We start from the raw sequence: 54,816 nt of genomic DNA, 5'->3' as shown, positions 1-54,816 counted from the left end.
ACTGTCGGGGTGGAAGACCCTGAAACCGCCGCTGCATTCTATGAAAAGATCGGCTGGAAACGTGTCGACAGCCCGGACGGTGTGATTGCCTTTGATCTGATCGGGCAGACGCTGGGGCTGTATCCTCTGCCGGCACTGGCCGATGAGATTGGTGTTGACGTGGGCACCTTGGGCCGTGGGGCGCTGACGCTGAGCTATAACTGCCGGTCGAAGGAAGATGTCGCGCAGGTCCTGAGCAAGGTCGAAGAGGCCGGTGCCGAGGTTCTCAAACCGGCTTCGGATGTGTTCTGGGGCGGGCATCACGGTTACTTCCGCGCGCCCGACGGCACGGTATGGGAGGTCGCTTTCAACCCGTTCTCACCTCTGGCCCCTGATGGGGCGTTTCGCTGGAACGGGTATGGGTGATGCGTAAGCCGGGTAGCATGTGGAGCCTTGAAACTCTTGGCCGCGTGCGCCTGTCCAAGCACTTTTTCATGCGGGATTTCTTGTATTCCGAGATTGGAAATTTCCATGAAAAACAAAATCTTCCCGACAATCCCGATCTTGCCATCGAAACCGGCCGAGCCTTTTGCCTGACGTTGCTGGACCCGTTAGAAGAGACGTTCGGACGCGTGGCAGTCCGGTCCGGTTACCGATCGCCGTCGTTGAATCAATTTGGCAATGAAAACCGGCTGAACTGTGCCCGAAATGACAATCCGCTGGAATGCCATATCTGGGACTGGGGCACCGGCGATGATCGGATTGCTGGGGCGTCGATTGTCATTCCGTGGTTCGCGGATCGTTACGCGGAAGGGCGGGATTGGCGCGATCTGGCGTGGTGGATGCACGACCATCTGGAGTATTCCGAGATTTGGTTTTTTCCAAAACTCTGCGCCTTCAATCTGGTGTGGCGACCAATTCCCATCAAGCGTATCGACAGCTACATCGTCCCGCGCGGGTGCCTGTTGCGTGCGGGCGAAAATCCGGGCGAAGACCTGAAGACTCGTCAAAAGCGCTATGCGGATTTTCCCACGTTTCGCGGTATTGCCTATCCGTGAAGTTTAACTTGCCCAGGCCGAAAAAACCTCTCATCCTGTTAAAAAACAAAGCCACTCAAGAAGCTGAGATGAAGGAGGCCGCGATTGATCGAGCCGCTGGTTCTATTGCCCGGATTGATGTGCGATTCTAGGGTGTTTGCCCCTCAGATCGCCCACTTTTCTCGTCAACGCGCGGTCACGGTTGCACCGGTTTCGTTGGGCGAGCGGATTGAAGAGATCGCATCGGGCCTATTGGATCAACTGCCCCATCGTTTCGCACTGGCCGGGTTGAACATGGGCGGCGTCGTGGCCTTGGAACTTGTTCGCCGTGCACCTGACCGAATCTCGCCCTGTGTCTGATGGCGACGGATGCGCAGGCCGACACGCCCCAGATCGCAGCGACGCGAGAAGAGCATATGGTCGGCGCGAAGGCCGGTCGGCTTGAAGAGGTGATGCGAAAAATCATTGGGTCAGACACACTGGCCCCAGGGCCAAGACGTGTTCCCATCCTAAATGACGTGATAACAATGGCTCTGGACCAGGGGGCGGATGTCTTTGACCGGCAGATGCGCGCTTTGCAGCGGCGCGCTGATCAGCAAGGGGCGCTGAGGACGATCAAGTGCCCCACGCTGGTGCTGTGTGGGGCGCGTGACCTGCTGTCACCTGTGCGCAAACACGCCTTTATTGCGGAACTGATCCCGGATGCCGAACTGAAAGTGGTTGAGGACGCGGGACATTTGCCAACCCTCGAGACCCCTCAGGTCGTCAATGAAGCGCTTGAGAACTGGTTAAGCACACCTACGCGGGTCACTTACGGATAAAGGGCTGCGCGTTCGGATTTGCTGAGGATCACAGGTTCGGCAACCGGGTCAAAAGTGCCTGGGTCGAAGAAGGGTGTGTTCTTCCAACTGCCTGACACCCGCGATTTCGCGACACGGGTCACTAGCCCATATACGGCTGACCCAATCTTTTCATGGGTCTGTTTGCCGTATCCTGTGGGGATAAACCCGCGCGTGGTGATCGGCCCCAACCCACTTGGGTCGGGGATACGTTTGACGATAAAACCCGCGAATGGGAACTTCGGCGTTGTTGGTGTGGTCGCCAGTGGCGCATTGCAGCAACTGGCATACCAGCGCATCATCCCTTTGGGGCTTAGTTGCATCAGCGCGAGATGCTCTGCGCCACCGTCGAAATGGATCTCTTCCGGAAGCATCTGCAGGATTTCAACAGGACCGGGGGCAGGATCGGGTTGCCCAAAGTACAATTGCGCCGCGCGGCAATCGTGACAGTAGCACACGACATGTGTGCCGTGTTTCACGCCTGCGGCGCTGATCCGTCCATGTAGGGAACCGCAAGAGCAGGAAAACGGGGTCTCTTTCACCGTCTTCCTGCTCATCGCTTTCAGGCCACTTTGTTTTTGTTTGCCGCGCGACGCTGTGGTTTGCGCGTGTTGGCGTTCATGAAGTCGATCACAAGCGGCCGGATATTGTCGCGCCAGCTGCGCCCCGCGAAGATGCCGTAATGGCCGGCGCCGGGTTCGACATGACTTGCCTTTTTGTTGGCCGGCAAGCCGGTGCACAACTCAAGAGCGGCGATACACTGACCTGGGGCCGAGATGTCATCGTTTGCGCCTTCGACCGATTTGACCGCAACATCAGTGATTTTGCCGATATCGACTTTGTGCCCCGCAACAATGAACTCGTTGCGCGCGATTTCGCGGTTTTTGAAAACGCGCTCGACTGTGGACAGGTAAAACTCGGCTGGCATATCCATAACGGCCAGATATTCATCGTAGAACCTGTTATGGGCATCGTGATCCGATGCTTCACCCCGCATCACGCGCTGGATCTGATCTGTAAACGCCTTGGAGTGGCGGTCTGCATTCATTGACATGAAAGAGGCAAGCTGCAGTAGTCCGGGATAGACCATGCGCCCAACGCCTTTATATTTGAAGCCCACGCGTTGGATCATGGTTTCTTCCAACTGTCCCATGGTGACGCGGCGGCCGAAATCTGTCACGTCGGTCGGAGTGGCGTCAGGGTCAACCGGCCCACCGATCAGGGTCAGTGTGCTTGGCTGGGCTTTGGGTTCAACCTCGGCCAGATATGCGGTCGCGGCCAGGGTCAGCGGAGCGGGTTGGCAAACGGCGACGACATGTGTGTCCGGGCCCAGTTCCTTCATAAAATCGACAAGGTAGAGCGTGTAATCCTCGACATCGAACTTGCCTTCGGAAACGGGAATATCACGCGCATTATGCCAATCGGTTACGTAAACCTCGCAATTGACCAGCAGGCTCTTGACTGTCGAGCGCAACAAAGTCGCGTAGTGCCCCGACATAGGTGCAACCAACAGTACCTTACGGGGTTGTTCTTCCCGTCCGTTGACGCGAATATGGATCAGGTCGCCAAATGGGCGCTCCATTACGGGAACAATATCAACAAGGTGGTCTTTGCCATCCTCACACGTGAACGTTCGAATACCCCAGTCCGGCTTTGCGATCATGCGCTGAAACGTGCGCTCGGTCACTTCGCCCCATGCGGCCATCATGCTGAACGCTGGGTTGGGGATCATGGAGAACAGTGGGTAAGACGCCATAGCACTGGCCGTTGCCCCCATCCATTGGTTCGTGTTGCGCATGGTTTCCATAAGGTCGTAGGTCATCATGTAGCGCATATAGGGGGCCTCCTGGCTGCCGGTGTGAGTGTCGGACCATTCGTCGCTTTGTTCCCCAAGCCCACGACGATTATTCTGCATAGCAGCGAGGTTAAGGGGGAATTGTTAAAATGACAACAAGTGAACACCAGACACCGGAGCTATCCCCGGAACACCTTGAGAGGCTTAAAGAAAATATGGACAAGGTGGAGGAGCTTTCGAAGCGGCTTGTTGATGCGATGTCGGGAAAGAAGGGACACAACCCTGCTTTGGACGGTCCGAATCAAGAGCTTTATGCAAAGGCAGCATCGGCGTATTGGGCTGAAGCGATGCAAAATCCCGCGCGGCTTATGGAGCAGCAGATCGAGTTCTGGGGTCAGTCTGTTATGAACTTTGCCGAGGCGCAGCAGGCGCTGGTGGGCAGCGAGGCAGACGAGGCCGCATCCGGACCCCGGGACAAGCGGTTTTCCAACCCCTTGTGGAATACCAATCCGTATTTCAAATTCATCCGTCAGCAGTATCAGACAAATGCCGATGCCATCGCGCAAGCGGTGGCTTCGGTCGAGGATCTGGATGTGCAGGATAAGCAGCGGCTGGCGTTCTTCTCGCAGCAGATCATCGACATGATGTCGCCGACAAACTTTCTGGCGACCAATCCAGATGCGTTGGAAAAGGCGGTCGAGACGGAAGGCCAGTCACTGATCCAGGGTCTGGAAAACCTGGTGGCCGATCTCGAGGCCAACGATGGTGAGATGGTGGTGAAGCTGGCCGATGACAGCGCCTTTGAGGTTGGCGGCAATATCGCGACAACGCCCGGCGATGTGATCTATCGCAACCGGCTGATGGAGCTGATCCAGTACAAACCGGCGACCGAGACGGTGCACGAAACACCGCTGGTGCTGTTCCCGCCCTGGATCAACAAGTTCTACATTCTGGACCTCAAGGCGCAGAACAGCCTGATCAAATGGGTGACCGAGCAGGGCTATACCCTGTTTGTGGTCAGCTGGGTGAACGCCAATGAATCCCACGCCGATATTGGCATGGAGGATTATATCCAGGAGGGATTCCTGACCGCGATCGAAGAGGTCAAATCGATCTGCAAGGTCAAACAGGTCAACGCTGTCGGTTACTGCATCGCGGGCACCACGCTCAGCCTGACGCTGTCGCTGCTCAAGCAACGCGGCGACAAGTCGATTAAGTCGGCCACGTTCTTCACGGCCCTGACCGACTTTGGAGACCAGGGAGAGTTCACGCCCTTCCTGCAGAACGACTTTGTGGACGGGATCGAGGATCAGATCTCGGAGGACGGTGTACTAAAAGCGTGGATCATCGGGCGCACGATGTCATTTCTGCGCTCAAAGGACCTGATCTATGGGCCTGCGATCCGCAGTTATATGATGGGTGAGACACCGCCCGCGTTTGATCTGCTGTTCTGGAACGGGGACGGGGCCAATCTGCCCGGCCGCATGGCGGTTCAGTACCTGCGCGGCCTATGTCAGCGCAATGACTTCGTCACCGACGGGTTCGAATTGCTGGGGCACAAGCTGCATGTGCGCGACGTGGACGTGCCGCTGATGGCGATCACCTGCGAGACCGATCACATCGCGGCGTGGAAGGCGTGTTATCGCGGGGTGCAGCAGATGGGGTCGCGGTCGAAGACCTTCATCGTCTCGGAGTCGGGGCATATTGCGGGCATCGTGAACCCGCCCAGCAAAAAGAAATACGGTCACTATACCAACACCGATTTGAAGGCAGATCCGGAGACCTGGTTGAAAGAGGCCACGTATCACGAAGGCTCCTGGTGGCCCCGGTGGGAGGCCTGGCTGAAGAAGCGGTCGGGTAAACAGGTGCCCGCGCGTGCGACCGGCGATTCGGCCCATCCTGCCCTGGCTTCGGCGCCTGGGACCTATGTGCGAGTCAAGGCAAGTATTTGATTTCAATGCGCCTTGCAGAAATATGCCGCAGTGCAGCAATAAAACTCTTGCAATGCTGCGGTGCGGCATCCATATTGTCCTCAAGCTGATGAAAACCGGGGTGGGCCCGGTTCGGCAAAAGGATTTAGAACAATGGCAAAGACGCAAGATTTCACCGCGACCCTGAAAGACGTTATGGGCGCGTTCCCCGTTGACACCACCGCTCTGGAAGGTGCTTTCAAATCGACCGCGACGCTGAACGAAAAGCTGTCGGGTGTTGCACTGGAAGCGGCTGAAAAGTCGGCTGAGATCTCGAACAAATGGACCAAGGACACCCTGGCCAAGCTGACCGAGATGTCGAAAGCCAAGGCAGAGCCTGCAGATTACGCCAAAGCGGCCACCGACTTCGCCAGCGCATCGGCTGAAGTTGCAGCTGAAAACATGGCAGCCTTCGCAGAGATCGCGAAAAAAGTTCAGTCCGAAACCGTTGAGCTGCTGATGGCAGCTGGCAAAGACGTCGCCGAAGACACAACCGCGGCCGTCAAAAAAGCCACCAACGACGTGACAGCAGCTGCCAAGAAAGCCGCTGCTGCCAAGTAAGCAAACGCCGCGAGGCGCACCCACTCCTCCCAATCGGTGCAATCGCGCAGGGCAGGTCGAAAGACCTGCCCTTTCTTTTTGTGCTGCGCTCGCATAGTCTTTGCTGCAATGCATCATCCTTGGGGAGGGTAAACGGTGTCGGAACAAGAAAAACCACTGTTGATCAAACGTTACGCCAGCCGTCGGCTGTATAACACCGAGACCAGTGACTACGTCACACTTGAAGACATCGCGTCGTTTATTCGGGACGGGCGCGAAGTACAGATCATAGACCTGAAGTCAGGTGATGATCTGACGCGGCAATATCTGCTGCAAATCATTGCTGAACACGAAAGCCGCGGCGAAAATGTTCTGCCGGTCAATGTGCTGAACGATCTTGTGCGCAGCTACATGCTGCCGGGTGGCGGTGTGATGCCGCAATTCCTGCAAAGCTCATTCGAGATGCTGCGGGAAAACCAGAGCAAGATGATGGAAAACATGAGCGCGATGAATCCGATGTCTCAGATGCCGGGATTCGATGCAATTCAGGCGCAGCAGCAAGCATTCCTGAAAGCCATGACAGGTGGTCTGTCCGGCGGATGGTCCGGCCCGGACAAAGACGATGACGCCAAATCCGAGCCCAAGGAAGATTTGGACGACATCAAAAAACAGTTGGCGGAACTGCAGCAAAAGCTGTCCAAGCTCAACTGACGCGGCCCAAAATGCGCTGGTTGATCCTGAGTATCACGCTACTTTGGATGCAACCCGCGTTGTCGCAAGGTGTCTTCTCGGACCAGTGGACCCAAGTTTGTACATTGGGAACACGGGCCGAAGCCGGATGTGACGCGATTCGTGTGCGCGAAATTCTTGCGGCCGATCAGCCCCAATGGCGCGCGATTGGACGTGTTAATTTTGCCAGTCGAGATCAGAAGTCTCACTGCACCGGTGTTCTTGTTTCGGACAACCTTGTCCTGACCGCCGCGCATTGCTTGTACAACACACCGCGTCAGCGGTGGATTCCCCCCTCAAGCATCCGTTTTGCCGCCGGTTATCAGCGCGGAGAAGCCGCTGCGGTTTCAGGCGTGAAAGGGTATCGGCTCCATCCCGAACAGGGCGTTGAAGGCCGGTTTGATGACAGAGCAGACCTGGATTGGGCGGTTCTCGAACTCAGCGCGCCGATTGGGCAACAGGTCGGCTATCTGCCCCTGGCGGATGATGGCGCGACAGAAACATTTGTTGCGGGGTATCCCGGAATCCGACCCCATGTGCTGAGCAAAACAAACACCTGCCAGCCGCACCGCCATTCAAGCGGGGTTTTGTTGGCGACATGTCCGGTCATGATGGGCGATTCTGGTGCACCTCTCTTGGTCGAGACGGAAACCGGTTTGCAGGTTGTCGGAATCCTATCCCGCGTGGCTGCAACCCCGAAGGGGATCACAGCGCTGTTTTTGCCAGTCGATCTGTTTGACTTTGGACCTTAGTCGTCGTCAGGTTCCATACACCGGAACCGGGCCGGTAACCTCGCCTACAGACGCCAGCAGGATATCCGAAATCACGTCCAGCTCTTCGCGTGTCAGGCGCACAGGCAGCCGTACGTCGCAGGCTTTCATAAGCATTGCGCGGGTTTGCGGTAGCTCGAACTTTTCCGGCAGGAATTGCCAGTTCCAGAATGCGCGTGCGTTGTCCTGACTCAGGCCAAAGACCTGAACTTTGACGCCACGCGCCTCAGTCGCCGCAGCAAAGGCGCGGATATCGTTGTCGTCCATGTCCACAAGGTTGAACTGAATGGAATCCGGTGCCCGGCGTTCGGGCTCCAGAGCGGCAGGGACGTCGATATTGGGCGATGTATTCAGCCGGTCTGCAACATAGTCGTGGTTGGACAGGCCATCACGCACACGGCGCGCAAGTTCCGGGATTTGTGGCCGGATCACAGCAGCACTGAGATTGCTCATCCGTAAATTATAGAGCGGCAATTGGTTCTGCCAGCGGGCGAACGCCTGCTCCAACTCGGGCGAGTTGTCGCCTTGCGGCCCTTTGTGTTTCTTCCAGTTATGTTCGTACGCGCCCGACATGATCACGGCTTGCGCCACCAGATCGGCATCATCGGTGATCAGAATGCCGCCTTCGCCCGCGTTGATCATCTTGTAGGACTGAAATGAGAAGCAGCCGATCTTGCCGATCGTTCCGATATTGCGCCCGTGCCAGGTTGTGCCCAGCGAGTGCGCCGCGTCCTCGATCACAGGGATGTCGCGCGCGTCACACAGCGCCATGATGGCGTTCATGTCTGAAGTGTGGCCGCGCATGTGGCTGATGATCACGGCCTGAACGCCGTCCAGCTTGGCCTCGAAATCCGACATGTCGATGCGGTAATTCTCACCCACTTCGCACAGGACCGGAATGCAGTCTGCGTGTACGACCGAAGACGGAACGGCGGCGAAGGTGAAACCGGGGATCAAAACCCGCGCATCCCGCGGCAGGCCGAGCGCCTTGAGCGACAGGAACAGGGCAGCCGAGCAGGACGAAACGGCCAGCGCGAATTTACTGCCCAGCAGCTTGGCAAACTCGGCCTCAAGCAAGGCAACCGGCGCGTCCTGCGGTGCGGTATAGCGAAACAGATCGCCTGACTGCATCAGGGCGTCGATGGCTTCTTTTGCTGCTGGGGGGATTGGTTCGGCGGCATGAACGTTTGGCGGAAGCGTCATATTTGATTTTCCCAAATTCTATCTTTGGGAAATTTAAAGCTAAACGAAGTGCAAGCCAAGCCCTCATTCGCCCCTGAGGCGAAATTTCACCGATATGCCAAAATTCCTAAAGGTCAGAAACCCAACCGGTCCCGCAGCGCGAACCATGTCATCGCCAGCACCAGCAGAGGGCTGCGCAGGGCAGGGCCTCCTGGAAAGGGCATGGCGGGGACGCGGGCCATCGTGTCGAACCCTTCGGCTTGCCCCCGGATGGCCAGTGCCATCAGTTGGCCCGCATGCGTGGCCGTGCCGACCCCGTGCCCGGAATAACCCGACGCGGATAGGATATTGGGCGCGATCCGCGCCAGATACGGCATCCGACGAATTGTGATGGCCAGAGTGCCGCCCCAAGCGTAGTCGATCTTTACATCCCTCAAGTGCGGGAAAATCTCGGTCATCGGTTTGCGCACTGTTGCCGTGATGTCACTGGGAAAACGGTAGCCGTAGCTTTCGCCGCCGCCGAACAGCAGGCGGCCATCGGCGCTAAGGCGGAAGTAATTCACCACGAACTTGGTGTCGGCGACAGCCACGTCCTTTGTCAGAACGCGGGCGGCATCCGCGCCCAAAGGCTCGGTCGCGGCGATGAAATTGTTGATGGGCATGACCTTGGTGGCCACCTTGCGGTTCAGATCGCCGAGATATCCGTTGCAGGCCAGAATGACGTGGTCTGCCGTCACATTGCCCTGCGCGGATTTTACAACGGCTGGGGTGGTTTCTTCGACGCCAAGAACCTCGGTGCTTTCATAGATGCGTACGCCTGCTTTTGCCGCTGCCTGAGCCAGCCCCAACGCAAAATTCAGCGGATGCAGATGCGCCGCGCCCATATCCAGATAGCCGCCCCGATAAGACGGCGAAGGACACAATGCTTGACCTGCGCCTTCGTCCAGAACTTTGATCTGGTCATAACCATAGCGGTCGGACAGATGTGCCGCGTGATCATGAAGCTCTTGCTGCTCACCTTGGCTGAGTCCAAGAACTGCCACGCCAGGTTTCAGATCACAGTCGATCTGGTGTTTCGCAATCAGGGATTTGACCAGATCTTTTGCGTCCTCGGCCAGATCCCACAGCTTGGCGGCGTCGTCATCGCCGACCAGCCGCTCGAGGTCTTCCTGATCCATCCGCTGCGCACTGCCCAGCTGTCCGCCGTTGCGGCCCGAGGCCCCAAAGCCAACGCGGTGCGCCTCGAGTAACACGACATCGAACCCTGCTTCGGCCAGATGTAACGCGGCGGACAGGCCGGTATACCCGCCGCCCACGATGCAAACATCAGCCTTCACATCGCCGGACAGCGCGGGGAAGCGATCCACCGGATTGGCCGTAGCAGCGTACCAGCTGGCCGGGTACTCGGCCTTGCGGTCATTGGAATAAAGCAGGTTCATCGGGTGCCTCAGACATTCATCAGCAGATGTTCGCGCTCCCACGGAGAGATGACCTGCAGGAACTCTTCGTACTCGGCCCGTTTGACGATGCCATAGACGCGGGCGAACTCAGGGCCCAGAACTTCGTGCAAGGCAGTGGCCTCATCAAACAGGTCCAAAGCGTTGCCCATCACCTGCGGGATGTCACCTTCGCCCTCATATGCGTCACCATAGAATTGGCGGCGCGGGCGTTCTTGCCGGGTCAGGCCCAGATAACCACAGGCCAGGGACAGCGCGATGCCCAGATAAGGGTTGCAATCCATCCCTGCGATCCGGTTTTCCACGCGGCGTGCCTCGGGGCCGGACAGGGGCACGCGAATGCCGGTGGTGCGATTATCACGCGCCCATTCCAGATTGATCGGTGCGGCGTGGTCTTTCACATAACGGCGGTAGGAATTCACGTATGGGGCCATCACGGCCAGACCTGCCGGCAGGTGGTTCTGCAACCCGGCAATGAAGTTGTAGAACGCGTCCGTTTCACCGCCCTGAGGACCGGAAAAGATGTTCTGGCCTGTTTCCATGTCGATAATCGAGTGGTGGATGTGCATCGCCGAGCCTGGCTCATCCTCGATCGGTTTTGCCATGAACGTGGCAAAGCAGTTGTGGCGCAGCGCGGCCTCGCGGATCAGACGTTTGAAGTAGAACACTTCGTCGGCCAGTTTGACCGGGTCGCCATGGCGCAGGTTAATCTCTAGCTGACCCGCGCCACCTTCCTGCGTGATGCCGTCAATTTCGAACCCTTGATGCTCGGCGAAATCATAGATGTCGTCGATCACAGGCCCGAACTCGTCCACCGCGGTCATCGAATAGGCCTGCCGCGCGGCTGCCGGACGACCCGAACGGCCCATCATCGGTTTGATACCCTGTGCCGGGTCGACATTGGGGGCGACCAGAAAGAACTCCATTTCCGGTGCTACGACCGGTTTCCATCCCTTGTCGTGATACAGTTGGACGACGCGTTTCAGAACATTTCGCGGGCTGAAAGGGATCGGCTTGTCGTCCCGGTCATAGGCGTCGTGAATAACCTGCAATGTCCAGTCACCCGTCCACGGCGCGGCAGATACAGTTGAAAAATCAGGTTTCAGGATCATGTCCCGTTCGATGAAACCGTCCTCACCCGCTGCTTCGCCCCAATCGCCGGTGATGGTTTGATAAAAGATGCTATCGGGCAGGTGGAAATAAGTCTGCCGCGCGAACTTGCTGGCAGGTACGGCCTTGCCGCGCGCAATGCCCGGCAGGTCCGAGATGATGCATTCAACCTCATCCAGCCGGTGGCCGGAGATATAAGTTTTTGCTGCCTCTGGCAGCTGGTCTGTCCAGTCGGCCATCAGGCCCTCTCTTTCTTCAGAAATTCTGCCATGTGCCGTCCGATGGTCGCGTTGTCGTCGGGGCCGGGCAGGCGGTTGGCGGCCGCTTCCATCAACGGGTCGGGAACGACACCCTTGCCGCGTGTTTCCATCAGGCCCTGGATAAAGGCATCGCCGTATTCCGGGTGGGCCTGCACGGTCCAGATGTTGTCGCCATAACTTACCATCGCATTGCGGCAAAAGTCGTTGGTGCCTGTCACACGTGCGCCTTCGGGCAGCTCAACCACTTGATCCTGATGCCAGGCATTCAGGGTGACGGATTGGCCATCCAAGTCATATTCGGTGCGCCCGACGGCCCAGCCACCGGAAAACTTTTCGACTTTGCCGCCCAAGGCTTGCGCGATGATCTGGTGGCCAAAGCACACACCGATCAGCGGACGACCGCTGCGTTGAATAGCACGGATCAGATCTTCGAGCGGTGGTATCCACGCATGATCCTCATACGCGCCATGGCGCGAGCCGGTGATGATCCAGCCATCAGCCTGAAACGCGTCCTTGGGGAATTGGCCGTCTACAACGGCGAAGGTTTCGTAGGTAAAGCCATTGCCGTCCAGCAGCGCGGCAAACATCGCGTCATATTCGCTGAATTGGTCCTGTAGTTCATCAGGTGGATGGCCGGTCAGTAGGATGCCGATTTTCATGGGTCACCAAATTTGATCAAATTTATTCTAGCCCAGCGGATGCGGGCGGGCAAGAGGGCTCATACGGCTTCGACATAACTCAGCCAATGGTTTTCGGATGGACGCTCGGCGAAACGCTTGATTTCCTGTCGCTTGGTCATGGCGAAATAGCGGATCAGGTCGACCGGAAAAATGCGCGCGACATTGGGGTCTGTTTCGAATGCTGTGATGGCTTGGGTCCAGTCGGCAGCCAATTGCGGCAGCCCGTCGACCTCATAGGCATTGCCCGAAATCGGGGCAAGCGGTTCCGACTGATCTTCGATGCCGTTCATGGCGCCCCCCAGAACAGCGGCCAACATCAGATAGGGGTTGATGTCCCCACCGGCGACGCGGTGTTCGATCCGCCGTGCGACCGGCGCGCCACCGGGAATGCGCACAGCCGCAGTGCGGTTCTCATAGGCCCAACACGCACCGGTTGGGGCGTGCGCGCCCGGGACCAGACGCGTGTATGAATTCCCGTGCGGTGCAAAGACAAGCGTACATCCGGGCATCGCCGTTAGGCATCCCGCCACCGCCCAGCGAAGAAAATCGGTGCCTTCGGGTCCACCGTTGTCAAACACGTTGCGGCCCTGTTGATCCACGACCGAGAAATGGACATGCATCCCGTTGCCAGCGTCATCGGCGTAGGGTTTCGCCATGAAGGTTGCGGTGAACCCGTGTTTGCGGGCAAGGCCACGCGCCAAGGCCTTGAAAAGCCATGTATCATCGGCACAGCGCATGGCGTTTTGGTGATTCAGGTTGATTTCGAACTGGCCGATACCGCTTTCCGAGATGGCGGTTTGCGCGGGAATATCCATCGCAGCGCACCCGTCATAAAGGTCGGTGAAGAACGCATCGAAGGCATCCAATTCGGCCATCGACAGGACTGCCTCATCCTCCAGTCGTCGCCGGGTCACAGGATTGACCGGCGGCTGCGGCTGCGCACCCGAGGCGTCTAGCAAGGTGAACTCCAGCTCTGTCGCCGCAATGACCGACCAGCCGCGCTGTGCATAGCGATCAAGGACAGAGGCAAGTGCATGCCTGGGGTCGCCAGCAAACGGGGTGCCTTCGTCGTCATACAGGCACATGGGGACAAGGGCGGTTTCCGTTTCCAGCCAAGGCACAGGCACAGGACCGCGCTCGGTCGGAAGCAAGACACCATCTGCGTCACCGGATTCGAATACCAGCGGGCTGCCGTCGATATCCGCGCCCCACAGGTCGACATTCAACGCTGAAAACGGCATGCGCAGCGTGCCTTTGTCCAGCTTGTCGGTGTAAGAGGGCGGCACACGCTTGCCTCGCATCTGACCATTCAGGTCACATGCGGCAACGCGAAAACTGTGCAGGGCGCTCAGATCCATCACTGACTCCATTACTTGGCTACCCGAGGTGTAATAGAGGAGTGACCTGTTGTCACGAAATTTGATCAAATTTTCTTTGGCTGAGAAAAACCCCGCGCACGTCCAGTGGGACAGGCGCGGGGTTGGCCGTCAGACGAAGCTGACGCCGTTTTCCACCATCGGCAGAGTGGTGACTTTCACGCCGGATAGCGCCCGGATCGCATTGGCCAGCGCGGGGGCCGAAGGCGGTGTGCCGGGTTCTCCAACACCAGTGGGGGCTTCGGCGGAAGGCACGATATGAACGTCAATCTCGGCAATATCGCCGATGCGCAGCGGTTCATAATCAGGGAAGTTGTACTGATCCACCGCGCCTTGGGTCAGCGTGATCTGATCACGCATGACGTGGCCGATACCATATCCGATACCGCCTTCCATCTGCGCGCGCACCACGTCGGGGTTCACAGCAATCCCGCAATCCACGGCGCATGTGACCTTCTCGATCTTGATGCCGTTTTCCGGATCACCGGACAGCTCAACAACCTGTGCGGCATAGGACCCAAAGGACTTATGCACCGCGATACCTTGTGCGCGACCCGCAGAAGCATTGCCCCAACCGGCCTTCTCAACAGCCAGCTTCAGAACTTCTGCTTTGCGTTGCTGATCCGCGTTGTTGGTGTCCGACAGATGGGACAGACGGAACTCTACCGGGTCACGACCTGCGGCCTCGGCAACGGTATCAATCATCGTCTCCATGACATATCCGGTGTGCGTGTGCCCCACCGAGCGCCACCATAGAACCGTTGTTGCCTTGGGGGTGTCGGTTAGGCCCAACGCCATTCCGGGGATGTCATACGGGCTGTCTGCAATGCCCTCGACAGAGCTGTGATCGACGCCGTCATGTACCGCGACGGCCTCAAACGGTGTGCCCTTGATGACCGACTGACCGGCGACCTGATGCTGCCAGCCGACGATTTTGCCATCGGCGTCCAGGCCAACGCGCACCCTGTGGCCGAAGGCGGGGCGGTAGTAACCGCTGCGGATATCATCTTCGCGGGTCCACACCAGTTTGACCGGGCGCGAGCGGTCGGTGACCACAAAGGCCAGCGCGGCCTCAACCTGATAATCCGCATCTGGCGTCGCCCGTCGTCCAAAGGATCCACCGGCCAGCATTGTCTTGATGTGAATCTTTTCTGGTGGCAGTTGGAAGATCTGCTGATAGGCCATATGCGGGCCGGTCGGCATCTGGGCACCATCGTGCAGGACAATGTCACCTTCGGCAGTTTGCTCGATGGTGCAGTTCAGCGGTTCCATCGGGGCATGTGCCAAAAGCGGGAAATAGAAGGTCTTTTCAACGACCGTGTCCGCGCCATCAATAGCTGCCGACACCGCTGCGACATCCGCCTTGTTCACGTTATACGTCGCTTCGGCGTCCAGAGCGGCCATGATTTCGGCCTCGATCTGGTCCGAGTCGCGGGTCTCAGATCCGGACATGTCCCAGTCGACCTCAAGCGCGTCGCGCGCCTGAATGGCGGCCCAGGTGTTTTCGGCATAAACCGCGACGCCTGCCTGATTTGGAAGAACCGCCGCGCTGATAAATCCTTTGACCTCTTTTGCCGCGCTGTCGTCAAATCCGTTGGCAATACCGCCTTTCGATTCAGGGCGCTTGATCATGGCGACTATCTGGTTCGGCAGATGGACGTCCATCGCGTACATTGCCTGACCGTTGCCCTTGATGGCCGAATCCTTGCGGCGCACCGTTTCGTTTCCGATCAGACGGAACTCTGACGGGTCTTTCAGGCGCGGCTCGGCTGGGGCCTCCAGTTGAGAGGCCGCGGCCACGAATTCAGCGATTGGGGCCGATTTGTCGCCTGCCTTGACGATACCTCCCTCAATGGTGATGCCGGATGCGTCCACGCCCCAGCTTTGCGCGGCGGCATTGATCAGCATCTCGCGTGCGGCTGCACCTGCCTGACGGTATTGCATCCACGAATTCGCCATTGCGGTTGATCCGCCAGTGCCCTGGAAGGGACCGAACAGCAGGTTGTTATAGACCTGCGGGTTGGACGGCGCGAATTCGTATTCGATCTGGTCCATGGTCAGGCCGATTTCCTCGGCGATCAGCGTCGGCAGGCCGGTAGCTGGACCTTGGCCCTTTTCAAAGTGTTTTACGATGGCTGTTACAGTGCCATCTGCATCGATCTTCACGAACGGGTTGAATTGAGCGGTCTCTGACGAAGCAGCCGCCAGCGCCCCATCAGGGCGTGCGCCAACCAGCAGGACGGCACCGGCAGCAGCGGCACCTTTCAGAAATCCACGGCGGGAGGTGTTGATGGTCATGGATCAGGCCTCCAAAATTTCAGATGCGCGCTGGATGCCGGCGCGAATGCGTTGATAGGTGGCGCAACGGCAGGCGTTGCCATGCATGTAATCGTCAATCTCTTCGATGCTGGGTTTGGGGTTTTCGGACAATAGTCCAACCGCCGACATCACCTGACCCGACTGGCAATAGCCGCACTGGACCACGTCCAGCTCGACCCAGGCTTGCTGAACAGCCGCGCCGATTTTGTCGTCTCCAACCGCCTCGATTGTAGTGATCTCGGCATCTTCGACATCTTCGATATAAGTCTGGCACGAGCGCACAGGCTCGCCGTTCAGATGCACGGTGCACGCGCCACAGGATGCGACGCCGCAGCCGAATTTTGTTCCGGTCAGCTTAAGTTCATCCCGGATCACCCAGAGCAGGGGCGTGCCGGGTTCGGCGTCGACCGTGTGGGTCTCGCCGTTCAGTTTCAAAGTCAATGCCATGAGGGGGCTCTCCGTGTTGGGCTGGTTACCTGAGTCGGTAAACTGGCGGGTTTACACTAGGCCAGAAACCCGCGCGTGTAAACTGACGAGTTTACATAGTGTTTGACCTTGATCTGTCAATGGGTCTATAGCTTTAAAATATGAACGAATGCACAGCGCCGAATGCGTCTAAACATGCCCAGATCATCGAAGCGGCCGTAGCGGAATTCCAAGAAAAGGGGTTCGCCGCCGCCAGCATGGACCGTATTTCAGCGCAGGCCGAGGTGTCCAAGCGCACGCTTTACAAGTACTTTGAAAGCAAGGAAAACTTGTTTAGATCCATCGTGTTGGAACTGTCTGACCGGTTCGCGGCCGTTCGGGATATCCGCTATGAAAAAGGGCGCGATATTCGTAAGCAGCTAACCGATCTGGCCTGGGCCGAGGGTCGCATTCTGATGCTGCCCGAAGTGATGGCGATGGCACGGATGGTGATCAGCGAAACCTTGCGCAACCCTGATCTTGCTGCCGCTGCGCAAGGCAAGCTGGACAAAACAGCGATCTTTATCGAGATGCTGAGGGATGCAGCTGAAGACGGGCAGTTGCGGATCGAAAACCCCGAACAGGCGGGACAGGAATTCATCGGCCTGATCAAGTCCAGGGCTTTCTGGCCGATGGTTTTCTCTGGCAACGTTCTGACCGAAGTCGAAATGACCGCGACTATAGACAGCAGCGTCGAGATGATACTGAGCCGTTACGGCGTCTAGTTTCGCTGCGTGATTAGGGCAGGCGGAAATACTACTCGCCCCAAGTGGGCCCTTTATGCCGTTAAGGTCTGTCGCATGGCCTGCGGCAGGATGAACGGAACCTGAGCATGGGGCAGGGTGCTGATAGGCAGGTCGATACCATAGACCTGCAGCATCGTCTGGTCGTTCAGGATCGCAGTTGGTGTGCCTGAGCCCCAAACAGATCCTTCCGACATGACATACACATAATTGGCAAACAGCGCCGTCAGGTTCAGGTCGTGCATAACCACAACAACGCCGCCGCCTTGTGTGGCAAAGTTTCTTGCGACGCCCAGCACTGTGAACTGATGTGCGATGTCCAGGCTTGCAACGGGTTCGTCCAGCAACAGCCATCTGGGCTGATCGTGGTATGTCACGTCCCAGACTTGGGTCAGAACACGGGCAAGCTGAACTCGTTGCTGCTCACCACCCGAAAGGTTCTGGTAAGACCGGTGCTCAAACCCAGCGAGGTCGACATGCGCCAGCGCGCGGGAAGGCAGGCTGTCATCCGCTGCAGCCAGCCCGTTTGCAAGGCCCAGTCGGACAATCTCGAGCACAGTGAAGGGAAAGGCAACGGTTGACGATTGCGGTAGAACCCCGCGCATTGCAGCCAGTTGCCAAGGCTTCAGCTCGGAAATGCTGTGCCCGTTCAGAGAAATCTCTCCATAAGATTCAAGTTCGCCTGATAAGGCTTTGAGTAACGTAGATTTTCCCGAGCCATTCGGGCCGATGATGGCTGTAACTTTTCCGGGTTCTGCGTCAAAGTCCACGCCGTGGAGAATCTCCTTACGGCCGAGTTTGACGTGTATGTTTTCGCCCTTCATCACTTACATTCCCATTGTTCCGTGACGCCGCAGCAGAATCCACAGGAAGACCGGTGCGCCTAAGATTGCAGTTACGATGCCAATCGGCAGTTCGGCCGGCGCCACGATCAGGCGACTGATCATGTCTGCACACAGCAGTAAGCTAGCCCCTAACAGGGCCGAGTTCATCAACAGGCGGTGGTGGTCCGGTCCGGTCGCCAACCGCAGCAGATGCGGCACAACGATACCGATGAAGCCAATGCCTCCGGAGACTGCGACGGCGGCTCCGGTCGCGCCGGCCACGGCCAGAATGGCGATGTTTTTGCTGCGCTGAACCGGGATTCCCATGTGGTGCGCCACGGCTTCGCCCATCGCCATGCCGTTCAGCGCACGGGCAAGGAACTGGGCCGTGAACACGGAAATCAAGATGATCGGAGCGGCCGTGGCTGCTTTGGTCCATGTTGCGCCGGCCAGCGAGCCCATGCCCCAGAACGTCAGGTCGCGCAGCTGTTGGTCATCGGCCATGTAGACCAGAACCCCGGACACAGCGCCCGACAGCGCACCCAACGCGATCCCTGCCAACAGCATGGTTGCAACCGATGTCTGCCCGCCTCGTGTTGAAACGCGATAGAGCAGCAAGACGGACGTCCACCCGCCCAGAAATGCCGCCACGGCGACCAAGCTATTACCGACCCAGGCCAGAATGGAGGCGGGCAGGTACGCACCGAGGATGATCGCGGAAATCGCGCCCAGACCGGCACCTGCGCTGACGCCCACAATTCCGGGGTCAGCCAAAGGGTTGCGAAACAGGCCCTGCATCACCACGCCGGAAACCGCCAAAGCGGCGCCGACAAGAGCTCCCATCGCCAGCCGGGGCAGTCGGATTTCCCACAGGACGATCCGGTCGAGGTCCGACATGTCCCGCCCTGCAATCAGGTCCGTGAATGCTGCGCGAACGGATGCGTCCGACGCGCCGACCGAGATGCTGCAGATGCTGGTGAAGACCAACAGCGCCATAAGAGCCAGAGTGACCCGGCGCGCCGTCACTCGGCGGTCGCGCCCGGCCACGTTCAGCCCACCGTGATCCATTGCAAGGGTCATGAGCCGTTTATTCTCTGCAATTCCGCCGACAGATCAGCAATCGCCTCGGCCGTTCGGGGGCCAAAGCCCAGCAGATAGGCCCCCTGCATGCGGATCAGACGTTTATTCTGTCCAGCGGGCGTCAGCTTGATGGCCGGCATGGCAAACAGGTCTTCATTGGCGGTGATGTGGTTGCCTTGCCGATCCATCATCAAGATCACGTCCGGCGCGGCTGTGGCGATCGCTTCGGGTGTCATGGGTTTAAAACCCGACACGTTCCCAGCCGCGTTCACGCCGCCAGCCAGACGAATGATACTGTCTGCCTGTGTGCCCGCGCCGCCAACCACGATGCGATTATCCTGAGCCGACAGAACAAACAGAACCCGGGGTGTGCCTCCCACCGAAGCATCAACTGCATTCGAATGGGCCCCGTAAATTTTGACGCCGGTCTGAGTAGCAAGTTCTTCGGCGGCATCTTCGACACCCAGCGCGGCACCAACAGCCCTGATCTTTTCAACTACGCCATCGCGCGAATAGTCTTCCTTGATCGAGACGAAGGGCACACCGGCCTCTCTGAGAACCTCGACAGCTTCCGGCGGGCCGGACCCTTCCAGTGCCACGATCAGATCGGGTTTCACCGACAAGACCCCTTCGGGTGACAGCGCGCGGATGTAACCCACATCGGGCAGTTCCAGTACATCGGCTGGATAAGTCGAGGTCCGGTCCCGCCCAACAAGGCGGTCCTGCTGACCAAGGGCATAGACGATCTCGGTCACGGAACTCCCGATGGCGATGATGCGGTTGGGTTCTGGCTCATCTGCTGCGATGGCTGATGTTCCAATCAGCGCGCCGGCTAGCGCGACGACCGATGAAAACCTGCAAAGGGGGCTCATCACGCCACCTCGGTTTCTTTTTTGGATTGCAGGCCTGCCACCAGTTGGTCCCAGGCTGGGCGGTGATCTTTCTCGTCTGAGCGGCGACCAAATATCTGCAGAATAAGACCACCTTCGGCATCGAAGGCCTCAACCGAAACGGCGGGTCCGCGTTGGGTGGGTTTGGTCACGGCCCAAACCTCGGCAATATGGTCTGAGCGCAGGTGCAAATTGAAGCGCGGATCAAGCACGTTGAACCACGGACCCATCTGTTTAAGCGTCTCAACCGACCCACCGTGAATTTCGATGCACCCCCTGTTGCCGACGAAGACCATGATCTCAAGCCCATGGTCCCGGACCTGTTCGAACATCTGGGAAACCGTTGCCTGTTCAAGCGCGCGAACCAGCGGTTCACCAGCGACGAGGTAGGCGCCCAATCGGTTCATCTTCAGCTTTGAGGTCAGGCGCAGGAACTGGTGTGTATCCGTCATCTTGGCCCATTCCGATCGCAGAAGTTCGACCTTGTCGGTATTCACTTTGGCGGCCTCGGTTGGCTTTCGCGGCTCGACACTCAGGGTCTGAGACTGGTCATTCGCCTTCAATCTGCTAACAAGTTCGCCCCAGTGGTTCAGGTCAGAGCCTTCACGCAAAAAGATCTTGTGCACGGCATCTCCGGCTGCATCAAAGACCTGCAGCGATCGTTTCGTCCCATTCTCTGTCTCACGCTCGACCGCGAAAGCATGCACCCATTGGCTGGGGAACATGCGCAGGTCGATATCATCGGTCAGAACCATCGAAGCATGCGCGCCAGAGTGGTAATTGTCATATTGCCCTACCTTTTCGATGACGCAGGAGGGGTTGCGCGTCAGCGCCATGACCTCACCTAGCCCGTTGAGCATCGGGAAGATGTCATCAAGGCTTGCCGAAAGCCGCGTTACGTCGATACCCGCAAACGCCGCAACGAGTTGACCTTCGGTTATTCCAAGCGATTCCGCCAAGTCGCGGTCACGTTTTCCGGTGTTTTCAGCGTAGGCTGCACGAATTTGATCCGGGGCCAGAAGCACCTGTTCCGTCATGGGCTTTTCCATCTTCGATTGTCATGGGTGTCGGGCTGGCACGGTCACCGGTGAGCGCGGGGAACTGCTGGCGGCGGTCGTGGCAACGACCAGGAATTTATGTTGACTGTTTTAGTCAACTTTATTAACGAGCACAAGTCGCTAAAAAAGGCGATTCCAAAAATCATAAAAGACTGACCAAGCCAGCGCGGAGCAAGCATTTCCGGTCCTCTTAAAGTTTCGAAGGGACAGAAATGCGCTCGCGTATTCATAAGATGGGGTTGCTGGGTACGGTGTCGTGCCTGAGCATGGTAGCGGCTGGTGCTTCGGCACAGGAACAGGACGAAGGCTTCCTGGGCACACTGGAACTGGGTGAAAGCAAACGGGAAATCCAAACGGATACCGCCGTGCCGGTCACCAATATTGATCAGGAAGAGATCAACGACCGTCAGGCCAACACCGTCGCAGAACTGATTGACACGGTGCCCGGTGTGACGCTGGTTAACGGCTCGACTCCGCAAGGGTCGGGGATCAATATCCGTGGGTTCGGTGCCAACGGCACCTTTGGGACCGATCAGAAAGTACTGATCCTTGTCGATGGGGCGACAACCGGCGCGGAAGAGCTGTATCGGATCGGCAATCAGTTGTTCACTGATCCGCAGCTATACAAAAGCGTCTCAGTCATTCGCGGCACTGTGGGATCGTTCGAGTACGGCTCGGGCGTTGTCGGCGGTGTCGTTCAGTTGGAAACCAAGGACGCGTCGGACTTTACCGGTGGTGAGCCCGGCTTCCGTTTCCGTCAAACGCTGGAAGGGTATTCCAACGGGAATGGCTTTGCCTCATCGTCCATCCTGGCCTGGCAGCCAAACCGTCAGACCGAGTTCCTGTTCAACTATACCTATCGCGATCAGGACGATCAGAAGGATGGGAACGGGGACACGATTGGCAACAGCGCGTTCACGCTGCCGTCGCTTCTGGCAAAAGGCAAATACAGCTTCGGTGACGACCTCGAACACTCGATCACCGCGTCCTATAACCAGTCTAACTCGGAAGAACGCGATGTTCCGTATGACTCGTTCGGCACGACATCGGATTCATTTGGCAACGTAGACCGCGATATCGAAACGAAAATCGGCATTCTGCGGTATCAGTACCGCCCGGCTGGCAATGACCTGATCGATCTGGACGTAAACCTTAGCTACTCGGAACAGGAAATCGACAGCTCGTATGTGCCCGGGTCCTCACGCCTGGAAGGAACGCCATTCTTCCCAAGCATTCGTGGACTGGCCGACGCGACGCACAACTATGAAACCACGAAGCTGACGATCAAAAATACGTCTTACTTCCAGACCGGCGTCGCCTCGCACGACCTGCGCGCCGGGATCGAATTCATCAATCGCGAGCGTCTGGACGCGCCCTCGGCCCCCGGTGGCACCGACCGACGTGTCGCACTGTTTGCCGTGGACGATATCCAGATCGGCGATCAGCTGACGATCACACCAGCCGTCCGGTACGAGACACAGGACATCAAAGGCGACAGCGATGCACCGGCTCCGCGCAATGAAAGCTATGACAACAACGCGTTGATGGGTGGTTTGTCCGCGCGGTACGAGTTTGCCAGCGGCTTTGCCGTGTTCGGCAGCGGTGCCTACACCGAAAACCTGCCAATCATCGACGATCTGGGCACGCCAGTATACATGACGCAGCCTGAAAAATCGCGCACATGGGAAGCGGGGTTCTCGTACAACCGTGGCGATGTTTTTGCTGCAGGCGACGTAGTTCGCGCCAAGGTAAATTTCTACAAGACAGATCTGTGGGACATCACGTCTTACGTATCTGGCCGGCCTTCGCGCCCGCTGCAGGAAGTTGAAACCAAGGGCGTTGAAATCGAGGCATCTTATGCCAGCGCGGCTGGGTACTATGTCGACTTCAATGCAAACATCGTCAAAGGGACTGAAACCAGCTCGCTTGGCGTGGACTCACCATGGCGGAACGAGCCGACAGACTCAGCGCGGGTAACAGTCGGCAAACGCTTTGGCGAAACTCTGGACGTCAGCTGGGAGCTGTTCGGCGCCAAATCCGGCACCGACTCAAGCGGAGATCCGGTTGCTGGCTACGGCGTGAACACCCTGCGCGCGACCTATCTGCCGCAGGAAGGCGCGTTTCAGGGTTTCGAAGTTCGCGCAGGCGTCGAGAACATCTTTGACAAGAACTATCTGCCGAACCTTTCGACCCGCAACTCACCGGGCCGGAACTTCAAGCTGACCCTGGCCAAAACCTTCTGATCCACACGAAAGGACCAGTCATGCAGACAACAATCAAAAGAAATGCTCGGGTGGTCCTGCTGACCCTGCTCCCAATGTTGGGGGCAGGGATTGCCAGCGCAGAGGAAACGCAAAAACCCAGCGGCGTATCAATCGAACTCAGCAGAGCCGAGACAAAAGGCGAAAGCTGTTTGCTGAGCTTTGTCGCTGAAAATACCTATGGCATCGATATCGATGGCGCGGTTTATGAGACCGTTCTTTTCGGCGCAGAAGGTCAGGTGGCCCTTCTGACACTACTTGATTTTGCCGAATTGCCTGCGGGCAAGCCCCGTGTGCGGCAGTTCCAGTTCAACGACATGGCTTGCGATCAGATCAGCCGAATACTGATCAACGGTGTGCAGGAATGCGTGACACAATCTGACATGGCCGATGCCTGCATGTCCGGGCTTACGCTCACAAGTCGCCTTGAAACGGAAGTGATCGGGTGAGGTTATGGACGCAGTTATAAGAAAAGTAATGGAAATTCTGGAATTGGGCGGGCCGGTTGTTGCCATCCTGATCGTGACCTCAATCGCAACACTTTCGTTGGTTCTGTACAAGCTGTGGCAGTTTCGCGTCGCAGGTGTCGGTCGTCATATTGAGCTTTCGCGCGCCATTCAGGCCTGGGATCGCAGGGACCTTGCCGAGACAACGGCGCATCTGGGCAATAGCCGCAGCTACTTGGCGCCGGTGATCGCGATGGCTTTGTCTGGAGAGGATCGCACCTTGTCAGAACGTACCGACGCCGAGGCCGAAGCGAGGTTTGCCCAACTTGAGCAAGGGTTCAACGTCTTGGATATGGTCGCCCAACTTGCGCCGCTTCTGGGGCTTTTCGGGACCGTATTGGGCATGATCGAGGCGTTCCAAACTCTACAGGGCGCGGGCAATTCTGTTGATCCATCGCTGCTGGCCGGTGGTATTTGGGTGGCCCTGTTGACGACCGCTGCCGGCCTTGCGGTCGCTATGCCGACATCAATGGTCCTGACGTGGTTCGAGGCGCGCATGAACCGAGAGCGTACCTTTGCCAACCGCGCTTTGAGAACTGTGTTTGCACCGGGCTATGCTGAGGACGCGCCGATGGCTGATCAAACGCCGCGACAGGTTTTCGCTCATGGCACTTAACGTCCGCAGAAGACGGCGCAGGCGCTTGTCGATGACGTCCTTGATTGACGTCATCTTTCTGCTGTTGCTGTTTTTCATGCTGACGTCGACGTTCTCCAAATATGGCGAAATCGAATTTGCCACTGCCGCTGCCGGAGGAGCGGAAACTGACCGGGCAATCCGCTTTGTCAAACTTGAGGCCGACCGTATTTTGGTTGATGGCACGCTTGCCGCGTTCGAAGACATGGCCATGGTGATGGCGACCGATAAGCCTCAGACCGCGTTGATCAGTCTTGGACAGAACGCGACTTCGCAACAGCTGATTGATTTGCTTTCGGTGCTGAAAGGCATCGACCATTTGCGCGCACAGGTGATCGGATGATTCAACTCAAACGCAAGGCAAAACAGGGTCGAGAGCCAACGATCGCACTGATCAATGTCGTCTTTCTGATGCTCATCTTTTTCATGATTGCAGGCACCCTTGCGCCGCCGCTGAGCCAATCGGTGAAGCTGGTAGAAACCAGTGATCTGGACGGTCGCGAGCCACCCGATGCTATGGTCATTCGTAGCGATGGTTCACTGGAATACCGGGGCGCCGAACTGACTGGAATTGAGGCGTATGTGGAACGCGCGTCGATCAACCTGCCGCTGGATGATGTTCGCGTCGTGCCGGACCGGGCTTTGCCTGCTGTTCGGCTGAAAGAGGTCAGTGATACCTTGCGCGTGCTGGGTGCAAAAAGGGTGTACGTGGTCACAGAAAGGGGTTTGCAATGATACCCAGATCTCGCGGCGTAGCTGTTGCGGCTTTGGCGCTGGCTGCAGCCACCCATGTTCTTGCCCTGCATGACTTTTCCGCAGGTGAACCGGTGCTTGTCGAAGGTGGCGGGTCGGGCGAGGTTGCTGCGCTGGGGGATGCATTCAAGGACTATGTGACCGGGGCTACCGCCTCGGCACCCGCTACTGCACATCAACCGACCGTCGCACCGACACAGCAACAAACTGCGGTCAGCCCAACCTCTCAGGCCCGGGCGTCGGTTCCCGGGGCAATCAAGCATACTGTCGCCGACACCAAAGCGGCCGTCGCGGTGTCCCATCGACAAGCATCCGCCGAAGCGCAAGAAGCAGTGTCGTCAGAGACAGAAGCCGTCGCGAAAACCCCAGCCGTGAAACCGGCGGACCCGACCAAACAAAAGGTCGATCAGGTTGCGTCGCAGGCTGGCAATTCTGAAAAGAGCGCCAGAAAAGGCAATGCATCGGGAAAACCCAGCAAAGGCGCGGCGACGGCCAAAAAGACAAGTTCCATAGCGGCCGGGCAGGGTAACGCTGAGGTCAGCAATTACAGAGGGCACGTAATGCGCAAGATCACCCGTGCCCGACGTAAGAACGTCAATATTCGTGGTGCAGTGTTGGTGAGTTTTCGGATTGGCGACAATGGGGCGCTTGTAAGTGTCACCGTCAAACGCAGCTCGGGGTCGAAACGACTGGATCAGGTGGCACTTGCGCAGGTGCGCGCGGCAGCGCCGTTTCAGCCACCACCTGCCGCAGCCCGTCGTGATTACATGATTGAGATCGTTGGAAAGTAAGAACGACTTGCGCTGCCCGATCAGAGTTTTGAATCAGACAGAAGGCGGCGCTTCTCGGCCATTGCCTCACGGCGGCGTCTTTCAATGCCAAGCTTGAAGGACTCTTCTACAAAGTCGATGTGGTCATACGCAGCCTTTTCCGCACGTGCTTCGTCGCCTGCGATGACCGCCATTCCCAGTTCGCGATGCTGCTCCATCAACAGCTTGCCCGTGCCGTCGATGGTCTTCAGAAAATCACGATTGTAGAATACACCTTGCCGTGTGAGCTCGTAGATTGACGCCATCATGTGGATGAGCGTCGCGTTTTGGCTAGCGTCCACAATTGCGGCGTGCAGCGCAAAATCAGCTTCGCGTGAGGCCAATGCATCCTTCTCGTGCCAGGCGCGTTCATCCTCGGTTAGGATATCCGTGATCCGTTCCTTATCCGCTTTGGTCGCCCGTCGCGCAGCGAGTTTGGCGGCAAAGCCTTCCTGTTCGCGGCGGTACTCGAGATAATCAAAAAACGCGGGCTCATGGCGTTCATACAGCGCCAACAGGGCAGGGAGCATGGCGCTGCCCGTCAGTGCGGCTACAAATGTGCCTTCACCATGCTGTGTCGTCACCAGTCCGCGTTCTTCCAGAACGGCCAGCGCCTCACGCAGTTTGGGGCGGGAGACGCGAAGGGTTTCCGCCAGATCGCGTTCCGATGGCAGCTTGCGACCCTGCTTGAGAATGCCCGAAGCAATCAGGTCTTCAATCTGAGCCACCACTGCATCCGAAAGTGATTCGTGCCCGATCGGTTCGAAAATCGCTGTCGTGTTCATCGTGGTTTACCCTTCTGAAAAAGATTCAGAACCCCTCTGGTAAATAAAAGTAACCTTTGAGTGCATGTTTTTCAATGCCTGATTTAGTGGAGAAATCTCTCGGATTGTTTGGATTGCAACTGGTTACCAGTAAACAAAAAAGCCGGAGCACGCGCCCAGACTCCGTCGGCGGCGGCTTTCTTAAGTCTAGGCGGTCTGGGTCGTCTTCAGGCAATTAACAATCGAACCATTGGTAAATAAAGTTGTTGACTGAATTGTTTGGTCAACTTTATTTACCAGTTTAGGCGCCGGAAGATCTCGCGTCACAAAATCGTCGGACGCCATGTCCGACCGACCCTGGAGGAGATTTCATGAAAAAGACCCTGACGAGCCTTGCCGTGGCTGCCAGCCTGATGGCGGCCCCTGTGGTTGCTGCTGACAAACTGCTGCTGAAAACCCCGATTGCGTTCTCGACCGAGCTTCCAGGGCTGGGTTCCCCGATCCCTCGTGTTGCCGAGCAGCTTGACCTGATGTCTGGCGGCACACTGAAGATGAAGGTCTATGAGCCGGGCAAACTGGTCCCGCCGTTCGAAATTCTGGATGCCGTGTCGACCGGCAAGATTAACTCGGGCTACACCACTGCTGGTTACTGGGCAGGTAAAATCCCGGCTGCGCCGCTGTTCTCGGCGGTTCCGTTTGGCCCTGAGGCGGGCGAATACATGGCGTGGCTGTATTACGGCAACGGAATGTCGCTGTACCAAGAGATGTATGATCAGGCGGGATACAACGTCCACGTCATCCCCTGCGCGGTTATCGCCCCTGAAACGTCCGGCTGGTTCGCGACCGAGATCAACTCCCCTGAAGATCTGAGTGGCCTCAAGATGCGCTTCTTCGGACTGGGCGGCAAAGTCATGCAGAAACTGGGCGTGGCGACCTCGCTGCTGCCGGGTGGTGAAATCTTCCCCGCGCTGGAAAAAGGCGCCATTGATGCGACTGAATTCTCGATGCCTGCCATCGACGCGCGTCTTGGCTTTCACAAACTGGTCAAGTTCAACTATTTCCCCGGTTGGCACCAGCAGGCGACCGTGTTCGAGTTGATGATCAACAAGGACGTCTGGAACGAAACCAGCGAGCAGCACAAGGCGATCATCGAAAACGCCTGTAAGGCATCGATGGCTGACAGCTTTGCCGAAGGTGAGGCCATTCAGCACGCAGCCCTGATCGACAACGTTGAAAACAACGGCGTCACCATCAAGCAGTGGTCGCCCGAGATGCTGGATACTTTCCAAGCGACCTGGGAAGACGTTGCTGCCGAAGAGGCCGCCAACGATGCCTTCTTTGCCAAGGTTCTGGCCGATCTGAACGAATTCCGCGACGGTTACGACCTGTGGAAAACCAATGCGTTCCTCCCCCGTCAGTAATCTGACTTACTGACGCGTCCGGGGCGGCGGGCTCCTCCGCCTCGGACTCCATCAGGATTTTATACCTGCATTCCCTTGACCGCGCTCGCGCCGGTCAACTGAGCGAGGATTACCCATGGCCACGCAAAAGACCCTAAGTGATCCAGTCGAAGCCTATGAAGGCATCCTGGAACATCCCGACACCGACCGTCAGAAGATCGCCGTTGCTATTGATACAGGTGTCAAAGCCGTTGGGCACGTAGTGATGTGGGCCAATGTCCTGTTGATGGCCGCGATTTTCAGTCAGGTCTCGCTGCGCTATCTGTTCAGCCAGAACTATCCCAAACTGGACGAGATCCAGTGGCACTTTTACGGCATCGTCACGATGATCGGCATATCCTATGCCTTGATCACAGACAGCCATGTGCGCGTTGACGTTTTGCACATGCAACTGTCCCGTCGCGCGCAGCGAGTGATAGAAGTGACCGGCATCCTGACCCTGCTGACTCCGTTCATCTATCTGATGATCGATCAGGGGTACGACTATTTTTACGAAAGCTTCCGCGTTAGCGAGCGCTCGGACAGCCCCACTGGTCTGCCTGCGCGCTGGGCCTTCAAGGCGGTCATTCCGATCAGTTTTGTTCTGCTGGGCTTGGCTGCGATGGCGCGGCTGATCCATGATGGGCACGCGTTGATGTACGGACCGGCATCAGAGCGCGATGGCGCATCGCTGCGTCGCATTCTGCTGGTCCTTGCTGTATTCGCAGCTGTCTGCGTTGGCCTGACTTTTCTGGTCGAAACGACCGAGGAAAAACTGGTCATCGCAATGTTCCTGACATTCATTGCGCTGCTATTTACCGGATATCCTGTGGCCTGGGTGTTGGCCGGGGTCGGCGTTGCATATTGCGGGCTGGCCTATCTTTTTGACAACGACTTGATGCTGTGGACGGGGCTTGAGAGCACGTTCACCGGGCTGGATTACCTGACGCTTGGCGCAGTGGTAAACCGTGTCTATGCGACCATGTCCAACGCAGTTCTGGTGGCCCTGCCGATGTTCATCTTCATGGGCCTGATGCTGGACGAAAGCGGCGTAGCCGAACGTCTGATGTCTTCGATGCAGCGCCTGTTTGGCACCGTGCGTGGCGGTCTGGCGATCACGGTCACGCTAATCGGGATCATTCTGGCAGCCTCTACGGGCATCATCGGTGCTTCCGTTGTGCTGCTGGGCGTTCTGTCACTGCCGTCAATGATGCAGCAGAAGTATCAGCCCACCTTGGCCGCTGGGGTGGTTTCAGCCTCTGGCACGCTGGGCATCCTGATCCCGCCGTCAATCATGCTGGTGATCATGGCAGACCAGATGGCTTTGTCTGTGGGCGATCTGTTCATGGCTGCGGTCTTCCCGGGCGTCATCATCGGTGGCCTGTACCTGACTTACATCTTCATCCTGGCATTGGTGAACCGCGATGCGGCTCCTGTGCCCGAGGGCGCAACGGCCCCAGACTGGGCCGCCGTGAAGGACGTTCTGATCGCAGTCATACCGACGCTATTGCTGATCCTCGCGGTTCTGGGTTCAATCTTTGCCGGTTTGACGACACCGACCGAAGCCTCGGGGATCGGTGCGCTGGGCGCGACGCTGTTGGCGCTGGGGTATCGCAAATTGACGTTCGCCAAGCTTTGGAACGTATTGGTATCGACTTTCAACACCACCGCCTACATCTTTGCGATCTTCCTGGGAGCGACCGTATTCTCTTATGTCCTGCGGGAACTCGGTGGGGATGAGTTGATTGAACATGTCGTGCAGTCCACCGGCTTTGGGGCCAATGGCACGATCCTTTTCATCCTGTTCATCGTCTTCCTGCTGGGCTTTGTGCTGGACTGGATCGAGATCACGCTGATCGTGCTGCCCCTGATGCGCCCCATCGTAAATGGGCTGGGCATCGACATCCCAGGTTTCGGTGTTCTGGATGAACCAGCCTTGGTGTGGTTCGTCATTCTGGTGGCGGTGACGCTGCAAACCAGCTTTCTGACGCCGCCTGTTGGTTTCGCGTTGTTCTATCTCAAGGGCGTCTGCCCGCCCGAGATAAAACTGACCCATATCTACAAGGGCATCATTCCGTTTGTCTTACTGCAATTGACCGGGCTGGCGCTTGTCTTCCTGTGGCCCACGCTTGCCACCTGGTTGCCATCTGTCGCCTATTAAGGAGGAAGAGACATGCGCCTGAAGGACTGCCATAACTTCCAGGACTTCCGCAGGCTGGCCAAGCGCCGCCTGCCGGGGCCGATCTTTAACTACATCGACGGCGGCGCGGACGATGAGGTGACGTATCGCGAAAACACCCGGACGTTTGAACGATGTGATCTGTTGCCCTCCGTTCTGCGCGGGGTGAAAGACGTGGACATGTCCGTCACGGTCATGGGCCAAAAGCTGGATATGCCGGTCTATTGCTCGCCGACTGCGCTGCAACGGTTGTTCCACCATCAGGGGGAGCGTGCAGTGGCCGCGGCGGCCGAGAGATTCGGGACCATGTTTGGTGTGTCGTCGCTGGGCACTGTTTCGCTAGAAGAATTGCGCCAGAAGCATAAGAACCCGCAGGTCTATCAATTCTACTTCCACAAGGATCGCGGCCTGAACTCTGCCATGATGCAGCGCGCCAAAGAGGCGGGCGTCGAGGTGATGATGCTGACCGTCGACAGCATTACCGGCGGCAATCGTGAACGTGACTTGCGAACGGGATTCTCGATCCCATTCCGCCTGACTCTGGGTGGGATGATCCAATTCGCGGTCAAACCGATGTGGGGCATCAATTATGTCACGCATGAAAAGTTCCGCCTGCCGCAACTGGATGAACATGTGGATATGGGTGGCGGTGCCAGCTCGATCGGCGGCTATTTCACCGATATGCTGGACCCGTCGATGGACTGGGATGATGTGGCCGAGATGGTGCGTGAGTGGGATGGCCAGTTCTGCCTTAAAGGTATCATGACAGTCGAGGACGCACGCCGCGCGGCTGAGATCGGGTGTACCGGAATCATCCTTTCAAACCATGGCGGTCGACAGTTGGACGGCTCGCGCACCCCGTTTGACCAGTTGGCCGAAATCGTCGATGCGGTCGGCGACCGTGTGGACGTGATGATGGACAGCGGTATTCAGCGCGGGACCCATGTGCTCAAGGCGTTGTCGCTGGGCGCCAAGGCGGTCGGGGTAGGGCGGCACTATCTGTATCCGTTGGCCGCCGCTGGCCAACCGGGTGTCGAACGGGCGTTGGGATTGATGCGGGCTGAGATCGAGCGCGATATGAAGCTGATGGGCGTTACGCGGATCGATCAACTGACGCGCGGTAACCTGCGCGTCCGTGAACCAGCGACGGATCTGGGCAAAGTGCAGCGGAACGCGGCATGACCAATAAAGCCCTCATACCCAAGTTCCGCGCCATCGTTGGCCCGCGCTATGTATCAACAGGCGCAGGCGCGACCGAACGGTTCTGCCGAGGATTCAGAACGGTTGAGGGTTAGGCGCTGAGCGTTGTTCTACCCGGTACCCTGCTGGAGCAGTGGAATGTACTGCGGGCCTGTGTCGCCACCGAACTTCGGTCGACAATTCGTCAGCCTCCAGGATGTTAGTTGTTTGTTTTGGGAAAGCTGGCTGATCCAGTGGGAAACATACCACAATCTGTAATGATACACGTGGGTTGGGGATTGCAACAATTATTGGTTGCTCGTTGGTTGATCTTATACCGGCTTGTACCTCCGTTCAGCTGTACCTGTCCGGCGATCTCAACCTAATGCTTTTGGTACAGCCGACCTTTTTGCCAGCGGCGATTGGTTCCGGAGGCCGTTGTGGCCATTTTCTGAAGATCATCTGGTGATATCAGCTAGGGCCCTTGTTCTCTAAGCGGCTGGAGAAAGGCCGATTTGCGTGGTCCGTAGTGAAGGATGGCAAGATCAGCGTGACGCTTGCGCACTAGTCGATGTTGTTGGAGGGCATCGACTGGCGGCTGCCGCAATAGACCTGACCGAGGCTCAGCATGGAATAGATCAATAAACATGGGTCTTTTGTCCCTTTCAGGATCCACCTGGCTTCGCCGATCTAACACAAGATCAGCGATGCCGAACGACCTAGACATTGGATCCGATGACCCTGCCGAACCAAAGTGCTGCTGGCGGCCGAGGTCAACTCTCAGGCGTTGGCGATAGAGAAGCTCCAGCAACAACTGACTGGCCACAACCGGCATCGCTACGGGTCAATTTGGAGAACCTGATTCAGCGCTAACTTTCGTTCGAAGAAGATAAACAGATTTCAACGTGAGCCAAGGTACAGGCTGATCTCACGCCTAATGTTGAAGAAAGCAAGCCCACCCGGCAACACAGCCGCAAACCGTTTCCTGAGCATCTAGATCGGCAGCAGTAGATCCTTTCGCTAGGGAAGGAATGCACGCATTGTGGCCGAATACTGAAGTCTCTGGGCGAAGATGTGACCGAAGAACTGGAATATGTTTCGGGCCGGTTTGTCGTGAACTGTAGCGTCTGGCCCGGCAAGGCTTGTCCGGATTGTGAGGCTTTTATTCAATCCGCACCTCACTCGCACCCGATAGAACGCTAGCGATCAGGGCTAGGCTTGTCGGCCCATATACTGGCCTCAAAGTATGCGGACTACCTTCCACTCTACCCAGAATTAATACCACGATGGTATCGATCTGGAACGCTCGATCCTGACCGACTGGGTGGGCCAGTCCATTGCCGTGCTGGAACCACTGGCAGATGCCATACGAGCCTATGGTGTCACAGGGTGAGGCTGTTTTTGCTGATGATATGGCGCTGAAGACGCGGGCGCTTGGTCAGAAAAAGACCAGAACCGCGTTAGTCTGGACCTAGGTTCGGGATGAACGACCGTGGTCGGGTCTGTGCGCCAAAGATGCACAATCTGACAATCTGTCCAGCTTTGCTGGACGGGCTCCACTACGTCCTTGGTATCAGTTTTCTGTCGACCGGAGGGGGGAGAATTCCATTAGTCATCTATCCGGATACAAGGGTTGGATTCACGCGGACGTCTATTCGGGCTGCAATGAGATGTTCGAAGAAAATAAAGCCCGCGAGGTGGCCTGGATGGTGCACGTCCGGCAAAAGTTCATCGGATTTATGCTGCACAGGGTTCGGCAATTGCCAAGAAAGCCATCCGCCGTATTGCGAAGCACTACGTCATGAAAAAAAGAGGCGCGGGTCGGATCGCTTAAGTAACCATTCGGTGTTTGTTTGTGCATCATTGCAGCCTGTTTTGTTTTCAACGCATACGCGTTGTCCTTGCGGCATGGATACATCCTATGCTCAAACCATGATGATCATAGAGATACCTGCATCCAGATCGGCCGCGTTGTGGACAACAATCGCAGTTTCGTTCCCAACGAAATCCATTTGGGCGGATCAGGCGAACAAGAGGTGAAATCCACAATGACAATGGTCGGTCCATACCATCTCCGTAAAACATCAATGTGAGCCAGATCGCTCGACGCTATTTCGATTGAGGCTGAGGGTGCTGAAATTAAGAAAACGCAACACGCATCTTGGACCAGGAGAACTTGGCCCTGCGTACTCTGACTGAACCCGGCTTGTGTTGGGAATACCATTTTTAGGGTGAAATTAACTTTGGTGTTACCACGGATGGCTTCAGCCCGGTTCCTCATCTCAATTCATTCTTTAGGATCATAAGCAGGACGACAGGCAAACCAACCTCCTCAAATTCGTCATGAGGTGGCTAGCGCCCAACCGAAAAACCAGGTGTTGCCGTAGTCCCGTGTGCCGCGTTCCTAAAATGTAATAGAACGGTTGGGCTCACAGGGCGGACACGTTTAGCCGGCGTCGGTGACCTATGTGCAGGTTAAGGTAAGCGGTTGATTTTAAGGTATTTCGTGGAAGAATTCCGCAGTGCAGCAATAAAACTCTTGCAATGCTGCGGTGCGGCATCCATATTGTCCTCAAGCTGATGAAAACCGGGGTGGGCCCGGTTCGGCAAAAGGATTTAGAACAATGGCAAAGACGCAAGATTTCACCGCGACCCTGAAAGACGTTATGGGCGCGTTCCCCGTTGACACCACCGCTCTGGAAGGTGCTTTCAAATCGACCGCGACGCTGAACGAAAAGCTGTCGGGTGTTGCACTGGAAGCGGCTGAAAAGTCGGCTGAGATCTCGAACAAATGGACCAAGGACACCCTGGCCAAGCTGACCGAGATGTCGAAAGCCAAGGCAGAGCCTGCAGATTACGCCAAAGCGGCCACCGACTTCGCCAGCGCATCGGCTGAAGTTGCAGCTGAAAACATGGCAGCCTTCGCAGAGATCGCGAAAAAAGTTCAGTCCGAAACCGTTGAGCTGCTGATGGCAGCTGGCAAAGACGTCGCCGAAGACACAACCGCGGCCGTCAAAAAAGCCACCAACGACGTGACAGCAGCTGCCAAGAAAGCCGCTGCTGCCAAGTAAGCAAACGCCGCGAGGCGCACCCACTCCTCCCAATCGGTGCAATCGCGCAGGGCAGGTCGAAAGACCTGCCCTTTCTTTTTGTGCTGGAGTGCCTTTTAGGTACGCGTCTTGACCACAGCGCCCTTGGTTGCGAAACGCCGTCCGGTACAGTAAGCCACCTATTCAGTGTACACCGAGACCCATCCATGACCGCACCGTCAAACCCTGTTTCGCAGCGCCAACCGGCTTCCAAAGGCCTTGTCACCAAGGCCGCGAGGCTGTCGGTTGCGCCGATGATGGATTGGACAGACCGGCATTGCCGATTTGTGCACCGACTGCTCAGTCAGCAGACACTTCTTTACACGGAAATGGTAACCGCCCCGGCGTTGGTGCGGGGTGGCGCATTGCATTTGTTGGACTTCAGTTCGCAGGAACACCCCGTCGCGCTGCAATTGGGCAGTTCAGACCCAGAGGAAGTGTCGCAGGCGGCCCGGTTGGGCGCGCAAGCGGGGTATGATGAGATCAACCTGAATTGTGGTTGCCCCTCGGATCGGGTGCAATCGGGCACTTTCGGGGCCGTGTTGATGAAGGACCCCGTCCGTGTTGCCGACTGCGTTGCCGCGATGCGCGATGCGGTTGATGTTGAAGTCACTGTCAAATGCCGTATTGGGGTTGATGATCAGGATCCGGAACAGGTCCTGCCTGAGTTTCTGCAGGCCATTCATGAGGCCGGATGCCAGCGTGTGACAATCCACGCGCGCAAGGCTTGGCTGCAAGGGCTTAGCCCTAAGGAAAATAGGGATATCCCGCCCTTGGACTATGATCTTGTGCACCGGATGAAGGGGGCGTTCCCGGACCTGCATATCTCAATCAATGGCGGTATCACGTCTTTGAATCAGGCGAAGGCGCAACTGGATGCCGGATTGGACGGGGTTATGATCGGCCGCGCGGCCTATCATCAACCCACGGATATTCTGGCCGAGGCGGATGCCTTGATTTTTGGCGGCGGTCAGGTGGCTGATCCGATTGATGTCGTTCACAAAATGGTGCCCTATGTCGAAAACCACCTTGCCGGGGGCGGGCGTCTGCACCAGATCACGCGTCACATGCTGGGCCTGTTTGCCGGACGTCCCGGCGCGCGCGCGTGGCGTCGAGCCCTTTCCGAGGGCGCGGTCCACGACGGGGCAGGCCCCGAAGTGATGCTGCAAGCTCTGGACAGCATTGCACCTTTGGCAGAGGTTTGACGAGAACGGAATACGGCCAAATGGCCGGTTTGGGGGGATGATGCCCGAGACGATGTTACTGGCCCAGATGTTGGGCCTTTTGCTTGTAATCGGGGCGCTGGCCGGTGTCTTGGCTGGCTTGCTGGGTGTCGGCGGCGGCATCGTTCTAGTGCCCGCGTTTTTCTATGCGTTCCAAACACTTGGATATGGCGGCCCACAGTTGATGCAGCTGTGTCTTGCGACCTCACTGGCAACCATCATCGTCACCTCATTGCGATCCGTCTTGGCGCACAACAAGAAAGGCGCGGTAGACTGGGATATTTTGCGCGGTTGGGGGCCGGGAATTGCAGTTGGTGCAATTGTCGGCGTGCTGGTCGCCTCGGCGCTACGAACCGAAGCCTTGCAAGCCTTGTTCGGAGTGTTGGGCATGGTCATCGGCGCTTATCTGGGCTTGGGCAAATCGGAATGGCGGCTTGGTGATGTGATGCCAAAAGGCGTGAAGCGGGCCGTTTTGTCACCTTCAGTCGGGTTCCTTTCAGTTCTGATGGGCATTGGCGGCGGTAGCTTTGGCGTGCCGCTGATGAGTCTGTTCAACACGCCCATCCACAGGGCGGTTGCAACGGCGGCCGGGTTTGGCGTGATCATCGCCGTGCCTTCAGTTCTGGGCTTTCTATTCTTGGACATAGCGCCTGAACACCGCCCGCCGTTCACAATTGGCGCTGTCAATTTGATAGCATTTGCAATTGTCGTGACCATGACCATGATCACCGCGCCGTGGGGTGTGAAACTGGCGCATGCGATGGACCCCAAACCATTGAAGCGCGTGTTCGCGGTGTTTCTGACGCTGGTCGCCTTGAACATGCTTCGCAAGGCGTTGGGGCTATGACCGATTTTTGGGACAAGGGCTGGATCAGGTTTCCACACGATCCGACACTTGCCCAATGGGTTGAACACGCTTTGCCGCAAGCCCGCGTCTCGGTCACAGATCCAACCTTTGCGGAATGGCTGGATTGCGAAGGCACGTGGTTCATCGGCGTGGATGCGCTGGATAACGATCCAGAGGGCAGGGTGGGGCAATCAGACCTTTTGTCAGGTCAGGCGATGGACTTTATCGCCGAACATTACGGGCGGTTGCCACTGCACAAGGGGCAGGTCTCGGTCGTTTATCCCGGTTATCCCCGCCCTCGTCGTGGCGAAAACGAAGCCGCCAGCAGATACCGGCGGAACCGTGACGCGGCGCATGTGGACGGTTTGCGTCCCATGGGGCCGGATCGCCGACGACGGGTGGATGAGCCACACGCATGGATCCTTGGTATTCCGCTGACCGAGGCCAGCGCGGATGCCGCACCGATGGTTCTGTGGGAAGGCAGCCACAAGATTCTGGGTGCAACCTTTCAGCGTGCCATGGAAGGCCAACCCACGGACAGTCTGCACCAGATTGACGTCACCGACATATATCAGACCGCCCGTCGTGAGGTGTTTGAAACCTGCCCCCGTATCGAACTGCCTGCAAAACCGGGTGAGGCCTATCTGCTGCATCGCCACTGCCTGCACGGCGTCGCGCCTTGGGCCGAGGGGGCGACCGCCGGGCCGGATGGACGGATGATCGCCTATTTTCGTCCGGAATGCGCGGGGGGAGTAGCCGAGTGGATCGAATCCCCGTAACCTGTTGCCATTATTCAGGTTTGGAGGTTTTCGATGATTACGGTTCATACGCATTCTGAAGGGGCCCAGATTGAGGTCGAGCTGTCCGGCGAAGTGACAAGCAAAGATTACAGCGAGACATTGGTCCCCGCGATCGAAGCGGCGTTAGAGGCTCATGATGCGGTGCGTTTGTTGGCGATCGTGCAGCCAGAGTTCAAAGGCTATGATCTTGGGGCCGCGTGGTCCGATACCAAGCTGGGTCTCAGCCACTGGCGCGGGTTTGACCGTATCGCAGTTGCGGCTGATCAGGGCTGGGTGCAGACCAGCATCCGTCTGGCCGCGCCGATTCTGCCATGCCCCGTTCAGGTGTTTGAACTTTCGGAACTTGAGGCCGCGCGCCGTTGGATGCGCGAGTCGCTGGGTGCCATTCATGTGACCGATCTGGGCGGACCCTGCGTGCAGATCAGCCTGATGGGCAAATTGGATCCCGAGGAGTACCAGCAGGCAGAGCGTGATCTGGATACCTTGCTAAGCTCAAAGAACGGGTTCCGTCTGTTGATCGACCTGCGCGAGTTTGACGGCTGGCAGGGGCTGACCGCACTGGCCGCGCATTTCCGCCTGGCCCGAGGGCATGTGGGAATGCTGGATCGCGCCGCCATCGTCGGGGACAAAGCGTGGCAGCATATGGCGCAGCGTGTCGCCAGTCACGTTCTGGGTGCCCGTACGCAGTTCTTTCCTTCTGAGGATTTCGAAAACGCAAAATCCTGGCTTGCAGCCGGGTAAGACGGCGGCCGGCAGAGCGAAAGATTTCGCCTGGCTTTACCATTACGTAAGGTTAAATTTTCGGCTGTTTATTTTTTCTTGATCAGTCGGTCAAAAAAAGATTAAACGTGTTTTAGTCTTCCGTATGACCACTTCGGAAGACCTTAAATGCTGAAGAGCGCCGCTGTGGGTTGCCACTCACTTACGCATGTCGTCGAACTTGATCCCCCCCTCGGAGTTCAGACCGACCCGCAGCGGCGCGAATTCAGCCAAAAAGCCAGAAGTAGATATCAGGATTTGTTCATACGCGCAGCTCGTCCACCGCGACGTTTGGCAAGGCGGGGTTTGCGTGCAGGCAGATCTTCCATGATTTCGGCACGCTCAACGCTGTCCATTTTCGACCAGCGCGTGATCTCATCAATGGTGCGATAACAACCGGTACAGATGCGCTCGGTCGGGTGCACGACGCATATCTGGATGCAAGGGCTCTCGACCTCGTTCCTTTTCCAGACCATGTTTGTCATCGGTACACCCCGTTGCCCTTAAAGAAAGCGCAGCCTGTCCAGCGCTCCTTGTAGAATATAGCCTGCCGCAACGTGATCGATAACCTGTCCGCGACGTTTTCGTGACGTATCCGCCTCAAGAAGTGCCTTTTCCGCCGCGACTGTGCTTAGCCGTTCGTCCCAGAAGCTGATTGAAACCTCGGTCAGACGTGACAGATTTCGGGCAAAAGCGCGGGTCGATTGGCACCGGGGGCCTTCGGTGCCGTCCATGTTTTTGGGCAGGCCGAGTACGACACCACCAATCTCGCGGTCCGCGATGATGTCCAGCAATCGGGCCGAATCCAGGGTGAATTTCTTGCGCCGCACGGTCTCAAGCGGGCTGGCCACGCCGCGCATCCGGTCGGACACGGCCACGCCGATGGTCTTTTCGCCCAGATCCAACCCCATCAGGGCAGTCATAGGGGACAATGCGGCGGCGAAGTCTTCGAACTCGTCGTAAATCATTGAGCAATACCTGCCTGAAGTGCGGCAGCGTCGATGATCTCCAGCGCGTCGGCGTTTCCGGCAAAGACCGCCATGGCTTCGTTCCTGATGTCGATGGCGCGCTGTCCTTCGCCCAGAACGCCCAGTGCCGCGATCAGACGGGCCCAATCCTCGGGCGCGCCTCCTTCGGTGGCCAACCGGTCGGAGAGCTGATTAACCATGCCTCGGATCATCTCTTGTCGTTCTTCCGGGGTCAGCGCAGCGGCAGCCTCGACGTCATCCTGGCTTGGGCCGGGTCCTGCGGGGGCCGAAACCTCGGGCGCGTTGAACACCCCTGCGCGAAAGGCCAGCTCATCCAGTTGGGCCAGAATTGCGTCGACCCATGGCGCGCCGGCCGGTGCGTTGCGCAATGCGTCGGTCCAGATGCGATACCCGATGTCGGGGCGCCCGACCTGCACCATCATCTGGCCAAGGTAATACAGCGCCGGGCCATGTCGCGGATCGCGTTTTAACGCTTCGCGCAATGCAGCTTCGGCTTCGGGGGATACATATCCCCTCGCCGACAAGATCATCATTTCGGCCAGATGCGAATAAGCGTCTGCAGGGACAGCGTCGCCAGACAATTCGATCACGCGCTGCTGGGCCTTGTAAGCGGCCGAAAAGTTGCCTGCGTTCGCCTCGTGTTGCGCCAAAAGAACATGGCCTTGCAGGTCATCGGGACGCGCTTCAACGGTTTCACGCAACTGCTCCAAAAGCGCTGCATAACTCTCTTCCAGCTGAGGCAAGGGCGCAGGTGTTGTAGTGGCCTCGAATTCAGCCTGGCTGGGGCGTTCCGCGCGCAAGGTTTCCGCTCGATCAATACGCAGCGACAGAGGTTGGTCCGGTAGCCCCGCCGCGCCCATCCGGTCGTACATCCAGGCCGCACCGCCGACCAGGATAAGACCCACGGCTGCGATAGTGGTGACCGAAGCCCAAAGTGGCGGTCCCGCTCGGGTCGACCGTGCCTGCATCTGGGCGTCTGCGGCCAGAATACGGCGCGAAATTTCGGTGCGAACACGCTCGGCATCGGCTTCGCCGATGACACCTCGGGCCAGATCCTTGTCGACGCTCGCCAGCTGTTCGCGATAAACGCGTAGGTCATAGGCCGCTGCGGGTTCGCGTGCGTCGCGCGTTCGCAGGATGGAATAGCCCAGGAACACTGCAGTCACGGCAGCTGTTAGGATGATCAGGACCCAGAACGACATGGTTTCTCCGATTTGGCTGCCCTGACTTAGACCTCTCTGCGGGCCGACAAAAGGGACAAATGGCCGCTGGCCGACTTCGTGTCGCAATAATGGGGCCTATGTCGCAATAGTGCGATATTACGGCGTTGAACGGCAGGGGCGCGCTGGCGTTACGCGGCATATCTTCGCGCAATCACCGAACCGGATGGATTCGCCTATGAAACACTATTCAGCCTTTGCTGTAGCGCGCGAAGCGCTGCGCTATCACACCGGATGGGAACGCGCCTGGCGTTCGCCCGAACCCAAGAAGAAATACGACGTGATCATCGTCGGTGCGGGCGGTCATGGTCTGGCCACGGCCTATTATCTGGGTAAGAACTACGGCATCCAGAATGTCGCCGTGATCGAAAAAGGCTGGCTGGGCGGTGGTAACACCGGTCGTAACACGACGATCATCCGCTCAAACTATCTGCAGGACCCTTCGGCAGCGATCTACGAAAAAGCGCGCAGCCTGTACGAGGATCTGAGCCAGGAACTGAACTATAACATCATGTTCAGCCCCCGTGGCGTCATGATGCTGGCCCAGACTCAGCACGAAATTCGCGGCTATCAGCGCACGGCTCATGCCAACGCGTTGCAAGGTGTTCAGACCGAGTGGATCACCCCTGAGCGCGTTAAGGAACTGGTACCGATCATCAATATCGACGGTCCGCGCTATCCGGTTCTGGGCGCATTGTGGCAGGAACGCGGAGGTACCGCGCGTCACGACGCCGTGGCGTGGGGCTATGCCCGCGCCTGTTCCGCGATGGGCATGGACATCATCCAGCAATGCGAGGTCAAAGGCGTTCGGTCCGAAAACGGCCGCGTTGTTGGCGTCGATACCACCAAAGGTTCGATCGACTGTGACAAGCTGGGCATGGTGGTTGCGGGCCATTCAGGACAGTTGGCCGAAATGGCGGGCTTCCGTCTGCCGCTGGAGGCGATCGCGCTGCAGGCATTGGTGTCCGAGCCGATTAAGCCCTGCATGGACGTGGTCGTAATGGCCAACACCGTGCATGGTTACATGTCTCAGTCCGACAAGGGTGAGATGGTGATCGGCGGCGGTACTGACGCCTTCAACAACTACACCCAGCGCGGCAGCTTCCATCATATCGAGGAAACCGTTCGCGCACTGGTCGAAACCTTCCCGATGATCTCGCGCCTGAAGATGCTGCGCCAGTGGGGCGGGATTGTGGACATGACCGGCGACCGGTCTCCGATCCTGTCAAAAACGCCCTTGGGCGGCTGCTTTATCAATTGTGGCTGGGGCACGGGTGGCTTCAAGTCGATCCCCGGATCTGGATGGGGCATGGCGCAGCTGATGGCCACAGGTCACTCACCGCTGACCGAAGCCTTTACGCTCGACCGCTTCAAAGAGGGCCGCTTCATCGACGAAAGCGTCGCGGCCGGGGTGGCACACTGATGTCAGTCGCCCCAATGTGCCCCATGAATGGTTTCGGAACTATTCGGGCCGTCAGATCTTGGTTTGATGGTTTTCTTTTCCTCGGATCGGAAAATGAAAAAGGCGATCAGGCCAAAGAAGACGAGCGTGCCGACTACGGTCAATACAATGGTCAAAATATCCATGCCTACGATCTGGGCGTGTGGTCCAAAGAATTCAAGCGAGGAGTAGCCTCATGCTGATCCTGAACTGCCCGTATTGCGGCGTCGACGCCGAAGAATCTGAACTGTCCGCCGGAGGTGAGGCGCATCTGAAACGCTTCGGTCCCGGCTCGTCGGATGGCGAATTCCACGACTACCTGTTCATGCGTGAAAACCCCAAAGGCGTTCATTTCGAACGCTGGCGCCACAGCAACGGCTGCGGCAAGTGGTTCCACGCCGCTCGCTGCACACAAACGCTCGAAGTGTTCGGAACCTATTCCGCCCAGACCACCGAGCCGCCGAAAGAACTCAAGGACGCAATCACTGCAAAGCGCCCTGGCTGGACGTGGAGAGAGTACGAATGATCCGCGCTGCCATCCCTAATTCCGCCTGCGAAAGGTCCGCAACATGAGCACCCGTCTCGCAAAACAAGGCCGGCTGATTGACCGGTCGAAACAGGTCACATTCACCTTCAACGGCACTTCGATGCAGGGGTACGAGGGGGACACGCTGGCCTCGGCCCTGCTGGCCAATGATCAGATGATGATGGGCCGGTCGTTCAAATACCACCGCCCGCGTGGCGTTGTCGCCAGCGGCGCGGAAGAGCCGAACGCGCTGGTCGGCCTGGGGCAGGGTAACCGGTTCGAGCCGAACCAGCGCGCCACCACGACCGAGCTGTTCAACGGCCTGACCTCAATTTCACAGAACCACTGGCCGAACCTGGAATTCGACATCGGTGCGGTGAACACTGCACTGGCGCGGTTCCTGCCAGCGGGCTTCTACTACAAGACGTTCATCCACCCCAAGCCATTCTGGAAACACGTCTATGAGCCGATCATCCGGCGGTCGGCCGGTCTGGGTAAAGCACCCGACAAAGACAACCGCGACGCAGACACCTACGAGCACTTCTACGCCTTCACCGACGTTCTGGTGATCGGTGGCGGTGTCGCCGGGTTGCAAGCGGCCAAGGCGGCGGCCGAGACCGGTGCGAAGGTTCTGCTGATCGAGCAAACCGCGCATTGGGGTGGGCGCGCTCCGGTTGATGGCGGGACCATCAATGATGAGCCTGTGGATAAGTTCGTGGAACAATTGGTTTCCAAATTGGAAACAATGGACAACGTTATCATGCGCAACCGCTGCATGGGCGCGGGCGTCTATGACCATGGTTATGTGCTGGGGTATGAGCGTCTGAACGACCATAAACCGGGCACACAAGGTCCCCGTCATCGCCTGTGGCGTATTCGGGCCAAGCAGGTCGTCACTGCGACAGGCGCCATCGAACGCCCGCTGTCCTTTGCGGGCAACGATGTTCCGGGCGTCATGCTGGCTTCGGCCATGCGCGACTATGTGGTGAACTGGGGCGTGACCCCGGGCGAGCGTGTGATCGTAGCGACCAACAATGACGACGCTTATCGCACAGCGATCATCCTCAAACAGGCAGGTGTCGATGTTCTGCGTGTGATCGATGCGCGCGCTGCGGCCGGACCACTGGCTGAAGAGGCGCGACAGCTTGGTATTCGGGTCGACCCCGGCAAGGCCATTGCCAAAGTCAAAGGCGGCAAGCGCGTCAAGAAGGTCGAGATCTGCAATCAGGAAGGCATCGGTGGCGCTCGCGAAGAAGTTGAGTGCGACGCGGTTGCCATGTCGGGCGGCTGGTCTCCGGTTGTTCACATGTGGTCGCATTGCGGTGGCAAGCTGATCTGGGACGAGGCGAACGCACATTTCCGCCCCGATCCCGCGCGTCCTCCGCTGGGCGCGAATGGGGAAGGGTTCGTTGTGGCCGCTGGCGCCTCAAATGGTCCGCTGGCGCTGGGTGATGTTCTGACTGACGCGCACGCCGCCGGCAAAGCGGCCGCCAAGGCGGCTGGCTTCAAGCCGAAAAACACTAAGGCTCCGGCTGGTGAGACCACGCAAGAGGCTGCTATGGAAGCGGTCTGGTTGATGCCCGCCAACGCCGACGTGCAGCTACGCATGAAATCGTGGCTGGACTTCCAGAATGACGTCAAGGTTTCGGACGTTCAACTGGCCGCGCGCGAAGGCTATGAAAGCGTCGAACATACCAAGCGGTACACCACGCTGGGCATGGCGACGGATCAGGGTAAGTTGAGCAATATCAACGGACTGGCGATCCTTGCTGATGCGTTGGAGTCGGAAATTCCGAAGGTTGGCACCACCACCTTCCGCCCGCCGTATACCCCTATCTCGATGGGTGCGATTGGCGGCGAAGCGCGGGGTGAGGTGTTCCAGCCGATCCGTCAGACACCGATGCATGACTGGCACGACGAGAACGGCGCCGATTGGGAACCGGTCGGTCACTGGCGCCGGACCTATGCCTATGTGCGACCCGGCGAATCCGTGCATGACGCCGTGAATCGCGAGGTGAAGAACACACGTGATAATCTCGGTCTGCTGGATGCCTCGACACTTGGCAAACTGATCGTCAAAGGTCCCGATGCCGGTAAATTCCTGGACATGATGTACACCAACATGATGTCCACGCTGAAGATCGGCAAATGTCGCTATGGCCTGATGTGCTCGGAAAACGGGTTCCTGATCGATGATGGCGTTGTCGCCCGCATCGACGAGGATACCTGGTTGTGCCACACAACCACCGGCGGAGCCGAACGCATCCATGCCCATATGGAAGAATGGCTGCAGACCGAGTGGTGGGACTGGAAAGTCTACGTCGCCAATGTGACCGAGCAGTACGCTCAGGTGGCAGTGGTCGGCCCCAATGCCCGCAAGCTGCTTGAAAAGCTGGGCGGCATGGATGTCAGCGCTGAGGCGCTGCCATTCATGGAGTGGCGGGATGGGCAGATCGGTGGTTTCGATTGCCGTGTCTACCGGATTTCATTCTCAGGTGAACTGAGCTGCGAAATCTCGGTCCCGGCCAGCCAGGGGCAAGCCTTCTGGACCGCTCTGATGGAGGCAGGCAAAGAGTTCGGAGTGATGCCGTACGGCACCGAGTGTCTGCACATCCTGCGGGCTGAAAAGGGCTTTATCATGATCGGGGACGAGACCGACGGCACCGTGATCCCGCAAGATCTGGGGCTGCACTGGGCGCTCTCGAAAAAGAAAGAGGACTACCTCGGTAAACGCGCCCATTCGCGCAGCCACATGGCCGATCCAGACCGCTGGAAACTGGTTGGTCTTGAGACTGTGGATGGTTCTGTCATCCCTGACGGAGCTTACGCAGTCGGTGAGGGCGTCAACGCCAACGGTCAGCGTAACATGATCGGTCGCGTTACCTCGACATATTACTCGGCCAACCTCGGAAAAGGCATCGCCATGGGTCTGATCAAGCACGGTCCAGACCGCATGGGCGAGATCGTCGAATTCCCGGGCACCGATGGCAAAACCTACAAAGCTAAGATCGTGGACCCGATCTTCTTCGACAAGGACGGGGAGAAGCAGAATGTCTGAACCCATCAGCGCACTGAACCACGCAAGCTATGATGGCATTGCCAAGGTCCAGGAATGTGGCCTGCAGGGCATGATTACCCTGCGCGGCGACCTGTCCGACAAGGTGTTGGCCAAGGCTGTCAAGGACGCAACGGGTCAAAAAATGCCCGGTCAGCGCGAAGCTCTGGTCGACGGTGAGTCCGGCGTTTGCTGGATGTCCACCGATGAATTACTGGTGCTTGTTCCCTACGCCGAGGTTGAGGCCAAACTGGCGACCATGACCAACGCGCTGAGCGGTGCACACGCGTTGGCCGTCAACGTCTCGGACGCCCGCGCGGTGTTCCGTATCTCGGGCAGCAATGCGCGTGAGGTGCTGGGCAAACTTGCCCCGGTGGAGCTGTCGGCTGAGGCATTTCAGCCAGGCCAGATCCGCCGTTCGCGTCTGGCGCAGGTGGCAGGGGCGTTCTGGATGGATGACGCCGATACCTTCCGTGTTGTCTGTTTCCGGTCGGCCGCAGACTACGTGTTCAAGCTGCTTAAAGTTGCGGCGCAGCCCGGCAGCGAAGTCGGGGTTTACTGAACCGAAGTGAAGTGAAAAGCCCCGGCCACACCGGGGCTTTCTTTACCCGGTGGTTACGCTGCATACTCCGGAACCATAAGGCTTGTTAGAAGCGCTTATGTGCGCAAAACTGGCGCGGACTTTGACCGTGTTTTTCGCTGAATTAAGATCTGCCTGATATTTCATACGCAGGCTTTGCCCTTCGCTTGACCGGAGGTCGACGTTCCAAAACATGCGGTATTCGCCACTGTTTTTCACTTTGAGTTTGGCGCTGGTCCAATCGTGATGGCCGCTGACAACTTGGGCTTCACGAGTGTTGGTGTCTACCTGAAAGTGATACTCGGGCGCGATCCAGCTATGGCCGTCCGTCTTCGTAATCTCACATTTGTTTTCGTCGGTACCAGCTAAAGCTGATTGCGCGGAAACAATCATCGCAGCAATCGCCGTAAGCGAAGCTTTCATTTTGGTTACCCATCAAACTATTCCGTGGGAGCTCTTCAACAAGCTCACACCTGGGTTGCAAGTGGGGAAACACCTACTTCGACAGGGCTCATGGCTGCCTTCTAGCCAGTAAACAAAACCGTACGGTACCGTGTCATTTCCGTTGGACTGAGGGCTTTCTGAACATCCAGCGGGCGCCCGGTTTCGTCAGTAATTTCAGAGTAAAAGGAGAGACTTTTCAGCAGGTCTGAGGTCCGCTGGTGTCTGTCCTCTTCAGCCAAAAGAGGCGAGTGGAGCGAGAGGTAGAGAGTAGGTCGCGTCCGTTTCAACCAGGGCAGGATCGTTGGCAGTACAAAAAACTCAGCCCCCTCAATATCCATCTTGACCAGCGAGACACCCGACAGGTCATTCGCGGCCTCGAACTGGTCCCATGCGATCGTCAAAGCGTCGTTGCCATGTGTTCCGTCATGCAAAAGTGAGCTGGTGGAATCGCCCGGCTCGCCGCGCACCGACGCAATGCGGGCCACTCCGAACTGATCCGACAACGCCACGCCAAAGGCCGAAACATTGCGGATGTCGTTCAGGTCGAGGTTCCAGGCCAAATGCCGAAAAGCCGTCGGATCCGGTTCGAAACACCAGACGTGCCGCGCTTGGCGGGCACCGTACAGAACCGTGGGGCCAATCCACGCACCGATGTCCAGATAATCCCGATCAGCCGACAGAAACCTGTCGAGCACCGCGAAGGTTTCAGGCTCCCACTTGCCATCTGACACCTTGCGCCAGAATTTCGAATGATATGGGTCCAGTCGAAACGGCTCGCCATTTAGCTGGCCCGCATAGTATCCGCGGGCGCGGTAAAACATCTTGCGCGCCTGTGTAAGCATCGCCTGCCTCCGGGTTTTCTTGTCTCGGCTCTTGACCTGCGGCGGCTGCCAAAGCATTTAACCTTGGGAACCGCAACTTACATTTTTAACAGGGGGCCGATATGGCTTTTGAACTTCCTGATCTTCCTTATGCACATGACGCGCTGGCAGCCAAGGGTATGTCCGCGGAAACACTGGAATATCACCACGACCTGCACCACAAGGCCTATGTCGACAACGGCAACAAGCTGATCGCTGGTACCGAGTGGGACGGCAAGTCGCTGGAAGAGATCATCGTTGGCACCTACGACGCAAACGCCGTCGCGCAAAACGGCATCTTCAACAACATCAGCCAGCTGTGGAACCACAACCAGTTCTGGGAAATGATGGGGCCCGGCGGCAACGCAATGCCCGGTGAGCTTGAAAAAGCACTGACTGAAAGCTTTGGCTCGGTTGACGAGTTCAAGTCGCAGTTCAGCGCTGCTGGTGCCGGTCAGTTCGGCTCGGGCTGGGCGTGGCTGGTCAAGAACGCAGACGGTTCGTTGGCTGTGACCAAGACTGAAAACGGCGTGAACCCGCTGTGCTTTGGTCAAACCGCGTTGCTGGGTTGCGACGTGTGGGAGCACTCCTACTACATCGATTTCCGCAACAAGCGTCCGGCTTACCTGTCGAACTTCCTCGACAATCTGGTGAACTGGGAAAACGTTGCATCGCGGATGTGATTGTTAACCCAATAAGGGTTTTTCAAGGGCCTGTTGGCGGTGACGCTGGCAGGTCCTTTCTTGTTTAGATAGCTGTTTTTGATGGTGATGCTGCGTTTTGCAATCCGCATCGATTGACTGCTTCGAGCCCGAAGCAACTGATGCTTCAGGTCGTACGATTGTCGGCAATTAGAAAACCGTTTTTTTCGTTTGTCAGCGCCTCAGTTCTGCACGAGTAGGTTTTGCCTGATCGCCTCCACCTCCTTATCACTGATGCCAAGAATATCGCGGCGATAAGTGTCAAAAGAGCCATGAGCATCCTTGACCGCCTGAAGAGAGGCTGTGATTTGTTCCGGATGCGCACCGAAGGCCGGGCGCAGCGAGTGGGGGCCCTTGCCAACCAGTTGCTCGAGCTCGTCGTAGGTGAAGGCATTGGTGGTCAGGTAATCGCGCACGACATCCTCTTCGGAATAGCCTAACGTCAACATGGTGACGGCCGCCATGTATCCTGTGCGGTCCTTTCCGCCTGCGCAGTGAAATAGCATCGGAAAGTTGTTCGCATCGGTGAGCAGATGCAGGAACCGGGACACCTGCGGATCAAACTTGGTCGCAAAGTCCCGGTAGCGGTCAATCCTGATCTGGCGCAGGTCGACATCGTGATCCGCAAGCATCTGGTCGATCTCATCGAACTTGCCGTCAAACCACATTGGGCGGATTTGAGACGCGATCTCGATGGGCATGATCTTGGCGATGTCGGCTGGATCCGAGCCAATGGGCAGATTGGCGTTGAAATCCACCGAAGGAATCTGCGCGTTTGGGTGCGTTTCCAGTTCTTCCGGGGTACGCAAATCAACGATGGTCTCGATAGCGAGGCCATTCAGCTCGGCAATGGCGGCATCGGAAAGGCCATCCAACTGATCCGAGCGAAAGAGCACACCGGGCCTGATCCCCGCATCAGGAGTTGTGAGTTCGCGAAAATTCTCAAGCCCATCGACCGGATGGGTAACTTTCACGTCTTCGCACTCCGATGGCAGATCAATGTCCAAAGCAGTATTGCAGGCTGTTGTTTGTGCGGTCGCTGCTCCGCCAGTGAATGTGCACGCAATTACCGCTGCCAAGCTCAATGGGGAGTGCGCTTTCATACCGTTTGTCCTCAATGCAAAAATCTCTTGATCAGATGCTCTTTAATCAGAGGAAGGATAGAAATAGAAAGTTAAAGTCCATATGATTTTTGGATGGAGGTACGAATGCCCGAAATCGAGCAGTTACGCGCTTTTGTCACTGCTGTTGAGTGTGGTTCGTTCTCGGCCGCTGCGCGAAAGCTGGGCAAAGCTCAATCTGCCATTAGCGCGACGATCTCCAATCTGGAAATCGATCTGGATCTGTCGCTATTCCACAGAGATGGCTATCGACCCGTGTTAACGGATGCCGGTGAGTCATTACTGAAGCACGCAAGGTCGGTATTGAGCAGCATGGACATGCTCCGAGGGCAAGCCGAAGCGTTGAGCGGATCTATTGAGCCCAGGTTTTCCTTCTTTGTCGAAGATGGGTTGTTGGTGGATCGTGTTCGAAGCCTGTTAACTGGCACAGCCGATAGGTTCCCAAGCTTAGAGCTCCGTGTGGAGCAGCTTTCGAGGGCTTCTGTTCTCAAGGCAGTTCAGTCAGGTGATGCGGACGCTGCTTTCGTATGTGAGGCGCCCAAGGAGGCGCAAAGCTACAGATGCCTGGGCGTCGGGTTTCAGAGGGTGGTGCCCGTGTGTCACGCTGACCACCCACTGGCTAAACTGGCGACCGTGGGGCGGAGAGACCTGTCCCAATACCGTCAAGCGGTGGAACCGAGTTCAGAAGCCTCAGTCGCTGGAGACCGCATATTCAGCCCGGACGTTTGGATCTCAAGCACTTCGATCACCAGAAAGGCGCTTGTGATAGCTGGCTTGGGTTGGGCAGAGTTGCCCGTCGTTTCGGTGGAGCGAGAAATCTTAGGCGGCGAGTTGAAGGTCCTGGAGTACGAATTCGCGCAGAACGCGATCCTGAGGACGTTGGATTTCCTCACAACAAACGCGACCAACCAAGGGCCTGTGATGAGGTGGCTGACGAGTGAAATCACAACTTGGGATCAGCGCGCCTGGATTGGCGATCATCAGGTTGGCAGGCGATAGCAATGCCGACATTCAAGCAAATTCAGCGAATTCACTGTTTGTCTGCAAAGCTGAATTGAATCGGCAGAAAACCTGCCATTTCAAACTTATGTACTGCCGCAAGTCCGGTCTGAGCCCAATTTGCACAATGTTGCACTAAACACCTATGACTGCTTTGTGCTGCAAATGAGCTTTGCAGGGGCTAGTGCTCTGAAAAGGCCAACTACAATGACTGCTATCGCATGTCGTCAAAGGTTCTCAGCATTCTGCAGCACATCAAGGCAAAACCTTAAGGAAGTGCTTTTCGGCAGCGAACAGTAGTCTTTTGACGGCAAGATGTCCGAAGGTGAGCTTCCGCCTCCGATCAGTATGAGGAGGAAATCTTCTAAAGGCGGCAAAAGCTCTTGCGAGTTTGCTGCTGTCTGTTCCAATGACAGTGATTGAAAGGCGCTAAAAAGCGGCATTTCGATAGTGCCGTCAGTGCCCTCGGGATATTCGTGCAGGTATTGTCGCGCTCCCCAGACAGGCTCAGTAAAAAAATCGCGATAGTAAGCCCGGTCCAACCGACTGAACTGAATCCCCAAACCTTCTTGTTCAATTTTCCCGCTGCGGACACTTTGGTAAATGTCCGTTATTCTCTCATAGACTTCGGGCCACTTCACGGCCTCAACTGTGGCGCTTAGCGAGATAATCGCCTTTTTCTTACCCATGACAACGAAGTCTGAGCGTGGATCGTAAGCCGCGCGCAATTCCTGGCGGATAATACGAAACATCTCGGATCCTTGATTGGCACCGATGTAATCCACCAAGACATTTGTCCCAACCTGGTCAATCTCATCTTCAAACTCTTCAGCTTTGACAAAAAGGATCAGCATCTCGGTAGAGTCAGGATCGGCAAAGTGAATGACACCCGTCGGAAGGCTGAAATCTTCCTCATTCGTGCCAATCAACGCTTCAGCCCATTTTGCGAAAGGCAAATTCCACTTTCCCTTCAGGCGCGGAAGCTTGCTGACCAATCGAAGAGTGCGGCGTTCTACTTCTTGGTCTCCGGATCTTAGGATTGCCTGAATGGGCTGACCAAAACGAAATTCGCCATCCCCAACCTCAGCATCTGCGTCGTCAGGTTCGTACTCCAAAAAATGCGCCACTTCCTTCAGAACATCTTCTGGCCTCCTGGTTCTGGTAGACTTGGTAGAGTTGGAATACTGCAGCTCTCTTGCATACCAGCCGTCCGAGTATTCCGCTTCAAGCAAGAGGTTTTCGAGGTGAACGATGGTCTCTGGAAAGACTTCGTTTGGCGCCGTCACCGTGAGCATCAGACTACGGCGATTTGTTTTGACGTAATGCTTGATCCCTTTCAACTGCTTGTACTCAGCAATTTTGTAGGAAGAACGGCTTGATGTTCCTCCTGAAACTACACTTGAGAGACCAGCACCCAATGCGGCCACCCGCTCTATCGTCGGTCGATCTATCGGCCAAACCAAGGTGAGCTCAGAAATGCCGTTTTCCAGAGGCTTCAGATAAGCAATATTCGCATCGCCTGTCGTTGCGATCAGCTCTGCACGGACCTGCTGCGCTGACAGCAGGCTGAGAAGCAATAAAAGAGAGGAAAAGAACCGGCTTTTGAATTTTTGCATGTTACTCTGCTTTTTCGGCCAACACGACCGAAGTGGCTGATGGCTTGATGACCTTTTCGGCAAAATCAATAACGTCCTGATCCGTCGTATCGTTCAAGATGTCGACAAATACAGTCGGTGTGAGAGGGGGGAAACCATCAGAAGCCACATTCGACAGGAATGATAGAAACTCTGTGGGCCGGCGCGCGGCATTTCTGGATCCAACGACCTGCATCCGGCACGCTTGATTGATTTCATCCCTTGTGATCGGTTCGTTCAACAAATTGGCCAGAGTTTCTGTCAGATGGCTATGCGCCGCGTCCAAGCTGAAGCCGGGCATTAGGTGCAAATCTATGGTAAGTTCCAGATCAGCATTTTTGGCAAAAAACCAGTCAGCGTCGACGCTGAAAACGCGCTCGTCTTGATAGTACAGGGCCTTGTAAAGCCTTTCGTTCAAAACATCGGTGGCGATAAAAAATGCGCCCTGCATTTCGATGCTGGTTGATCGATCTTCGAAGTCCACGAATTTCGCAAACTGGATTGTGTCATGCGCCAACTTGTCCGACCGAATGCGTTCAACAAACCGAACCTCAGGGTCTGGTTTGTCGTCTAACCAGCGTTTTTGAGGGGCCTCAGAAGGTTCTGTGTCCCCAAATATACGAGCAACGAGTTCTTCGGCTTTACTAGGTTCAATTTTTCCCGACACGATTAACGTCACATTGGACGGCGTATAGTGAGTTTTGTGAAACTGATAGGCCTTCTCAAGGTTCAATTTGGGAAGATCTTCAATGGTGTTGTCTGCACGGCCGCGCAAAGTGCCATAGAGGTTTTGAAGTGCAATTCTTCTGAGCCAACGAAGCGGAGACTGCCTTTCACGAAGAAATGTTTTACGCTGTACGATATCAATTTCGCTTTCCGCAAATCCTTCTGGCAGCGATGGCGTGTCAAGGACGGCCCGAGACAACTGCAGCAACATTTCTATGTCAGAAGGTACGCCGGAATTCGTGTACACCGTTGATACGTTATGCGTTGTCGCGTAGATATCGCGCTCTCGGGGCTTTCTGAGTATTGTGGCGTCCGCTGAAAACGCAGCCAGATGCTCAGCTAGATGAGCTGTACCGGATGGTTCCGGATCATCATACGCTCCCGATAGAACAATTAGCTGCACGTCCACACGGTCGAAGTCATCCCTCGGAACCAAATAGGCTGCGTATAATCCGCCTTTCTCAGAAAGAGGGGTGACGCCTTGAGCATGAGCAGTTCCAGCAAACACCAAGAGGACAAGCGAAAAAAACAATACGACTGTGCGCATCATAATCCTTTAAATTATGTCACTTAGTCCAAAAAAACGTCCGTCATCAGGCGTTTAACGAATGCGACAGTGATTTACTAAATGCTTGTGGGATACGAGCTGCTATTTCAAGCCGCCAATTGAAAACTTGCCGAAATGTGTTCGACACGAGACTAAATACGCGCGGAACTCGTACCTTAGCTCTCTATGGAGAGATCACCCAAAAGTAATACATCGTAGAGCAGCAGCGAGTGACAGTTATCCTCCAGAGATCAAGAGGGAAGTGTATGCTTTGCCCGGCGATCCAGCTCTCAGTAGGTTCTGTACAGCATCACGCGTGAACCTAGGAGCGGCAGAAGTGCACGCGCGAGATCTGGATCTGCCTCGATCAATGGTATGACCCGTTCGTCGAAAGACCCCTGATCAACATGCGACGGCAATTGCTGGCCGAAGACCCTGAACAAGCCGCGGACTTCGTCGGCCATCGATGCATTTCTTTGAACAGCCGGCGGCTTCTCAATAGTGTTCTTAACGTGTGTGCCATGCGGCTCTCGATGAAAGATTTACTGAACCACCTAGATCGCAATACCTGTGCAATCCCTCGCGCATGCGTTTTGTCGGTCTTGTTACGCATCGCCGAACGAGCCGCGTTCACTTGCCGTGTTTCCATCCAGACCACATCAAGACCAGCGGCCCGAAGCCCATGACACAGGTGCCGGCTCATCGAAGCAGAACCAAATTCAATCCGACACTGACTGGCAGACCCATCAATCTGGTTAGCCCAAATACCCATGCTTCGTCCCGCAAGCTGACATTAGCCAAAAAGCTATTCGACAGTGCCGGCGTGACCCTGCAACTCTGCCGCAGGAGAAAACCTGCCTATACGTCAACTTTCGAATTGAGACCTATTGTACGCCGCCCCGCAATACCTAGCTAAAGTATGCGGAGGGAGAGAGCCGCAAACCACTAAGAAAACCGTCAGGCACCGCGCTGAATGACTTTGGCGCGTCTCGGGTAAGCTGTGCCTGACGCATGAGGGATGACCAAAAATACGCCATTACAGGAGAACACAATGGTCGAACTTGCACAGGGAACATGGGTTGTAATCGCCGACGGGGAAAAGGCGCTGTTCATGGAGAATATCACCGACGCCGAAGATCCCAATCTGGTTGTCGTATCCGTAGAAGAAAGCGACGGACCAAGGACCAAGCCTTCGGACCGGGCCGGTCGTCGTTTTGACACGGCGCCACATCAGAAATCGTCCGTGGAAGAGAGCAAATGGAAAACCCATGCGAAATCCCTGTTCGTGCAGGATGTCGCCAACCTGTTAAACCGTAAGGGTTTAAAAGGGGCCTATAAACGATTGGTCCTGGTAGCCAGCCCGCATGTTCTGGGGTTGTTGCGTCGGCGGTTGCACAGCGAAGTGCTGGGTAAAGTGGTTGCCGAGGTCGATAAAACTCTGACCAATCATCCGATGCATAAGGTCGAACAGGTGCTGCGACAGCGCCTTGCTCCGGCGACTTGAATTTGACGATGGCAAACGGGCGGTTCTGGCCGCCCGTACATCTGTCAGCCTAAGTCAGAACTTTCCTGAGCGTTGACATTGCAGCCTCCGGGCCATCGACCCAAGTGATGAAATCCGACAGCGA

At 57.0% G+C, this 54,816-nt stretch carries 57 protein-coding genes and 1 pseudogene (2 of these 58 running past the window's edge); 33 read left to right on the top strand and 25 right to left on the bottom strand.

Annotated features, from left to right (window positions below):
• The 4 genes from AC2FJF_RS05425 to AC2FJF_RS05410 all read left to right on the top strand — a co-directional run.
• Positions 1 to 405 carry the 3' portion of a VOC family protein gene (locus AC2FJF_RS05425; protein WP_496723871.1) on the top strand. It extends 24 nt beyond the left edge of the window, so the window shows 405 of its 429 coding nt (coding positions 25-429); its start codon lies beyond the left edge, outside the window; its stop codon occupies positions 403 to 405.
• A gap of 17 nt (positions 406 to 422) precedes the next feature.
• Entirely contained in the window at positions 423 to 1,037 is a 615-nt protein-coding gene (locus AC2FJF_RS05420; protein WP_496723869.1) for a hypothetical protein, read from the top strand.
• 84 nt (positions 1,038 to 1,121) lie between these two features.
• Positions 1,122 to 1,376, top strand: a complete 255-nt coding sequence (locus tag AC2FJF_RS05415; protein ID WP_496723615.1) for an alpha/beta fold hydrolase — start codon at positions 1,122 to 1,124, stop codon at positions 1,374 to 1,376.
• Positions 1,376 to 1,837 carry an alpha/beta fold hydrolase gene (locus tag AC2FJF_RS05410; RefSeq protein ID WP_496723613.1) on the top strand — a complete coding sequence of 154 codons (462 nt, stop codon included), beginning with the start codon at positions 1,376 to 1,378 and terminating at the stop codon, positions 1,835 to 1,837. Before AC2FJF_RS05415 ends, AC2FJF_RS05410 begins: the two co-directional genes overlap by 1 nt.
• On the opposite strand, the gene AC2FJF_RS05405 is transcribed toward AC2FJF_RS05410, so the two are convergent.
• On the bottom strand, positions 1,828 to 2,412 hold the full coding sequence (locus AC2FJF_RS05405) for a DUF6151 family protein (protein ID WP_496723611.1): 585 nt from the start codon (positions 2,410 to 2,412) through the stop codon (positions 1,828 to 1,830). The genes AC2FJF_RS05410 and AC2FJF_RS05405 overlap by 10 nt on opposite strands.
• A gap of 5 nt (positions 2,413 to 2,417) precedes the next feature.
• Positions 2,418 to 3,689: a polyhydroxyalkanoate depolymerase gene (gene phaZ / locus AC2FJF_RS05400; RefSeq protein WP_496723867.1), complete on the bottom strand. Its 1,272-nt coding sequence runs from the start codon at positions 3,687 to 3,689 to the stop codon at positions 2,418 to 2,420.
• A 110-nt stretch (positions 3,690 to 3,799) separates the two neighbouring features.
• On the opposite strand from phaZ, the gene AC2FJF_RS05395 reads away from it, so the two are divergent.
• The 4 genes from AC2FJF_RS05395 (at position 3,800) to AC2FJF_RS05380 (ending at position 7,641) form a co-directional block, all read left to right on the top strand.
• The gene (locus AC2FJF_RS05395) at positions 3,800 to 5,602 is read left to right on the top strand and encodes a PHA/PHB synthase family protein (protein ID WP_496723609.1); all 1,803 of its coding nucleotides are present in this window, start codon (positions 3,800 to 3,802) and stop codon (positions 5,600 to 5,602) included.
• A 132-nt stretch (positions 5,603 to 5,734) separates the two neighbouring features.
• Complete coding sequence (locus tag AC2FJF_RS05390) at positions 5,735 to 6,181, top strand: phasin family protein (RefSeq protein ID WP_496723562.1); 447 nt, start codon at positions 5,735 to 5,737, stop codon at positions 6,179 to 6,181.
• Positions 6,182 to 6,316: 135 nt separating this feature from the next.
• The gene (gene phaR, locus AC2FJF_RS05385; protein WP_496723607.1) at positions 6,317 to 6,871 is read left to right on the top strand and encodes a polyhydroxyalkanoate synthesis repressor PhaR; all 555 of its coding nucleotides are present in this window, start codon (positions 6,317 to 6,319) and stop codon (positions 6,869 to 6,871) included.
• An 11-nt stretch (positions 6,872 to 6,882) separates the two neighbouring features.
• Positions 6,883 to 7,641: a trypsin-like serine peptidase gene (locus tag AC2FJF_RS05380; RefSeq protein WP_496723605.1), complete on the top strand. Its 759-nt coding sequence runs from the start codon at positions 6,883 to 6,885 to the stop codon at positions 7,639 to 7,641.
• Positions 7,642 to 7,647: 6 nt separating this feature from the next.
• On the opposite strand, the gene AC2FJF_RS05375 is transcribed toward AC2FJF_RS05380, so the two are convergent.
• The 7 genes from AC2FJF_RS05375 to AC2FJF_RS05345 all read right to left on the bottom strand — a co-directional run bounded on the left by AC2FJF_RS05375 (position 7,648) and on the right by AC2FJF_RS05345 (position 16,490).
• The gene (locus AC2FJF_RS05375) at positions 7,648 to 8,862 is read right to left on the bottom strand and encodes a DegT/DnrJ/EryC1/StrS family aminotransferase (protein ID WP_496723603.1); all 1,215 of its coding nucleotides are present in this window, start codon (positions 8,860 to 8,862) and stop codon (positions 7,648 to 7,650) included.
• A 113-nt stretch (positions 8,863 to 8,975) separates the two neighbouring features.
• Entirely contained in the window at positions 8,976 to 10,280 is a 1,305-nt protein-coding gene (locus AC2FJF_RS05370) for an NAD(P)/FAD-dependent oxidoreductase (protein ID WP_496723601.1), read from the bottom strand.
• Positions 10,281 to 10,288: 8 nt separating this feature from the next.
• Positions 10,289 to 11,647 (bottom strand): glutamine synthetase family protein, encoded by a 1,359-nt coding sequence (locus AC2FJF_RS05365; RefSeq protein ID WP_113791976.1) that lies wholly within the window; start codon positions 11,645 to 11,647, stop codon positions 10,289 to 10,291.
• The gene (locus AC2FJF_RS05360; RefSeq protein WP_496723599.1) at positions 11,647 to 12,327 is read right to left on the bottom strand and encodes a type 1 glutamine amidotransferase; all 681 of its coding nucleotides are present in this window, start codon (positions 12,325 to 12,327) and stop codon (positions 11,647 to 11,649) included. Before AC2FJF_RS05360 ends, AC2FJF_RS05365 begins: the two co-directional genes overlap by 1 nt.
• A 59-nt stretch (positions 12,328 to 12,386) precedes the next feature.
• Positions 12,387 to 13,706, bottom strand: a complete 1,320-nt coding sequence (locus AC2FJF_RS05355; protein WP_496723597.1) for a glutamine synthetase family protein — start codon at positions 13,704 to 13,706, stop codon at positions 12,387 to 12,389.
• 129 nt (positions 13,707 to 13,835) lie between these two features.
• Positions 13,836 to 16,022 carry a xanthine dehydrogenase family protein molybdopterin-binding subunit gene (locus tag AC2FJF_RS05350; protein ID WP_496723595.1) on the bottom strand — a complete coding sequence of 729 codons (2,187 nt, stop codon included), beginning with the start codon at positions 16,020 to 16,022 and terminating at the stop codon, positions 13,836 to 13,838.
• Between the two features lie 3 nt (positions 16,023 to 16,025).
• On the bottom strand, positions 16,026 to 16,490 hold the full coding sequence (locus AC2FJF_RS05345) for a (2Fe-2S)-binding protein (protein WP_496723593.1): 465 nt from the start codon (positions 16,488 to 16,490) through the stop codon (positions 16,026 to 16,028).
• A gap of 140 nt (positions 16,491 to 16,630) precedes the next feature.
• On the opposite strand from AC2FJF_RS05345, the gene AC2FJF_RS05340 reads away from it, so the two are divergent.
• On the top strand, positions 16,631 to 17,233 hold the full coding sequence (locus AC2FJF_RS05340; protein WP_496723591.1) for a TetR/AcrR family transcriptional regulator: 603 nt from the start codon (positions 16,631 to 16,633) through the stop codon (positions 17,231 to 17,233).
• A 53-nt stretch (positions 17,234 to 17,286) separates the two neighbouring features.
• On the opposite strand, the gene AC2FJF_RS05335 is transcribed toward AC2FJF_RS05340, so the two are convergent.
• The 4 genes from AC2FJF_RS05335 to AC2FJF_RS05320 are packed head-to-tail and all read right to left on the bottom strand — an operon-like array spanning position 17,287 to position 21,082.
• Complete coding sequence (locus AC2FJF_RS05335; RefSeq protein ID WP_496723589.1) at positions 17,287 to 18,075, bottom strand: heme ABC transporter ATP-binding protein; 789 nt, start codon at positions 18,073 to 18,075, stop codon at positions 17,287 to 17,289.
• Positions 18,076 to 18,078: 3 nt separating this feature from the next.
• Positions 18,079 to 19,155 carry a FecCD family ABC transporter permease gene (locus AC2FJF_RS05330; protein ID WP_496723587.1) on the bottom strand — a complete coding sequence of 359 codons (1,077 nt, stop codon included), beginning with the start codon at positions 19,153 to 19,155 and terminating at the stop codon, positions 18,079 to 18,081.
• Positions 19,152 to 20,027 (bottom strand): heme/hemin ABC transporter substrate-binding protein, encoded by an 876-nt coding sequence (locus AC2FJF_RS05325; protein WP_496723585.1) that lies wholly within the window; start codon positions 20,025 to 20,027, stop codon positions 19,152 to 19,154. Before AC2FJF_RS05325 ends, AC2FJF_RS05330 begins: the two co-directional genes overlap by 4 nt.
• Positions 20,027 to 21,082, bottom strand: coding sequence for a hemin-degrading factor (locus tag AC2FJF_RS05320; RefSeq protein WP_496723583.1), 1,056 nt, complete (start codon positions 21,080 to 21,082; stop codon positions 20,027 to 20,029). The genes AC2FJF_RS05325 and AC2FJF_RS05320 overlap by 1 nt, the downstream gene beginning before the upstream one ends.
• A gap of 233 nt (positions 21,083 to 21,315) precedes the next feature.
• Between AC2FJF_RS05320 and AC2FJF_RS05315 the strand changes: the two genes are divergently transcribed.
• The 6 genes from AC2FJF_RS05315 to AC2FJF_RS05290 are packed head-to-tail and all read left to right on the top strand — an operon-like array spanning position 21,316 to position 26,048.
• On the top strand, positions 21,316 to 23,346 hold the full coding sequence (locus tag AC2FJF_RS05315) for a TonB-dependent receptor domain-containing protein (RefSeq protein WP_496723581.1): 2,031 nt from the start codon (positions 21,316 to 21,318) through the stop codon (positions 23,344 to 23,346).
• A 20-nt stretch (positions 23,347 to 23,366) separates the two neighbouring features.
• On the top strand, positions 23,367 to 23,813 hold the full coding sequence (locus AC2FJF_RS05310) for a hypothetical protein (RefSeq protein ID WP_496723579.1): 447 nt from the start codon (positions 23,367 to 23,369) through the stop codon (positions 23,811 to 23,813).
• Positions 23,814 to 23,817: 4 nt separating this feature from the next.
• Positions 23,818 to 24,486, top strand: a complete 669-nt coding sequence (locus AC2FJF_RS05305; protein WP_496723577.1) for a MotA/TolQ/ExbB proton channel family protein — start codon at positions 23,818 to 23,820, stop codon at positions 24,484 to 24,486.
• 31 nt (positions 24,487 to 24,517) lie between these two features.
• Positions 24,518 to 24,847, top strand: coding sequence for a biopolymer transporter ExbD (locus tag AC2FJF_RS05300; RefSeq protein ID WP_496723575.1), 330 nt, complete (start codon positions 24,518 to 24,520; stop codon positions 24,845 to 24,847).
• Positions 24,844 to 25,239 (top strand): ExbD/TolR family protein, encoded by a 396-nt coding sequence (locus AC2FJF_RS05295; protein WP_496723573.1) that lies wholly within the window; start codon positions 24,844 to 24,846, stop codon positions 25,237 to 25,239. Before AC2FJF_RS05300 ends, AC2FJF_RS05295 begins: the two co-directional genes overlap by 4 nt.
• Entirely contained in the window at positions 25,236 to 26,048 is an 813-nt protein-coding gene (locus AC2FJF_RS05290) for a cell envelope integrity TolA family protein (protein WP_496723571.1), read from the top strand. The genes AC2FJF_RS05295 and AC2FJF_RS05290 overlap by 4 nt, the downstream gene beginning before the upstream one ends.
• 20 nt (positions 26,049 to 26,068) lie before the next feature.
• Here the strand turns inward: AC2FJF_RS05290 and AC2FJF_RS05285 are convergent, their stop codons facing one another.
• Positions 26,069 to 26,851: a FadR/GntR family transcriptional regulator gene (locus AC2FJF_RS05285; protein WP_496723569.1), complete on the bottom strand. Its 783-nt coding sequence runs from the start codon at positions 26,849 to 26,851 to the stop codon at positions 26,069 to 26,071.
• Positions 26,852 to 27,201: 350 nt separating this feature from the next.
• On the opposite strand from AC2FJF_RS05285, the gene AC2FJF_RS05280 reads away from it, so the two are divergent.
• From AC2FJF_RS05280 to AC2FJF_RS05235, 10 genes are all read left to right on the top strand, one after another.
• A complete protein-coding gene (locus tag AC2FJF_RS05280; protein ID WP_496723567.1) occupies positions 27,202 to 28,251 on the top strand; it encodes a TRAP transporter substrate-binding protein in 1,050 nt (349 codons plus the stop codon).
• A 115-nt stretch (positions 28,252 to 28,366) separates the two neighbouring features.
• On the top strand, positions 28,367 to 30,430 hold the full coding sequence (locus AC2FJF_RS05275; protein WP_496723565.1) for a TRAP transporter large permease subunit: 2,064 nt from the start codon (positions 28,367 to 28,369) through the stop codon (positions 30,428 to 30,430).
• Between the two features lie 12 nt (positions 30,431 to 30,442).
• Positions 30,443 to 31,630, top strand: a complete 1,188-nt coding sequence (locus tag AC2FJF_RS05270) for an alpha-hydroxy acid oxidase (RefSeq protein ID WP_496723564.1) — start codon at positions 30,443 to 30,445, stop codon at positions 31,628 to 31,630.
• A gap of 1,008 nt (positions 31,631 to 32,638) precedes the next feature.
• On the top strand, positions 32,639 to 32,830 hold the full coding sequence (locus AC2FJF_RS05265) for an IS66 family transposase zinc-finger binding domain-containing protein (RefSeq protein ID WP_496723865.1): 192 nt from the start codon (positions 32,639 to 32,641) through the stop codon (positions 32,828 to 32,830).
• 299 nt (positions 32,831 to 33,129) lie between these two features.
• Positions 33,130 to 33,432, top strand: coding sequence for an IS66 family transposase (locus AC2FJF_RS05260; RefSeq protein WP_496723863.1), 303 nt, complete (start codon positions 33,130 to 33,132; stop codon positions 33,430 to 33,432).
• A gap of 819 nt (positions 33,433 to 34,251) precedes the next feature.
• Positions 34,252 to 34,698, top strand: a complete 447-nt coding sequence (locus AC2FJF_RS05255) for a phasin family protein (protein ID WP_496723562.1) — start codon at positions 34,252 to 34,254, stop codon at positions 34,696 to 34,698.
• A gap of 185 nt (positions 34,699 to 34,883) precedes the next feature.
• Positions 34,884 to 35,921, top strand: coding sequence for a tRNA dihydrouridine(20/20a) synthase DusA (gene dusA, locus AC2FJF_RS05250; RefSeq protein WP_496723560.1), 1,038 nt, complete (start codon positions 34,884 to 34,886; stop codon positions 35,919 to 35,921).
• 40 nt (positions 35,922 to 35,961) lie between these two features.
• On the top strand, positions 35,962 to 36,786 hold the full coding sequence (locus AC2FJF_RS05245) for a sulfite exporter TauE/SafE family protein (RefSeq protein WP_109311481.1): 825 nt from the start codon (positions 35,962 to 35,964) through the stop codon (positions 36,784 to 36,786).
• The gene (locus AC2FJF_RS05240; protein ID WP_496723558.1) at positions 36,783 to 37,565 is read left to right on the top strand and encodes a hypothetical protein; all 783 of its coding nucleotides are present in this window, start codon (positions 36,783 to 36,785) and stop codon (positions 37,563 to 37,565) included. The genes AC2FJF_RS05245 and AC2FJF_RS05240 overlap by 4 nt, the downstream gene beginning before the upstream one ends.
• A 33-nt stretch (positions 37,566 to 37,598) precedes the next feature.
• The gene (locus AC2FJF_RS05235; RefSeq protein WP_472724050.1) at positions 37,599 to 38,327 is read left to right on the top strand and encodes a SpoIIAA family protein; all 729 of its coding nucleotides are present in this window, start codon (positions 37,599 to 37,601) and stop codon (positions 38,325 to 38,327) included.
• Between the two features lie 269 nt (positions 38,328 to 38,596).
• Here the strand turns inward: AC2FJF_RS05235 and AC2FJF_RS05230 are convergent, their stop codons facing one another.
• Genes AC2FJF_RS05230 through ccmI form a run of 3 tightly spaced genes read right to left on the bottom strand, consistent with a single transcriptional unit; the run spans position 38,597 to position 40,536 of the window.
• On the bottom strand, positions 38,597 to 38,830 hold the full coding sequence (locus tag AC2FJF_RS05230) for a DUF1289 domain-containing protein (RefSeq protein WP_058274068.1): 234 nt from the start codon (positions 38,828 to 38,830) through the stop codon (positions 38,597 to 38,599).
• A gap of 18 nt (positions 38,831 to 38,848) precedes the next feature.
• Positions 38,849 to 39,313: a Holliday junction resolvase RuvX gene (ruvX, locus tag AC2FJF_RS05225; RefSeq protein WP_058278324.1), complete on the bottom strand. Its 465-nt coding sequence runs from the start codon at positions 39,311 to 39,313 to the stop codon at positions 38,849 to 38,851.
• Positions 39,310 to 40,536, bottom strand: a complete 1,227-nt coding sequence (ccmI, locus tag AC2FJF_RS05220; protein ID WP_496723555.1) for a c-type cytochrome biogenesis protein CcmI — start codon at positions 40,534 to 40,536, stop codon at positions 39,310 to 39,312. The genes ruvX and ccmI overlap by 4 nt, the downstream gene beginning before the upstream one ends.
• Before the next feature lie 196 nt (positions 40,537 to 40,732).
• Between ccmI and AC2FJF_RS05215 the strand changes: the two genes are divergently transcribed.
• From AC2FJF_RS05215 to AC2FJF_RS05195, 5 genes are read left to right on the top strand one after another with little or no spacing between them, the layout of a single operon-like run.
• Positions 40,733 to 41,977, top strand: a complete 1,245-nt coding sequence (locus AC2FJF_RS05215; protein WP_108860433.1) for a sarcosine oxidase subunit beta family protein — start codon at positions 40,733 to 40,735, stop codon at positions 41,975 to 41,977.
• A 23-nt stretch (positions 41,978 to 42,000) separates the two neighbouring features.
• Positions 42,001 to 42,198 carry a hypothetical protein gene (locus AC2FJF_RS05210; protein ID WP_496723553.1) on the top strand — a complete coding sequence of 66 codons (198 nt, stop codon included), beginning with the start codon at positions 42,001 to 42,003 and terminating at the stop codon, positions 42,196 to 42,198.
• Positions 42,192 to 42,521, top strand: coding sequence for a sarcosine oxidase subunit delta (locus tag AC2FJF_RS05205; protein WP_109311456.1), 330 nt, complete (start codon positions 42,192 to 42,194; stop codon positions 42,519 to 42,521). The genes AC2FJF_RS05210 and AC2FJF_RS05205 overlap by 7 nt, the downstream gene beginning before the upstream one ends.
• A gap of 43 nt (positions 42,522 to 42,564) precedes the next feature.
• Positions 42,565 to 45,579 (top strand): sarcosine oxidase subunit alpha family protein, encoded by a 3,015-nt coding sequence (locus tag AC2FJF_RS05200; protein ID WP_496723550.1) that lies wholly within the window; start codon positions 42,565 to 42,567, stop codon positions 45,577 to 45,579.
• Positions 45,572 to 46,138 carry a sarcosine oxidase subunit gamma gene (locus tag AC2FJF_RS05195; protein ID WP_496723548.1) on the top strand — a complete coding sequence of 189 codons (567 nt, stop codon included), beginning with the start codon at positions 45,572 to 45,574 and terminating at the stop codon, positions 46,136 to 46,138. Before AC2FJF_RS05200 ends, AC2FJF_RS05195 begins: the two co-directional genes overlap by 8 nt.
• Before the next feature lie 42 nt (positions 46,139 to 46,180).
• Here AC2FJF_RS05195 and AC2FJF_RS05190 read toward each other — a convergent pair whose 3' ends face one another.
• Together AC2FJF_RS05190 and AC2FJF_RS05185 are read right to left on the bottom strand one after the other, a co-directional pair.
• Positions 46,181 to 46,579 carry a hypothetical protein gene (locus AC2FJF_RS05190; RefSeq protein WP_496723547.1) on the bottom strand — a complete coding sequence of 133 codons (399 nt, stop codon included), beginning with the start codon at positions 46,577 to 46,579 and terminating at the stop codon, positions 46,181 to 46,183.
• A 101-nt stretch (positions 46,580 to 46,680) separates the two neighbouring features.
• Complete coding sequence (locus AC2FJF_RS05185) at positions 46,681 to 47,442, bottom strand: FkbM family methyltransferase (RefSeq protein ID WP_496723545.1); 762 nt, start codon at positions 47,440 to 47,442, stop codon at positions 46,681 to 46,683.
• Positions 47,443 to 47,543: 101 nt separating this feature from the next.
• On the opposite strand from AC2FJF_RS05185, the gene AC2FJF_RS05180 reads away from it, so the two are divergent.
• Positions 47,544 to 48,143: a superoxide dismutase gene (locus tag AC2FJF_RS05180; RefSeq protein ID WP_113789565.1), complete on the top strand. Its 600-nt coding sequence runs from the start codon at positions 47,544 to 47,546 to the stop codon at positions 48,141 to 48,143.
• A 200-nt stretch (positions 48,144 to 48,343) separates the two neighbouring features.
• On the opposite strand, the gene AC2FJF_RS05175 is transcribed toward AC2FJF_RS05180, so the two are convergent.
• The gene (locus AC2FJF_RS05175) at positions 48,344 to 49,168 is read right to left on the bottom strand and encodes a tyrosine-protein phosphatase (RefSeq protein ID WP_496723543.1); all 825 of its coding nucleotides are present in this window, start codon (positions 49,166 to 49,168) and stop codon (positions 48,344 to 48,346) included.
• Between the two features lie 201 nt (positions 49,169 to 49,369).
• On the opposite strand from AC2FJF_RS05175, the gene AC2FJF_RS05170 reads away from it, so the two are divergent.
• Positions 49,370 to 50,281 (top strand): LysR family transcriptional regulator, encoded by a 912-nt coding sequence (locus AC2FJF_RS05170; protein WP_496723541.1) that lies wholly within the window; start codon positions 49,370 to 49,372, stop codon positions 50,279 to 50,281.
• A gap of 227 nt (positions 50,282 to 50,508) precedes the next feature.
• Here AC2FJF_RS05170 and AC2FJF_RS05165 read toward each other — a convergent pair whose 3' ends face one another.
• The 4 genes and pseudogenes from AC2FJF_RS05165 to AC2FJF_RS05150 all read right to left on the bottom strand — a co-directional run.
• The gene (locus AC2FJF_RS05165) at positions 50,509 to 51,897 is read right to left on the bottom strand and encodes a hypothetical protein (RefSeq protein ID WP_496723539.1); all 1,389 of its coding nucleotides are present in this window, start codon (positions 51,895 to 51,897) and stop codon (positions 50,509 to 50,511) included.
• Position 51,898: 1 nt separating this feature from the next.
• Positions 51,899 to 53,191, bottom strand: coding sequence for a M16 family metallopeptidase (locus AC2FJF_RS05160; RefSeq protein WP_496723537.1), 1,293 nt, complete (start codon positions 53,189 to 53,191; stop codon positions 51,899 to 51,901).
• A gap of 287 nt (positions 53,192 to 53,478) precedes the next feature.
• Positions 53,479 to 53,652, bottom strand: coding sequence for a hypothetical protein (locus AC2FJF_RS05155; RefSeq protein ID WP_496723885.1), 174 nt, complete (start codon positions 53,650 to 53,652; stop codon positions 53,479 to 53,481).
• Positions 53,653 to 53,732: 80 nt separating this feature from the next.
• A pseudogene (locus tag AC2FJF_RS05150) lies at positions 53,733 to 53,837 on the bottom strand (IS110 family RNA-guided transposase); the annotation flags it as partial.
• Positions 53,838 to 54,239: 402 nt separating this feature from the next.
• Here AC2FJF_RS05150 and AC2FJF_RS05145 point away from each other — a divergent pair.
• On the top strand, positions 54,240 to 54,692 hold the full coding sequence (locus tag AC2FJF_RS05145) for a baeRF12 domain-containing protein (protein WP_496723535.1): 453 nt from the start codon (positions 54,240 to 54,242) through the stop codon (positions 54,690 to 54,692).
• A 49-nt stretch (positions 54,693 to 54,741) separates the two neighbouring features.
• On the opposite strand, the gene AC2FJF_RS05140 is transcribed toward AC2FJF_RS05145, so the two are convergent.
• Positions 54,742 to 54,816 carry the end of an LOG family protein gene (locus AC2FJF_RS05140; protein WP_496723533.1) on the bottom strand. It continues 477 nt past the right edge of the window, so the window shows 75 of its 552 coding nt (coding positions 478-552); the start codon falls outside the window, past its right edge; the stop codon is at positions 54,742 to 54,744.

It is taken from the genome of Ruegeria sp. CDSB013 (genome assembly GCF_059611165.1).
The sequence above is the reverse complement of the archived record's forward strand: the minus strand, read 5'-3'. Positions and strand labels throughout refer to the sequence as shown.

What these genes read in the sequence shown, in the direction of transcription:
- AC2FJF_RS05390 (WP_496723562.1), top strand. Translation starts at nt 5,735, where the DNA reads ATGGCAAAGACGCAAGATTTCACCGCGACCCTGAAAGACGTTATGGGC.
- AC2FJF_RS05395 (WP_496723609.1), top strand. Translation starts at nt 3,800, where the DNA reads ATGACAACAAGTGAACACCAGACACCGGAGCTATCCCCGGAACACCTT.
- AC2FJF_RS05215 (WP_108860433.1), top strand. Translation starts at nt 40,733, where the DNA reads ATGAAACACTATTCAGCCTTTGCTGTAGCGCGCGAAGCGCTGCGCTAT.
- AC2FJF_RS05340 (WP_496723591.1), top strand. Translation starts at nt 16,631, where the DNA reads ATGAACGAATGCACAGCGCCGAATGCGTCTAAACATGCCCAGATCATC.
- AC2FJF_RS05155 (WP_496723885.1), bottom strand. Translation starts at nt 53,652, where the DNA reads ATGGCCGACGAAGTCCGCGGCTTGTTCAGGGTCTTCGGCCAGCAATTG.
- AC2FJF_RS05310 (WP_496723579.1), top strand. Translation starts at nt 23,367, where the DNA reads ATGCAGACAACAATCAAAAGAAATGCTCGGGTGGTCCTGCTGACCCTG.
- AC2FJF_RS05275 (WP_496723565.1), top strand. Translation starts at nt 28,367, where the DNA reads ATGGCCACGCAAAAGACCCTAAGTGATCCAGTCGAAGCCTATGAAGGC.
- AC2FJF_RS05235 (WP_472724050.1), top strand. Translation starts at nt 37,599, where the DNA reads ATGATTACGGTTCATACGCATTCTGAAGGGGCCCAGATTGAGGTCGAG.
- AC2FJF_RS05195 (WP_496723548.1), top strand. Translation starts at nt 45,572, where the DNA reads ATGTCTGAACCCATCAGCGCACTGAACCACGCAAGCTATGATGGCATT.
- AC2FJF_RS05210 (WP_496723553.1), top strand. Translation starts at nt 42,001, where the DNA reads ATGAATGGTTTCGGAACTATTCGGGCCGTCAGATCTTGGTTTGATGGT.
- AC2FJF_RS05205 (WP_109311456.1), top strand. Translation starts at nt 42,192, where the DNA reads ATGCTGATCCTGAACTGCCCGTATTGCGGCGTCGACGCCGAAGAATCT.
- AC2FJF_RS05280 (WP_496723567.1), top strand. Translation starts at nt 27,202, where the DNA reads ATGAAAAAGACCCTGACGAGCCTTGCCGTGGCTGCCAGCCTGATGGCG.
- AC2FJF_RS05325 (WP_496723585.1), bottom strand. Translation starts at nt 20,027, where the DNA reads ATGAGCCCCCTTTGCAGGTTTTCATCGGTCGTCGCGCTAGCCGGCGCG.
- phaZ (WP_496723867.1), bottom strand. Translation starts at nt 3,689, where the DNA reads ATGCGCTACATGATGACCTACGACCTTATGGAAACCATGCGCAACACG.
- AC2FJF_RS05285 (WP_496723569.1), bottom strand. Translation starts at nt 26,851, where the DNA reads ATGAACACGACAGCGATTTTCGAACCGATCGGGCACGAATCACTTTCG.
- AC2FJF_RS05375 (WP_496723603.1), bottom strand. Translation starts at nt 8,862, where the DNA reads ATGACGCTTCCGCCAAACGTTCATGCCGCCGAACCAATCCCCCCAGCA.
- dusA (WP_496723560.1), top strand. Translation starts at nt 34,884, where the DNA reads ATGACCGCACCGTCAAACCCTGTTTCGCAGCGCCAACCGGCTTCCAAA.
- AC2FJF_RS05230 (WP_058274068.1), bottom strand. Translation starts at nt 38,830, where the DNA reads ATGACAAACATGGTCTGGAAAAGGAACGAGGTCGAGAGCCCTTGCATC.
- AC2FJF_RS05190 (WP_496723547.1), bottom strand. Translation starts at nt 46,579, where the DNA reads ATGAAAGCTTCGCTTACGGCGATTGCTGCGATGATTGTTTCCGCGCAA.
- AC2FJF_RS05320 (WP_496723583.1), bottom strand. Translation starts at nt 21,082, where the DNA reads ATGACGGAACAGGTGCTTCTGGCCCCGGATCAAATTCGTGCAGCCTAC.
- AC2FJF_RS05290 (WP_496723571.1), top strand. Translation starts at nt 25,236, where the DNA reads ATGATACCCAGATCTCGCGGCGTAGCTGTTGCGGCTTTGGCGCTGGCT.
- AC2FJF_RS05305 (WP_496723577.1), top strand. Translation starts at nt 23,818, where the DNA reads ATGGACGCAGTTATAAGAAAAGTAATGGAAATTCTGGAATTGGGCGGG.
- AC2FJF_RS05240 (WP_496723558.1), top strand. Translation starts at nt 36,783, where the DNA reads ATGACCGATTTTTGGGACAAGGGCTGGATCAGGTTTCCACACGATCCG.
- AC2FJF_RS05355 (WP_496723597.1), bottom strand. Translation starts at nt 13,706, where the DNA reads ATGGATCTGAGCGCCCTGCACAGTTTTCGCGTTGCCGCATGTGACCTG.
- AC2FJF_RS05365 (WP_113791976.1), bottom strand. Translation starts at nt 11,647, where the DNA reads ATGGCCGACTGGACAGACCAGCTGCCAGAGGCAGCAAAAACTTATATC.
- AC2FJF_RS05420 (WP_496723869.1), top strand. Translation starts at nt 423, where the DNA reads ATGTGGAGCCTTGAAACTCTTGGCCGCGTGCGCCTGTCCAAGCACTTT.
- AC2FJF_RS05200 (WP_496723550.1), top strand. Translation starts at nt 42,565, where the DNA reads ATGAGCACCCGTCTCGCAAAACAAGGCCGGCTGATTGACCGGTCGAAA.
- AC2FJF_RS05255 (WP_496723562.1), top strand. Translation starts at nt 34,252, where the DNA reads ATGGCAAAGACGCAAGATTTCACCGCGACCCTGAAAGACGTTATGGGC.
- ruvX (WP_058278324.1), bottom strand. Translation starts at nt 39,313, where the DNA reads ATGATTTACGACGAGTTCGAAGACTTCGCCGCCGCATTGTCCCCTATG.
- AC2FJF_RS05315 (WP_496723581.1), top strand. Translation starts at nt 21,316, where the DNA reads ATGCGCTCGCGTATTCATAAGATGGGGTTGCTGGGTACGGTGTCGTGC.
- AC2FJF_RS05165 (WP_496723539.1), bottom strand. Translation starts at nt 51,897, where the DNA reads ATGCAAAAATTCAAAAGCCGGTTCTTTTCCTCTCTTTTATTGCTTCTC.
- AC2FJF_RS05370 (WP_496723601.1), bottom strand. Translation starts at nt 10,280, where the DNA reads ATGAACCTGCTTTATTCCAATGACCGCAAGGCCGAGTACCCGGCCAGC.
- AC2FJF_RS05170 (WP_496723541.1), top strand. Translation starts at nt 49,370, where the DNA reads ATGCCCGAAATCGAGCAGTTACGCGCTTTTGTCACTGCTGTTGAGTGT.
- AC2FJF_RS05160 (WP_496723537.1), bottom strand. Translation starts at nt 53,191, where the DNA reads ATGATGCGCACAGTCGTATTGTTTTTTTCGCTTGTCCTCTTGGTGTTT.
- AC2FJF_RS05330 (WP_496723587.1), bottom strand. Translation starts at nt 19,155, where the DNA reads ATGACCCTTGCAATGGATCACGGTGGGCTGAACGTGGCCGGGCGCGAC.
- AC2FJF_RS05295 (WP_496723573.1), top strand. Translation starts at nt 24,844, where the DNA reads ATGATTCAACTCAAACGCAAGGCAAAACAGGGTCGAGAGCCAACGATC.
- AC2FJF_RS05145 (WP_496723535.1), top strand. Translation starts at nt 54,240, where the DNA reads ATGGTCGAACTTGCACAGGGAACATGGGTTGTAATCGCCGACGGGGAA.
- AC2FJF_RS05300 (WP_496723575.1), top strand. Translation starts at nt 24,518, where the DNA reads ATGACGTCCTTGATTGACGTCATCTTTCTGCTGTTGCTGTTTTTCATG.
- AC2FJF_RS05360 (WP_496723599.1), bottom strand. Translation starts at nt 12,327, where the DNA reads ATGAAAATCGGCATCCTACTGACCGGCCATCCACCTGATGAACTACAG.
- AC2FJF_RS05185 (WP_496723545.1), bottom strand. Translation starts at nt 47,442, where the DNA reads ATGCTTACACAGGCGCGCAAGATGTTTTACCGCGCCCGCGGATACTAT.
- AC2FJF_RS05345 (WP_496723593.1), bottom strand. Translation starts at nt 16,490, where the DNA reads ATGGCATTGACTTTGAAACTGAACGGCGAGACCCACACGGTCGACGCC.
- AC2FJF_RS05405 (WP_496723611.1), bottom strand. Translation starts at nt 2,412, where the DNA reads ATGAGCAGGAAGACGGTGAAAGAGACCCCGTTTTCCTGCTCTTGCGGT.
- AC2FJF_RS05245 (WP_109311481.1), top strand. Translation starts at nt 35,962, where the DNA reads ATGCCCGAGACGATGTTACTGGCCCAGATGTTGGGCCTTTTGCTTGTA.
- AC2FJF_RS05410 (WP_496723613.1), top strand. Translation starts at nt 1,376, where the DNA reads ATGGCGACGGATGCGCAGGCCGACACGCCCCAGATCGCAGCGACGCGA.
- AC2FJF_RS05380 (WP_496723605.1), top strand. Translation starts at nt 6,883, where the DNA reads ATGCGCTGGTTGATCCTGAGTATCACGCTACTTTGGATGCAACCCGCG.
- AC2FJF_RS05270 (WP_496723564.1), top strand. Translation starts at nt 30,443, where the DNA reads ATGCGCCTGAAGGACTGCCATAACTTCCAGGACTTCCGCAGGCTGGCC.
- AC2FJF_RS05180 (WP_113789565.1), top strand. Translation starts at nt 47,544, where the DNA reads ATGGCTTTTGAACTTCCTGATCTTCCTTATGCACATGACGCGCTGGCA.
- AC2FJF_RS05350 (WP_496723595.1), bottom strand. Translation starts at nt 16,022, where the DNA reads ATGACCATCAACACCTCCCGCCGTGGATTTCTGAAAGGTGCCGCTGCT.
- ccmI (WP_496723555.1), bottom strand. Translation starts at nt 40,536, where the DNA reads ATGTCGTTCTGGGTCCTGATCATCCTAACAGCTGCCGTGACTGCAGTG.
- AC2FJF_RS05335 (WP_496723589.1), bottom strand. Translation starts at nt 18,075, where the DNA reads ATGAAGGGCGAAAACATACACGTCAAACTCGGCCGTAAGGAGATTCTC.